Below are 55,376 nucleotides of genomic sequence, written 5' to 3' on the forward strand. Positions count from 1 at the left end.
ATAGTAAATATGCTTAGTGGTTGCCAAAATTTGGCCTCCGTCTAATTCTTCTCTAACTTCTTGGGATACCGATTTTCCAGCCGTATTTCCTACTCTTACTGATACCCCTTTCATAATTCTTAAGCTCATTCCACGGTTTCCCGCTTGATAATGTCTTTCGGTTTTAGTTGTCCAAAGTTCATTAAATTTTGAGCCGTATATAACTGTTTCAGTAGATTGAACTACGAAAGGAGCTTCTTTTAAATACGAATTTCCCCAATTTATTGGCACTGTTTTGGTTCGGCAAAATCCTAAAATCAAAGCTAATCTAAGTTTATTTTTTTGATCTGGAGAAAGTTCTATTTCTTCTTCTTTGGCTTTTTTGAAGAAACTTTCAACTACTGCTACCGGATTATTATCATTTTCTACCACTACTAATAACTGGTTAAATTTATCCTCTGGTAATAAGTTAAGTTTTGCCAGTTCTACTTGCCTAAGCTGTTCTTGTGCTTCTTCGTCTTTCTTACGGGCGTGCCTTGCATACCAATAAAATAAAGGAGGCGCAAAAATATACACAATGAACAATATGGCATTTGTATCCTTATCATTAGGATTTACATACAATGTAAAAATCATTAAAGCAAATGAAATAAGAAACCAAAGAAGCAGTAGTTTTATTAAGTTCCAAATTACTTTAAAAACGGTATTCATAACGCCTCCTATATTGACCCTGAGCGTTCAACCACTTCACCGATTATCTTTACTTGATCTACTTCATCGGGCGGTATTTTTTCATCCGCAAAATTTGGGTTTTCCGAACAAACTAAGATTGATCTGTCGATTTGCGAATAGAGCCTTTTAACTCTTAGCGCATGACCGAAAACAAAAGCATAAACTCTGCCGTCTATAATGAATCTTTCGGCACAATTTACAAGTACCACGTCACCATCCAAAAGTAACGGCTCCATAGAGTCTCCGGCTACTCTGAAACGCTTACAATTATTCGGATTAATTCTTTTATCAATGAACCAAGAACGGCGGTAAACGGCCTTATGGTTTGAGTCAAGTTCTTCTAAGTTTGGCTCTTGGTCGAATCCAGCAGCGAATTTAATTCTGTATTCCGGTATCTCTATCCATTCATCCAAATTTTCAACTTGATCTTCTGCTAGCACTGTTTGAGACTTCATCTCACCTTTTCCGGTGGCCAACCAAACAGAAGAAACATTTAAAAGGTTTGCAACTTTTTCTAAATGAGTCGAACGGATACTTTTAGTTTTGCCTGTAAACCAATCCGAAACCGAGGCAGGGGCTATTTTGCATAGAGAAGCTATTTCAATTTGCTTTACACCGGATTGGGCTAATGCCTCCTTAAGACGTTCTGCAAGTGTACTCATAACTACTCCTTGAAATTAGTTTTTCCTAATTATTTTAGGAAAAAACCAAAAAGGCAACATTTATTTTTAATTAGGATTTCCTTATAATTAAATTCGGAATTGTTTAACAAAACCTAATTTTGATTATGAGAAAACGAACCGATAAAGACACCGCCAAGGCGGTTATCAACGAATTGGGCGGAACTAAAGCTGTCGCCGTAATCGTTGGTGTTAGTCCGGCCAGCGTTTCCGGGTGGCGCATTCACGGCATACCCGAAGGGCGGCTTTTGTATCTCCAAAAAGTATTTTCAAGAAACAAAACAATTAGTAAAGCTCAAGCAAATATTCAAGGTCGCTAGGAGATTAAAAATGGCTGTATACAGAAAAATAGACTGTCGTATTAGTAACGACAAAAAATTCAGGTCATTAAGTCTTGAAGCTAGGTACGCTTGGTTTTACATTCTGACTAAGAAAGAACTCGCACCCATAGGCGCATTTTCTTCTTCTATTGAGGCCTTAGCTTTTGAACAAGGAAGCGTTCAATATTTATCTGAGAAAGAAAGCCTTACCGAAAGCCTTTCGGAAAGTCTTTCCTTAGATATGACTGAAATATTCAAAAAAGCCTTTTTGGAACTCTTAGAAAAGGGCTTAATTCTCTACGATAAAACCGAGCAATTAATCTACATTCCGAACTTCCTTAAATACAATTTGCCGGAAAGTCCGAACGTAATTAAATCGTGGAATAGTGCCATAGATAGCCTTCCAGAATGTAATTTAAGAGATTATATTTTTGCAAGAAGTGCAGAATTTATCATTAATAATCAATCGGATAGTTTCAAAAAAGCCCTTCCGGAAGAGTTCATTAAAGCGTATAACGAAGGTTATGCGGAAGGCTTTGGCAAAGGCTTACCGAAAGCCTTACCGAATACCTTGCCTAATCAAGAACAAGAACAAGAACATAAACAAGAACAAATATTATTAATTAATAAGTCGGATAGTGCAGAAAAGGAAGAAATCGAGGAAAAAATTACTTCTTCCGAAGATTCTCTTTTGATTTTTGACGAACAAGAAGAAACTGAGCAAAAACCGAAGGCAGCAGTAAAAACTAAATCTAAATCTCGGACTCACAAGTTTGACTTAGAAGAGTTGCCGGAAAAATGGCGGAAATATTGCCAAGTTATGAGGCCGGATCTTGATCCTGAGCTAACGTTTTATGACTTTAAGTTTTACTACACACAAAGCGGTGGAGAAGATAAATTCCGAAGCGATAAAGGTTGGAATCAGTGTTGGCAAAACTGGGTAAAAAGGCACGTACAGAGAAAAAATCCATTCCTTGATAATCCGAATCTTGGAAAAGGCACAAACGTACCTTCAAACAACCCTCTTGCCGAAAATTGTCCGCAGGACAAAATCATCGCCTGCTATCACGAAGTCTTGCCGAATAATCCTCCGGTCATCATTTGGAACACAGAAAAGCGAATCAATCAGCTTAAGGATTTTTGGCGGGCACTAGTTCTTGACAATGAAATAACCGAAGAGCAAAAGGGACTTGATTTAGTGAAATGGGTCTTTTCTAAGGTCAAAGTCGCAAATTCGCTCAACGGTCAAGGCAATAACGGCTTTAAAGCCGATCTTGAGTTTATCACCAGTCCAAACAACTTACCTCGAATCATTGAAGGTTTTTATAGCTACAAACCGCAACAACAAAGATAAATACACACTTAGGAGAAATCAAAAATGGCATGGACTAAAGAAAATCAAGACTTATCCGTTAGCGAATCGGTAAAAATAGTTCCGGTTTGCTGCATGGCTCCAGAATGTATTTTTTCGACAACTCGTAACGCCACTGATCCGACTCCGTTTGTTTGCCAATACCACAAAGAAGTAAGTAAGCGGTTTTGGCCGAATGTTTCAAGGAATATCAAAGAATTCATTGGCTATTACAACATGGCTATTGAATACTCGATTAACCGCAAGTTCCAACGGTTCGAATGGAAAGAAATAGAACTTTTAAATGAATGGGCTGTAAACGTCGGTCATCCTGAACTTGCGCCAAAAACAATCACAAAACCGAACGGACAAACGGATTACGAATCTTGTTATTCCTTCGGTACTCGAATCTTAGCCTTTTTTGAAAAACAACTTTCAACCGACTTAATGCGGGAAGAAAAAAAGAACTCAATGGAGCAGGCTATCGAGAAAGAGAAAAACGACAAGATAAATAAAACCTTTGGCCTTATTAAGTCTTTTGACCTAGCTAAAAAGCTCCAGAATCAATTTTCTAATCCTAACCAATACGAATACCCATTTTGAAAACAAAACGCCGTATACGGCTTATATGAGCGTTCAAACACGATTACTAATTTTGAAGATTTTGGGAGGTAAAAAATGAATGATTTAGTTCTTGGCATTTTGCTTAGATTATTCGCTTTATTTGCATTCATTTATCTGCTTGCTAAGTTTGCCGGGTTCTTACTTGATTCCTCTATTGACCAACAGGAGGAATAAAAATGTCCGGTATTTGCTTATTTTGTCAATTCGCTCAATCCAGACCGCAACCAAAGAACCAACTGGCAAACCGCCCAATGAGCGTTATTACAGATTTCCTATTAGGCCAGCCCGGTAATCTTCACCTCAAGATTTTCTGTCATGAAAAGCCAGATAAACACTGGGAAGCGAACGTTATTGATTATCAATGCGATAAGTTCATTAAAGCGGATTATTCACAGATATCTAAGCGCATAGCGTTCTATAAAAAATCCCCCTCTTTCAATCCAACCTTAGAACAAATATCAATCAATTTATAAGCTCACAAGACTATTGCGACTATGTACTCAATGCCAAAAAAGAAAAAGATTTATCTCAATACTTGCGGTCATTGCAAATATTTTGAAAAAACTACCTTGTATATCGCTTTTCCGTCATCCTCTGATAAACATGGCGTTTGTTCACGTTGGTTCTCCGGCAAATACAACGGGATGATTACGCATAAGGATTGCAAGTCTTGCCACCGATTCGAATTAAAGGAGACAACAAAATGAACGGCTTAAGACTTTCCGAAGATGATCCGCTTGTTGTTGCTTACTACAAAAAGAAAAAGGAAGAAGAGGAACGACAAAAACGCTTCCAGCAAGGATTTATTCAAGATTTAATTCAATCGACTCAATCAGACAAAACAAGTCCTAAGAACCCTAAAGGTATGCGCCTCTATCAAGCCAAAGGAAGGCTAAAAGAAGGTCAAATGAATAAGACCGAACGGCGTTATTTCGAGTACTTAAAAGCTGAGGAAGCAGCCGGCCGGATCCAAAAAATTTGGTTCGAATCTATCAAGGTAAAAATTGCAGACGGTGCGTGTTGGTACACGCCGGATTTTTTAGTTCTAAAAGCTGATAGCACTCTTGAATTTCACGAGGTTAAAGCTAATCCAAAAATCTTTTTAGATGACGCAAAAGTAAAAGTTAAATCAACCGCAACTAATTACCCCTTCAAGATGATAGTGGTGTATCCAAAGAAAACTCACGGTTGGGAATTTGTAGAGTACTGACAAACATATGAATGATTTTGAAATAGATACTAATTTCTTAGCTCGTCTTGAAAATTGGAGGCGGGCTTATAGCGATAGATTCGATAGAAGAGTCTCTATCACTTTTGTTTTTTGTCAATACCTCAAGGCAACAACCGAGCGATTACACGAAACCGAAGAGGAGCGCAAAAAACGAGAAGATGACGAGCTAAGGTACAGAGAAGATCCGCCCGAGCCTATCGACTATAAAGACGCTGATTTTCTTAATGACGTATGGCGTTCTATGCCTGATTACTTGCAATACCTACCAGTCAAAAAGTTTATTAAGATTTTCGTTTTCGGTACTTATCGAGAATATGAAAGACTGCGCCAACACGCCCATATATCCAAAGGAGCTAAAGAGATTCACTGGCGTTCAAAAATCTTAAAAATCTTTAAAGAAAGAGTAGAACTTGAAAGTGATATCCGGAAACAACTTACAGGGGAAATTTAAATTATGCGGTTAGACTGGAAACTTATACGCACCATACTTGCTCATGTTGAATCAGAAACTTTAGACAAATTCCTAGCAGATGTGGAATCTTTATCAGAGTGGAAAGAAGGACAGCTATTATCTGAGCGTATAGGAAATAATCAGGATAGTTCTCAACGAGTAGTATTAAAGCATGTCCAACTTCTCGCTAACGGCGGATATTTAGAGGGCGTATCTGTCCGGTGCTCTTTAGACGGTTACTATTCCTATGCTTTATCTTCTAACCCTTCCTTAACTCTTAACGGTTACTCATTACTTGAATCCTTACGAACTGATAACTACATAGAAAAACTAAAGAAATACGCCAAAGAAAAATGTGTACCACTAACCATTGAAAACGTTATCGAATTAGCAAAACTCGCACTTCCTGCATTGCTTCAATAGCTCAAAATTAAACAATTACCCCAAAATAAAATTTTGTTTTATAATTAAATAAAATTTGCTGACCACATAAGTGCGTACCATTTGCCCCTGCTTAGGGGCTTTGGCATGGACGAAAGATAGGAACCTCGCTTAATGCGGGGTTTTTTGTTATGGACGAAAATATATCTAACGATATCAAAACCGCTTCAATTCTTATCGAAACCGCTAAAGGTGAGCTTGATAGAAAAATTAACTCTGAAATACCCGAACAAACTAAACGCCTTGCTTTTTATCAAGGGTTTTGTACCGTGTTTGTTTCTTTACTTTTCTATCTATTTATTAACAAGTATTTTCAAGGTTGGGGACTTTGGTTAGGCATTATTTCTGCTTCTTTATGTTTAGCGGCTTTGTTAATGTCTCTCATTTTCTCAAGCGGTTCTTCTTATCCAGAAGGAATTTGTAAAAGTTATCCTCAATGGCTAGAGACTAAGAATGAAGGTGATATCCCTGTTCTTTCCATGCAGAAAGATTTGTTAAAGCAGTATCAACACTCAATAACTGCATTAAATGCAATTCTTGAAAGAAGAGGAAAAGCATTAAGAGTTATTAACCTACTTTTGATTTTTAGTATCCTCGTTGGTTCTTTGGGACTTTAGCTATTACGGCTTTCTCGTTTGAGCCTGATCAAGCGAGCCAAATAATCATTTTTGCTTGCATTTATAAACTTTTTTGTGTATAATTAATCCATCGATAAATTATGAGTTATTAACATGAAACACAAACAATTTATCGATGAACTGAAATCTTTAGGGGTCGTTTTAAAGGATGGTAAAAATCATTACAAGGCTTATTTAAATGGTAAGCAAACAGTAATAAAAAGACATCCTACGCAAGAGTACTCTAAACAGTACATGAACTTGATAAAACGACAACTAGGAATTAGTTAATCGATAGGCGGGGGATTACCTCCCGCCTGAAGTTAACTTAAGTTACGCACAAGAAAGGAATTTAAAAATGGCAAACTATCAGTATCCAATGACGGTTGAGTCTAATGGAGAAGGTGGATTTATAGCCTGTTTCCGTGACGTTCCAGAGGCTATTACAGAATCTTGGAGCTTGGACGAATTGAAAGAAGATGCGTTGGACGCTCTTATTACGGCTATTGATTTTTATATTGAAGACGGTAGAAAATTTCCTGCGCCTTCTGATTTGCAAACTGGGGATATGGCAGTGGGTTTGCCAGCTTCGGTCATTGCTAAGGTTTTACTTTTGAATACTATGGTCCAAGCTAACATAAGACCAGTAGACTTAGCTCGCAAGATGAAAATTAAGCCCCAAGAAGTTACTCGTATCACGGACATTAAACATTCTACTAAAATAGATACATTACAAAATGCTTTTAAAGCCCTAGGAAAAGAGCTTGTATTAGAGTTAAGATAAAAAACATTAAATAACCTAATTTATCGATATTTGGCCACCTCCTTAGGTGGCTTTTTTTCTTGGTTGATTCTTATCAGCTGAACAAAATTTAAACCCCGTCCAGTTGCGAGCTGTTCGGGGTTTTCCTTTTAGACAATCGCTGGAGGATTGTCCATGTCTGAAATTATACAAGCTATTGGAGAACTTATGACTATTGCGTCTTCCTTGCCTTTAATAGCCGCTATTCCTCTTTATGGAATTGCTTACTGTATCTTTGCTTATTGCCTTTTGGTGGTAATTAAAAAAGCTAAAGATATTTTTAAATAAGTTTCGGGGAGACTGTAACCCGCTTTAACCTAATCCGATTCTTTGAGGGTATATATGGCAACGACTAAACCAAAGAGAGGACGCAAGACCCTCTATAGTAAAAGTCTTGCCGACAAAATTTGTGACTTAATCCGAGAAGGAAAATCAGAGCGTCAGATTTCACGTATGAAAGGAATGCCGTCTTATGTAACTATAGGAAGATGGAAAGATGAACACCCTGATTTTTGTTTACAGTCCGCGCGCGCAAGGGCTGACAGTGCGGATATGTTCAACGAACGCCGGATGAAAAAATCCGAGGAGCTTTATAAGATTGCAAAACTACACCTTAGCCAAATGCTGGATATTCCGAAAGGTGTAGTTGAGGCTATAAAAGTTTCCATTCAAGAAGACGCAAGAGAAGCTGGCCTTCGTGATGATTCAAGATTCGGAGACCGTAAAAAAGTTGTTGTAACCGGCTCAAATGATAAACCCGTAAAAATTGAAGCGGTGCATAAGTACGATTTAGAAAAATTAACCGTTGACGAGCTAAACCAATTAGAGGAGTTGTTAAGTGATAGATCCAAAACGGCTTCCAACTCTGGAGGAGATACGCCTTTGGAAGGCTCGTAAATCTTTAGCCTGCTTTACGCAACATACTAAGCCTGATTACTTAATGGGGTGGGTACACAAAGAAATATGTGATGTATTAGACAAATTTCTAGAAGCGGTGGTTAACAAAAAATCACCTCGTCTAATAATCTGTTGCCCTCCTAGATCTGGTAAGAGTGAACTTGTATCAAGAAGATTTCCCGCTTATTTACTAGGTAGGTATCCAGACTTACAAATAATCGCAACCTCTTATGCTGCGGATATGTCTCAACGTTTTAACCGGGATGTACAAAGGATCATCGATGACGAGACGTACTCTTTGATTTTTCCGAATACTACGTTATCGGGTAAAAGAGTAAAAGTAGACTCCAGAGGTTCATACATAAGAACGTCTGATTTGTTCGAAATAGTTAATCACAGAGGTTCTTATCGATCTTGTGGTGTTGGTGGCGGTATCACTGGAATGGGTGCAGACTGCCTTATTATTGATGACCCGATCAAGGACAGAGCAGAGGCAAATAGTGCAACAGTTCGTCAATCTATTTGGGATTGGTATACGTCTACAGCTTATACACGATTAAGTCCGGGAGGAGGTGTAATTGTAATGGCTACAAGGTGGCACCCAATTAAAGATGATGTTCCCGTACTTACTTCTAAAGGGTGGAAAAAACACGGAGAATTACAAGTTGGAGATGAAATTTTTGGATTACAAGGAAATCTTATAAAGGTTACTCATATAGGCTCAAAAGTATGGTGTGACCATAAAGCCCAAACAAGAACAGAAAGTATTATTTGTGGAGCGAATCATCTTTGGCCAGTAAAAAGTCGCCCTGAACATAATTATGTTTTACGACAATCAAAAGAGTTATTAGGAAAGAAAAGAACCTTTCCTCATATTCAATGTTTAGATTATGGAAAAGATGAAGATTTACCTATTAATCCTTACTGGCTTGGTTTATGGTTAGGAGACGGTTCTAAATCCGGCCCTGATATCCGGTGCGGACATGGATATACCTTTCATTGTGAAAATACTGGTTATCAATTTACTAGAGAAACAGATTCTGAGGGTAATTTTGTTTATCGTTATAGACACCAAGGACTAAGAAAAAAATTAGTTGAGTTGGGTGTTTTGTTCAACAAACATATCCCTCGTAAATATCTACAGGCTTCAAAAAGAGAGCGATTATTGTTATTAGCTGGTTTGATTGATTCAGACGGAGACAGATCAGTAAATCTAAATCGATTCGCTAATACTAACAAGAGACTATTTGAAGAAGTCCAAGAGCTTATTCATTCTTTGGGAATGGTAAGTAACAATCCTGAGGTCGTGAATAAAAAAGGAACGTTAGCGAAAGACGGATACATTCGTAATTTCGATTGTTATCGATTGAGTTTTTCACCTACAGTAGATATTCCTTGTAAGGTTTCTTATAAGCACGTAATACCGAGGAAAGAGAAAGATAGGCAGGTTATTTTTTGTAAAGCCTCGCAAGAAGAATCCGGGTGGGGGCGTTGCATTACTACAACTGCTAAAGACGGCATTTATTTAGTCGGCAAGTCATTAATTCCAACACATAATTGTGATGATCTAATTGGTCGGCTAATAGAAAATATGACTGTCGGCGCAGGTGATACTTTTACAGTAATCAACTATCCTGCTATAGCAGAAAATGACGAACCGCACCGACATAAGGGCGAGGCTTTACACCCTGAGCGTTACGACTTAAACCAATTAGAGAAAATAAAGAAAACAATCGGTTCCAGAGATTGGGTGGCTTTATATCAGCAGCACCCGATCCCGGATGGCGGTTCAATATTTAAAGCGGAATGGATTAAGTACTGGACTGATACAAGCGTTCCGCCTCAATTTGACCAACAACTAATAAGTTGGGATATGACCTTTAAAGACTCTAAAAATTCTGACTATGTAGTAGGTCAGGTTTGGGGCAAAAAAGGAGCGGACTTTTATCTTTTAGATCAAGTGCGTGGACAATGGGACTTCGTTAAAACCCGGGAAATGTTTTTATTACTAGCTAGAAAGTGGCCTCGTGCAACAAGAAAATTAGTAGAAGATAAAGCTAATGGCAGTGCGATTATTTCCGAACTTCAAAAGACCGTAAGCGGGATTATTCCGATTACTCCTAAGGAGTCAAAAGAAGCCCGAGCAAGTGCCATAACGCCTTTTTTTGAAGCTGGTAATGTTTACATACCTGACCCGGACAGAACGCCTTGGGTGAGTGCGTTTGAAGCGGAAATGTTTAATTTTCCTGCGGGTGCTCATGACGACATGATCGACTCGATGAGTCAGGCTCTTAGCTATTACCGCAATAAAGCCGGATTCATGCTTACTCCTGAGCTAATGGAGCAATTGAAGTATCCAGTCCGGTATTAACCGAAAATTCAAACCTAAAAAAATGACCCCGAACAATTGCAGTTGCTCGGGGTTTTCTATTTATCAAACTGAAGAATTAAGTTGATATGAAAATTATACCAAAGAAGGCAATTATGGAATTACTGATAGACGAAAAGGGAAACTTACGCCTTTGGGGTCGTGTTCTTCCTTGGTTCTTAATGGCTTGCGTTGCCGTTGTCACTTTGGCTTATGCCTATAGCTTGATTAAGTAAGAACTTGAATAACGAAACTTTTAAACGAGATTAATAATGTCTATTCGAAAGAAAAATAAATCAGGATCTCAAGATACAGCCGTAAATAAAGATACAACTGTATCAAGTGAACATGAGAAACTGAGTAAACGTTATTCAAAAATTCAAGAAGCGGACTATTTCCCTTATGTCCCGCCTAGTCAAACCGTTACTCAATCAGATTTAGAAAATCTTTTCGCTCCTCCAATTAGCTTAGGCATTCCGAAAGAGGAAAGAAAAACGCCTAGCGAGTTCGCTAGTGATTCCGCTTTTGCTGGCGGTTTTAATGCGTTTTATGAATCGCTTACCGCTCATGCTATCGATTTAGGCCAATACCCTATTACTTCCTTTGTGGGTTACGGCGTATTACAGCAGATAGCACAGAACGGCATGATTAGAACTTGTATCCAGACCGTGGCGGATGATATGTGCCGGGAATGGATACAAGTAACCGGCGGGGATGAAGTCGAACCAGACGTTTTAGTTAAGCTCCAAGACTTCCAAGAATCTAAGTACAAACTTAGAAGTATGTTTAATAAAGCATTAGCTATTGTCGGTTTCATGGGCGGTGCTTTTATCTTCATTGATACCGGAACAGAGGATTTAACTTTACCGTTAAATATTTCCGATAAGTCAGCAGAACTCGAAAAAGGTAAAAATATTAGGTTAGTAGTAGTTGATCCGGTTAATGTTTCCCCCGGGCCGTATAACGCTTCTAATCCGCTCGCTGATGATTATCTTGATCCAAGTTCGTGGTTCGTACTCGGTAAACCTGTACACGCTTCCAGATTAATTAAGCTCGTTGATAACGAACCGCCATTACTTTTAAAACCTGCATATAACTTTTTAGGCATTCCCCAAGCCCAAATTCTTTGGGATTATGTTCTGCACTGGAATAAAGCTAGAGAAACAGGCGTAAGTATTCTGGATAAATTAAATCTAACAGTTTTCAAAACTAACTTTGCGGAAGTAATGGATTTTGGAGGTGTTCAGGCTCTCGATTCAAAAATGAAACTGTTACAGCGTTATAGAAACAATGACGCTATTTTTGCCTGTGATAGTGCGGAATCGGTGGAAAACATTACCCTTACCATTAGTGGCGTTGTTGATATTATCCGACAGGCACTTGAATTTATTGCTGCTATAAACCGAACCCCAGCCGTTAAGTTATTAGGTATCGCTCCGAGCGGTTTTAATGCCACGGGTCAAAGCGATATCAGAAACTACTATGACCACATTAAATCTAAGCAGGAAATCAATAGAGACGCTATACAAACTTTATTAAACGTTATTCAGATTTGCGAGTTCGGACACGTTGACCCTTCTATTTCATTTACGTTTAATGAGTTAGGAGAAGAAGATAGTGCAGCCAAAGCCATGACCGCTAAGACAAAAGTAGATATGGCCTCGGTACTGCAGGATAGGAACGTAATCAGTGCCGAAGAGGTTAGAGAGTACGTAAGACGAGACCAAGATAGCGGGTTAGATTTTCTATCTCCAGAATTGCCGGAAGAAGTCGAGGGCGATCTTATGACCGATGACCCTTCTAGTATGAACGGCGGAATGGAGGATTTTCTTAACCAGCGTAACGCCCCACAGGATTCTAAAGTAGACGTTGAAAACACGGATAAAGCCGGAGATATAAGCTAATGAAAACCGCCCGCACTGTTGAACCAAATAAGGGAGTTCAAGCCAAATTTAAAAAGAAGGTTTTGACTTATCTAAAACAGTTCCGGCAACGTGTTTTAAATGAAGTTCTGCTTTATCTTGATGATGAAGGAGCATTAGCAAGAGACGCTTCACTTACGTTTAGACCAGATGATCCGTACGACCGTGCACGTCTTAGACGTATTAAAGAGAAGATTAACCAGCTTGTATTACGTGACCCCGAACGGTTTAAACGTAACGTTGATGACTTTATCGCTCGAAACATGATGAAGTGGTTGCGGACAGCAGACAAAGAGACTCAACAAATTGCACAATGGTATGTAAAAAACTTGGCTCATGATGTGGGCGTTGCGCAAAGAGCCTCGCTTAAATCCGCTGGTATTCCTCAATCAGTGCTTGACTATGAAATGAGAGATAGCAGAAAGCACTTTTTCATAACGCCAAATTGCATGGAAAAGTTGCCGGACATGGTTAAAGACACTACTAGCCTTATTACCAATATCGCAACTTCTGAGCTATCAAATATCCGCTCGGCGTTTATGGACGCTTACGAAGGTAAAAATACTTACTCAAACATAATCGAGACATTACAAAAGACTCAAGGATTTACGCAGAAAAGAGCTGAAAGAGTTGCGCTGGATCAAACCTTAAAAATTAGCCAACAGATACAGCAAGAAAATTGCAAGTCAGTAGGTATCACTGAGGGCATTTGGATACACGTACCGGGGCGGTATACAAGCCGTAAAAGCCATATGGCTATGAACGGTAAAAGATTCAAATTGTCAGAGGGTTTATATGATTCGGAGGTTGATCAGAAAGTACTTCCCGGTACACTTTTTTACTGTCGGTGCGTGTTTCGCCCCGTAATCCCTGAGTAACCAATAAAAGCAGCAGATAAAGCAAAACCCCAACGAGGTGACGACTCGAAGGGGTTTTTTTAGACCCATTTAAAGGAATGTTCTAAATGTTATGGAAATTATAACAAAGCATGGGAAATTTTTAATTATGTGGTTTTTTAAAACGCCCGATAAGGACTTATCACTTTGGGGGCGGTGCTTCCGTTGGGCATTATTAATTGTTCTTGTCGCCATTGGCCTTAGTTTTGCCTATTCCCTTATCCCATAACCACAAATAATTTAGAGGTAATGAAGTGAAAAACTCTAATAGATCTATTGCGTTCGATTCGGTAAGCGTTCGTTCAATAGATAAAAATGGTTTTCTCCATGTTGCTAAATCACCGCTAACTAAAGTACAGGTTGCGCCTTACTTAGGAAAAGAGATTAGTAACTACGAGGCTTTAAACCTCGAACCGGAAAAAATTTACTACGCTTACCGACCCGCAGACGAACTTAAAAGTCAGGAGACTATTGAAAGCGTAAACGGTATTCCGATTCACTTGCAACACCATGACGATTACGGTGAGCCGGAATCAAAACTAACCCGCATAGGCACTACAGGAACGGACGGAAATTTTGATTATCCGTATCTCTTTAACTCTTTACACATTCACGACAAAGACGCAATTAAACGCATTGAAGATGAATCAATGAAGGAGTTAAGCCTTGCTTATTCCTATGTTGCAGACTTTACGCCGGGCGTCACCGAAGCGGGGGAAAAATACGATTATGTACAGCGTCAAATTCGAGCGAACCATTTGGCGTTAGTTGAAACTGGGCGGGCTGGCCCGGAAGTTAAGGCTCGTGATTCAAAACAGGAACTTTTGAAAATGGACGAAGAAACAAAAAACGATGCCACAGAAAAGGCAGAAGTGACCCTCGCTCAAGCAATTATCGACCTGCACAAGACTACTCCAGACGGAGAAGTTACAGACGTACAGGATGAAGATAAGAACGCAAAGATCGAGAAAATCATTGAGTCTTTAAAGGCTAAAGGCTTAAGCGATGACGAAGCCGAACAACTCAAAACAACTTTAACCGACCTCGCTTATCCGAAAGCAACCGGAGACTCAGACGAGGAAGTTAAAGATGATGAACCCGCTAATGATGAAGAAGAGGAAGTAAATATGGACGAAGAAGTCAAAGACGATGACAAAGAACTTGATGAAAAGATGAAAGACCCGGCATTTAAAGCAGGTTTTGAGGCTGGCACCCGTTACGGTGAAAAAGTCGAAAAACAAGACCCGAAAGGCGTTGACGCAGACCATGAAAGAGAAGGCATGGAAGATAAGCTAATCCAAGACGCATTAAAGGCTTGCGGTTTAGACGAAGCCCCGGAGGAAGTTCAGAACGCATTTAAAGCTGGTTTGAATTACGGTGATAAAGATCAAGCAGAAGATTCCGATGAAGAACTTGAGGCTAAAGACGAAGAGGAAGAGAAAAAAGAAGTTACCGCTTCCGATTCTATGAAAGTTCTCAAGAAAGCAATGTATGCAGAAATGAAAGCTATTGATGACGTTAAACCAGTTCTCGGGAACATTCGCCTTGGTGCTTACGACTCCGCCGGAGCGGTTTACGTTGCCGCCTTGAACAAGTTGGGCGTTAAAGGTGTTTCTGCTCGTGACGCTAGATCCGCTTACTTCGCTTACATGAAGGGTCGTAATGCAGGAAGTTCTAAATCTTCTTTTGCTAAAGATTCCGCCCCGGCTAAACCTTCCGCCTTGGGTTCAATCCTCGACAAAGTACATAGCTAACCAAATATTTTTAATGGAGATTAAACAATGCTTCAAAAGAAAGTAACTTTAAATCCTGCTATTGGTATTTCCGGCCAGCAGGTAATTTTTAATCAGGCGGTCTATACACCTGTTAACTACATTTCAGACGGAACCGTTAAATGCGGTTCTTTTGCTTTTGCTAAAGCCTCAACAAGCACAGGTAATGCGGTTAAGTTTCCGATTGCTTCCGCTAAGGGTTCCGCCGGTGACGTTGTAATCGGTTTTGTTGAAAGAACTTTTACCGGAACCGTTGGCTTAGACGGTGAAGATACCGATGTTTATCAGCAGGGCGCAGAACTGACTATTGCAGAGCGTGGAGATTATTACCTTGAAGCCCCTGCTGTCGCTTCCGTTGGTCAGGCCGTTCTTTGCGCACCAACAACTGGTGCAATTTCCTTTGGCACAGCCGGCGCAACTAACGATACTGGTTGGGTTGTAAAGACCGCAGGAGCTAAGGGAGACACGATCATCATTAGCAACCACGGCTTGGCAATTAAACCCGCCGCTTCCGGTTCTTAATCCAGATACTCAAATTTTTTTGGAGATTAATAAATGAACAATTTTGAAAAAGCAAAGCTAAAAGGCGTTGGAGGCTTGCAAGTAAAAGACTTTATGTCTTATTCCGAAGACAGCGGATCTATTGTTGTTGATTATGAAAAGACCGCTCAAAGATTGGCACGTGACGCCGCATTACAAACACCGGTTAGTGTTGGCGTTCCAGCCGTCTATACTACTTTTATTGACCCGCAAGTAGTAGAGATTCTCTTTGCTGCATTGAATGCTTCTAAGATTATGCCCGAAGCCCGTAAGGGTGATAGAACTGATAAGTTCTATACTTTCCCGGTGGAAGAATACGTTGGTGACGTAACACCTTATTCCGACTTTACAGACAATGTAAGTGCGGATGTTAACGTCGCCTATCCGGTAAGAGAAAACTTCTTATTCTCTACTACTATCAAATATGGCGACTTGGAAACAGACACAGCAGCCAAAGCTAAGTTAAATCTTGTTTCTTCTAAGCAGAAAGCAGCCGCTTTTATTTTGGCAAGAGCACATAATAAATTTGCCCTGTATGGCGTGGACGGTAAGAAAATTTACGGTATGTTAAACGACCCGAACCTTCCTACTTCTATCGCTCCAATTTCCATTAACTCTAAGAGCACTTGGGCAGAAAAGACCGCTGCTAATCCTGAGGCTACAGCTAATATCGTTTATAACGATATTAATAAACTCTGGACACAAATTAGTGCTAATAATGGTGGTTTAGTGGATCAGAACGGAAGAATCATTTTAGCTATTAGCAACGCAATGGCTCCTTACCTTTCTTCTCCGAACTCTTTCGGCCTTACCGCAGTAGATATGCTTAAAAAGAGCTTCCCGGGAATGGAAATTGTCCAGTTGCCGGAACTCTCAACAAGCGCAGGTGAAATGCTTTATATGACAGTACCAACTCTTATGGGTAACGATACAGGCAATTCCTGCTATAGCGAGAAATACTTTGTAGGCCGTACTATTCCAAAACTTTCTTCTTTTGAGCAAAAAGTTATGGGCGGTACTTGGGGAACGGTAATCCGAAGACCTTCACTAGTTGCCACAATGACCGGTATTTAAATACCGGTTTTTTTTGGTCATTTTTTCTCTTAGATTCTCCTCACGTTAGGAAGAGAGGGCGCATAGACGCTAACCCTCTCTTCCTTTTTTTTTAAGTTAAGGATTAAAACAATGGCACGTAAAGCTAATACTGCTACAGCAAAACAAACAGTTCAAACAGCTCAAACAGTTGAAACCCCGCAAGTGGTATCAACTTCCTTTGAAGAAGAAAAGAAAGTTAAGAGTAACGCTAAATCTAGCGATACTGTAATCATCGCTTGCTCCTTACCTCATGGCCTTATGTTTGATGACGTTCCGACAAAGAACGGAGGAACTAAGACCATTGTATTTCCCGGTTTAAACGATCATTTAAAAGGTAAAAAAGAAGGCATTTTGTTAGGCCGTGGCAACAGTGTTGCGGTTAAATTAGACCGTGTTGACTGGGAAAACATTGTAAAAATGCACGGCGGGGAAAGAGCTTTTAAAGGCTACAACGGCGGGTTACCGTGTTTATTAGAGATGAAAACCGAAGACGAATACAACTCTAAACAAGACCACGGGGAATTAGAAGAAATGGACAACGGATTACACCCGATAGTTCCCGAATCTATGAGCGTTAAAGAAGCAAAACAAGAAGAGTAATTAAATCTTACTTTTAATGGTGCACTATGGCAGTAGTAATTTTTGACCCCGACAAATTCAGAGAAATTTACCCGGCCTATTCGGATGAAGTTAAATTTTCGGATGAATACTTGCAGTATTACTTTGATTTGGCCGTAGGGTTTGTAGGCAATACGGACGCTGATAGTTTTGCACCTTATGACCCTGAAAATAAAATCTTTTTGCGTGAACGGCTGCTTTATCTTGCTACTTGCCATTTACTCACATTAGACCAACAGCCGGAAGGCCAACCCGGAAGAATTACTAGTGCTTCTCAAGGTTCAGTAAGTACCTCTTTTGACCTGCTAAAAGCTAATACTTTTGTTGGTGACTGGTGGGCGCAAACAAAATGCGGTGCGATGTATTGGACTATGACCGCTAGATTTAGAGTTGGGGGAAGATTCTACGGTGGGGGTAATTTCCACCCGTGGGGATAACGATTTTTAGATAAAAAAACGCCCGGCCTAAAAAGTACCGAGCGAGATCTAATGAAGTTGTTTGAAAATTAACTAGTTGATTTTAACATGGCTATCCGAGTTCTATCTAATAACCTAACCGGAAAGTTACTAGAAAACATTAAAGCTAATGCGAGTAAAAAGTTACTTGTTGGGGTAATGAATTCCGATACTGCGACTTATGCAATGTATCTAGAGTACGGGTGGGTACAAAGAGTTACTCCTAAGCAGAACGCTTGGTTAAATGCACAATTGGGAACTAACTATAAGTTTTCAACTTTAAGCAATCCGCCCCGGCCCTTTATGCGGGCTACGTTCGCTCAAAAAAATAAGGAATGGGCGGAACTATTTAAAGAACAATTAATAAAAACCCAAGACGTAACCAAGGCATTTACTACGTTAGGAGAGACAGTTAAAGCAGATATTAGGAAAACGATTGATCAAGGTGGTTGCCCGCCCGGTTCTTTTCCTAAGCGTTCACCGCTGACTATGGCAATGTTTGAAGCCCTTGGAGAAAACAAAAAAGTAAGAAAAATACAACGAGGTGAATCATTGCCAAACAACACGACAACAACCCAAGCATTGAGACTAAACGGGAATTTGTTTGCGTCAATAGAAATGAAGGTAATTTAATAATGAGCTTGAATCTACATTCAATCGTGCGTCATGCGATTAACGCTAACTATCAGGATGATTCTTTTACGTACTATCGCTCGCTAGGTCAAGAGAACGTTAACGGCTTGATTAAAGCGTTATATGCACCAGCTGAGACGATTACCGGGAACTTCCAGAGCGAAGGGGATAGTACTCTAGACCATGCAAATTTGGCGGGTCAAAACTCAACAGTCAGAAAGCTATACATTCATGCGTCTAATGACCGTGAATCGAGGCCGTGGAGCTTATATAGACCTCTCGCCCGTTCGGGTGATTACATTGTTGATAAGTTTGGCGGGTATTGGCTTATCACAGCGGTATTAGAGGATTTTTCGGACGCTGGTTGGGTTTGTGTTCGGTGTACTTTTCAAACCGATACGCCACAATTAACGATTAAAGAAAATGACGATGAAGAAAACACTGAAAACGAAAACGGCACAGGAACCGACACAAACAATTAAAGCGGAAAACTTAACCCCTAACATTGTTAAAGTGGTTTATGAGTTCTTATCTGTTTTTGCCGTACCTGAGATTAAGAAAGAAAATATCTTTTACGGTAATCAAAACAATATCGCATTACCTGCTGAAAGTAACGATTACGTTATCTTCTCGTATATATCCAGTGTGCGCCACGGCACAGGATTTGAACAGTATGATGACAAAGGTTTAGATGATGAAATTTATTTATCTAACACTGTAGAGGTTTTAGTGCAGGTTGACTGCTACGCCTCCACGAAAAACGGAGAAGACGGCATTAATGCCATGCTAAGAGCGCAGGCACTTGATACTGTAGCCCGCTCCTCCGTTGGCGTTCAATTCTTTAAAGATAGGGGCTTAAGTCTTCTATACGCAGATGACCCGAAGGATACAACTCTAGTAGGTGATTCTGATTCTTATGTAAAACGTTCAACATTAACGCTTCACTTGAGTATGCAATCAGTTGTTAAAGCAACAATGGGATTCTTTAGTGCTGTGAACGTTGATTTAAAGAATGTTGATGTTAGCTATCCTCCAAAGGACGATTAAAAATGGAAAATGCTAAGGAAATAGGTAGAGCGTTTCGGCTAGGACTTTCTTTTTCTATCGGACAGGCTTTTAAACGAAACAATAGAATTGCTGAGGACGCTTCTAAATGGATTACCGTACACCCGAACGGAAAGGAAGCTAAGGGACGACCTGCATTAATTGATGAAAGCACGGGTAATATTCTCGGTGGTATGGGTGGAAAGTTCACAGGTAAGCATATTTCCAAGGCAAAAAGCGATAAGAAACTAAACGAAGAGCACGAACAAAGAGTAAAAGAACGTCTAGAAAAAAGGAAGAAATTACCTGAAAAACTTGATTTTAAAAATCCAGAGAAAATCTCCTCTGAAAATGTTCTACAAAATAGAGACCGCACTAGCGTGGCTTCACGTACTCAAATGCACGCTATCGCACAAAATCCAGATTACGATAGATTATCTCAATCTAGAGATTTTGGCTCGGGTGCTCCGGTGGTTGCATTCGGTTCTATTCCTGAGAACCAATTAGGTAGAAAAGAATGGGCGACAATGCCAGACGGTACTAAATACGCCGTTCAATATGCAGTAGTTGACGCTAATAAAGTTCTAACTTCTAACGATATTAACGGACAGACAAACAACGATTATTACTCTGATGATCCTTCAAAAATTAGAGCCATTGCAGGTAACGGACGAGTTACCGGATTAACTCAAGCCTACAAACAAGGAACCGCACAAGATTACAGCGATGATTTGTATATGGATAATAACCATGGAGTTGATAAGCGAGTTATTAGCAAAATGGATAATCCGATCTTAGTTCGTGTAATGCAACCTAAAGACGTAACTAAAGATATTGGAGATAAATCTAACGTTGCCGGAAATATCCAAATGACGGCGGTTGAACAAGCGAGGAATGACGCTAACCGAGTTTCTTTTGACCAGATACAAACTTATCAAGACGGTTCGCCTACACAAGAGACATTAGTAGACTTCGTAAAGAATATGCCCGCTAGTGAACAAGGAGGATTAATTGATAAGAGCGGTAAACCTACACGCCAAGCCTTGTACCGATTTAATGCAGCAGTTTTTGAGAAAGCATACGAAAATGAAGGCTTAACAACTATGTATGCGCAAGCCTTGGAGCCTGAGAGCAAAAACATTATTAATGCTTTGGAGGGTGCTTCGGCAAAAATGCAAGCATTGAGAAATGCAGGAAGTGATTACGATATTAGAGATTTGGTTTCCAACGCCGCCATGCGAGCTATTAACGCAAGAAGTAAAGGACAAAATCTAAAAGATGAGGCAACTTCTCAAGATTTGTTTAAGGCAGGTTCGGAAAATACAGCAGAAAACATGATTATTAAGTTATTCGCTGATAATCCTCGTTCGTCTAAAACTATTACCGAAAAACTTAATAGGTTGGCAGATGATTTACTTGCTGAATCTCAAACTGATTCGCTATTCGGTGAGAAGGTGGCTAGAAACGATGTTATTAAACATTCGCTATCTAGAGACTCAATACCTCAAAAACTTAACCAAATAGCACTAGATCATTGGAAACAACAAGGAGGTAAGTACTTATCTCACTTGTTTACCAATCAACCTAAATATAAAAAATTCTTTACTGAATTGAGAAAGAAAAGAGAAACTTCAAAATAATTCTTAACTTCAAACCGCCCTCCTAACCGAGGGCTTTTTTTATGGGATTTAATTATGTCCATTAATGCTAATTACCTAATCCAAATTACCCCTAGAGTTATCGGAGCAGGTTCGGCTGACCTCGAAACAAACGGCCTCTTGCTTACCGATAATGCACTTATTCCAACTTCTAAACCTGCGGTTGAGTTCATTACGGCTCAATCAGTTGCCAATTATTTTGGGGCTGAATCAAAAGAAGCTGATTTTGCGAATCAATACTTTTCAGGCGTAAACAATCAACAGAAATCAGTACAAAGATTATTTATCGCTCGCAGGGTTTCCGCTGATTGTTCCGCTTGGATTCGTTCCGCTCCGGTTAATACTCAATTATCCGAACTGGTTAAGATTGAAGACGGTTCATTAAAAATTACCGTTGGGGCTGAAACTAAGACAGTATCCGATTTAGATTTATCTACTGCTAAGTCATTAAGTGAAGTAGCTTCTTTACTTGCTACTGCTATTACAGGCGTTACAGGCGTTTATAACTCTGACCAAAAAGCCATTATTCTTACAACCTCCGCAACAGGTGACACGGCAACAATCGGATACGCCGAGGCCACAGGTTCCGGCACAGATTTATCCACTTTGTTAGGTTTGAGTGAAGAGACCGGAGCGGTTTTGTCGCAAGGTTCTAAGGCTTTAACTCCGGCTCAAAATATGAACCTTATTACTTCGGTTTCTCGCAATTGGGTAGGCTTTACTACTCTTTACGAGACAGAATTAGATGAAGCCGTGGAATTAGCTAAGTGGGCAGATATCGATGATGATTATGTCTATTTCGATTGGGATAATGACGTAAAGATGACCAATCAAGCGACACAATCTCAAACTAAAGCCTACAAGCTGAAAGAAAATAACTTCAATTGTCTTGTTGAGGTTTACGGCAGTGCGCAGGAAACCGCTACATTTTTGGCCGTGGGTGCCTCCATTGACTGGACGGCAAACCAAGGAATTAAAACATGGTTCGCTAAATCCGCTTCTGGCATTAAAGCAAGCGTTCTAAGCGATGAAGTAGCCGAAGCCTTAGATGATTTGAGAGTGAATTACGTGGGCGCATTTGCAACCCGTAATGCTGAGTTTGACTTTATTAATCGTGGTTGCCTGTTATCCGGTATCTATGAATTCATTGATGTTCTATACGGAATGATTTGGTTTAAAGCTCGTATTCAACGCCAAATTATGGACGGCTTCGCTTCAATCAATAGAGCACCTTATAACGCCTTAGGATTCGCATTTATTGAAGCGTGGTTACTTGACCCTATCAACGAGGCAAAACGCAACGGAGTGATCGATACAGGATTAGAACTATCTAACTCTCAAGTTCAACAGTTACTTACTGAAACCGCTAATACAAACATTAAACAAGATTTGTACTCTAAGGGTTATTGGTACTTGATTGAGTCCCCGTCTGCGAATGTACGTACAGAGAGAGGAACGCCACGTTTAGGCCTATGGTACACGTATGCCGGAAGTATCCAACGTGTAGAAATGCCCTTAACCGCAATTCTTTAATGCTTAGTTTTACTTAGTTTTGGAGCTTAAAAATGGCTTTACCAACACAAAATTTAGATATCACCGCCGCCAATGTTTCGGCGGTTATGACAGTAGAAGATTTATACCCTAACGGTATTCAATTACAAAACTTTTCAACAGACGCAGCAGTAGTTGCCGATTCAATGCAAATTGCCGAAACCCGCATGGGTGTAGACAGTCATATGGCTGCTGGTGTTACCCCCAACATTTACCCGGTAACAATTACGTTAGAAGCTAATTCCCCTACAGCGTTCGCATTTGCGAACATTTACGAAGCAATGAGTTCAAACAAAAAGCCTTACGTTTGTAACTTAACTGTTCGCTTACCTAGTATCGGAAAGTCTTACCAATTTTCTAATGGCGTGCTTCAAACCGCAAACCCGTTGCCAGCGATTAATAAAGTTTTAGCACCGACAACTTGGGTATTCCACTTTGAAAGAATGGAGAAAATTTAATAATGAAAGAATCGAAAATTATTAAGCTGGATGACGGCGGAAATAAGCTCACATTCAAGATTTATCCTTTACCGGCTACAAAGTCAGAAGATTTGATTATCCGTGTAGCAATGTTGGCCGGAAAGAACATGAATTTTGAATCTATTAATTACAATGAAGCGATTAAAGCCGTTTTAAGTTCTCCATATCCGGAAGCTAAAGCAATCCTTGATGAACTGCTTAAATGTGTGTATCGAGTTTGTGACGGTAAGGAAACACAATTTTCTTATGATGACGCAGACGGCTATATTTCCTCACCGCTTACGCTTCTTAGATTAAGAAAAGAATCTATGGAGGCAAATTTCGGTTTTTTTCCCGCTTATCTGAAATTTACCTCCCTCGAAGGGGTGAGTTTCTAGCTGACTGCGCTAAGGTGCGGGGAATTGCAACACCTTCTAATTTTTCCCCGCTTTTTTCTCGCTTAATTGCTAATAACTTAGCGACACTACAAGAACTTCAAACAACTATGACGCTGGAAGAAGCGTATCAGTTGGATGAAGTTCTTTTAGTTGAAAACTACAACAAATGGCTCGCACAAAAGAGCCAAAACTAATTTTTAACTTCTAACTTTTTTGGCTAAAAATCATGGCAACAACAACTGACGAGTTATTAATCGACATTGGCTTAAAAGCAGACGGGATTATTGAGTTCTTTGATTTATTAGCCAAGAAGTTAGATTACCTAATTAAAAAATCTGCTGGTGCGGATGAAGATATCAATCACCTTTTGGGTAATGCGACAGACATTACAGCTCAAAAAGTAAACGAGACCGGAGACGCAATAGTTAAAGTAGGCAAAGGATTAGATCAAGCCTCCGTTAAAGCAGAACAAACCGGAAAAGATTTAGATAAAGCAGGTAAGCAAGGACAAAAAGCATTTGAGCAATTAGACAGTACGGCTAAAAGAGTATTTTCCGCTATCAAGTCTTATGCCGGGCCGTTGGTTGCCATGTTCGGCGCAAAGCTCATGTTTACTAACTTCCTTGACGAAGGAGCTAAGTTAGATGATTTATCTAAGTCCGTTCGGATGAACGTATCAGAAATTGACGCATGGCGTAAAGCTAATGTTGCCGCCGGTGGTAGTGCCGAGGCCTTCACCAACGCCATGAAATCGTTTACACAGCGCACAGGCGCAAGCGGTGAAGTTTTCCTAAGAATGGGAAAACAACTCAATGGCATGAGCGGTGCTCAAGCTGACTATGCCTTGAAATACATGGGTTTGACCCGGGAAAGTGCCGCCGTTTTCTTGCAGAACAATAAGCAAATGAATACGCTTGTTGAAACCTATAGAAAAATGGCATTAACGCCTAAAGACGCAGAAAATGCAAGGCGTTTTAAGATAGCGTGGCAAACTACAGGAATGGCAGTTCAAAACATTGGCAACCAGTTTGCCAAGTTTTTCATTCCATATGTAGAAAAAGCGGTTAAAGCATTTGCAGAATTAGCCAATTTTATTGGAGAACATTCAGAATTTATCAAGGTTGCATTAGGAACAATTACCGTTGCGGCTGCTGCTGCCTTCGGGCCTCGTGCAATCTTAACTAACGCCCCTAAAGTATTAGGAGCACTCTTTAGTCCGCTCGGGGTTGCAATCGGTTTAATCGTTCTATTAGCTGGTGCTATAGATGATTTAATTACTTTTGTTGAGGGCGGGGATAGCGTTTTTGGTGAGTTCCTTGAAACTCTTGGATACTCAAGTGAAGATATTGAAGGCGTAAGACAATCATTTAAAGACGCATGGAAAGCTATTTGCGAACTTGGTGACGCTTTAAAGCCTGTAAAAGACTTGTTTATGGATGTCTTTGGGGCAGTTGTTAAAACAGCAATTACTACGATTGTCGGAAGTATTGGAAGCGTTGCAAAAGGAATTGCGGATTTAATTAATAAACTTCCTGAAATCAAAAAGACGTTCATTGAAACGTGGGAAAGTATTAAAGATAGCGTGGCTTCTATTTTCGATTGGATAACAGAAAAACTTAATTTTTTCTCTGATTGGAAAATGCCGGACGCTTTAACTAACCCTATGGACAGCGTTAAAAACTTCTTGGGTTTTGGTGACGATAAGGAAAAGAAGATAGTACCTCCGGCCGGAAACATTGCAGGTAACGGAGCGTCTTACGCCGGAAAAGCCGTAAAACAAAACACAGTAAACAATCAAGTTAAGACTGATGTAGTTATTAATGTGAACGGTGACGCAGACCCGCAAGCGATTAAACAAGCCACAATGCAGGGCGTATCCGAAGGTTTGAATAAAAACGATCTGTTGGCTAATAGCTCGACAGGTTTAATAGAGAGTTATTAAAAAATGGCTTCAATTAATTCAGTCATGGGGTTAGCGTGGACAGTAGTTAGCGATAACCTCTTACCTTTTGTTCCGTACACGTCAATCGGTTCAATAGACGCAGATAGCAGTTCTAAGATACCAACCGAACCGATAGAAAATGGACAGCTTGCCGCCTATAACATTGTGCGAGAACCCAAAAGGGTTAATGTTGAGTTCTTATTTAATGGTAGTTATCCGGTGCAGGTTTTGGCTTTAGCTATGCTAGATAAGAAAATACAAAGTACGGAAACTTGTACGATTTTTTCTCCGGCTAAGATTTGGCGCAACATGGCACTAGACCATTACGACTTTACGAGAACTCAATCAACTGGAGCTTGTTTCTTATCTGTACATTGTTCTTTTGTAGAAATCATTAGCGTTGATCTAAGCAATCAAAAGACTAAGTACTCGCCTAAGCGTGCAACTTCTGCGAATAAAGTAAATACCGGACAGGCACAAACAAGAACTTCATTCTTTAAGAGTGTTTCTAATAAATTTAAATAAGGGGTAAAACATGATTGAACAGATTGAAACATCCCCTCTTCCATGGCAAGAATTTTCTGTAGTGCTTGATTCTCAAAACTGCGTGATTCAGCTTAGACAGGTTGCCGAATCTCTCTATTGTGATTTGACTTGTAACGAGGTTGAAATATTCAAGGGGCGCAAGGTTTGCGTTGGCACAGATATTAATTGTTACCCATCCCCTAACTTTAATGGCAGATTGTACTTTGTAGACACACTAGGACAGTCTGATCCGCAGTACGAAGAATTAAATTCTAGGTGGTTATTGCTTTACGAGAACGCAGATAGCGAGGCTTCTAATGAACAATAATGAAACTACCTACACTCAAAAAGATATCGCCGTAACGGTTACTTTAGACAGTCAGGAAGCATTAACAATCCGAGACCTAGCGATGAAAGTAAGCATTACTAAGTCAGGATGTCCGGCTTTTCCCAAGGCTACAGTAAGCATAAAAGGATTATCTTTAAACACGATGGAGCGATTAACGCATTTAGGCTTTAAATCGTTTTCATTGAAAAGAAACAAGATAAATATTTCCGCAGGTCAAAAAGGTAAAACTTTATCTGTTGTATTCAAGGGTGAGATTGTTAACGCTTGGGCGGACTTTAACGCTTCGCCTTCACCAGATTTTAAGATTGAAGCTAACTGTGGATTATTCCCGGCATTAATTCCCCAAGCTCCAATATCCGTTAACGGTAATCAAACAGTTGCCGGATTGATTGACCAATTAAGTAAAGAAGTTGGATACGTATTTGAGAATAACGAAGTAACCGCCTCCATTAAAGACTGCATAATTAACGGTGATCCGGTCACGAAAATGCGCCGTATTGCCGAGGCCGTGGGCGCTGATCTGTTGTTTGATGATGAAAAAGTTGTATTAATGCCTAAGAATGCCAGCCGTAAATCTCAAGGCGGTATTCCTTTAATTAATGCACAAAACGGCATGATCGGATATCCGACCTTTTCTAATAATGGCATTAACGTATCTTGTTTTTTCCGACCTGAGCTAAGAATCGGTGCGAACTTCAAACTTGAATCTATCGTACCTCACGCCTCCGGCACTTGGAAAATAGTGGGACTTAATCATCAACTAAGCGCAAATGACCCGGGCGGAAACGCTTGGAAAACACAAATTAATGCGATATTCCCAAGGTGGTAAGCCATGGCAGAAGAAAAAGAACTAAACGCAGGATATAACGATTTTGCAAGTTCAAATGAAACTAACGCCCTTAATTTCTTTGTTTCCTCGCTTATCTCAAAAATAGTAAGCACCTCTTTACCTGTTGTTGTTACAGCAGTAGAGAGAAGCGGAAAAGATAAAGGGGCTGGTTACGTATCAGTAAAACCGCTTTTACAGCCTAGAAATAACAAAGGTCAGGGATTACAAGTTACCAACATTCCTAAGTTGCCATATTTCCGGTTACAGCATGGTAAGGCAGCAGTAATCTGCGATCCGAAAGTCGGAGATATTGGCCTAGCGGTTGTTGCAAAAAATGATATTTCAAATATCAACGGAGACAATACGCCTAAAGTTCCGGCTACTTTTAGACAATTTGACCCGTCTGACTCTTTCTATATTGGCGGTTTTTGGGGAAAAGCCCCCGAAGTATTTATCCATTTAGAAGATGAAGGAACCATTGCTATAGAAGCCCCGCAAGAAGTCACGATTAAGACCAAGAGCGCAAAAGTTGAGGCTCAAACTATGGAAGTAACGGCCTCAAGCTCATTCACTGTTACAGCCCCGCAAATTAACTTGAATGGTGCTATTTCCGGCGGTGGTGCTGGCGGTGAAAATGCAACCTTTAGCGGTGATGTTACAGCTCAAGGAATTAGCCTTACTACTCACACACATACAGGCGTACAGAGCGGTGATTCGAGCACCGGACAGCCGGAATAAAGCAATTAGGATTTTTAGATTATGGCGCACGAAAATAAAACGGCGTTACTTGACCCAAACAGTTGGGATTTACAGCTTACGCCCGAAGGAAATATTTTATTAACTAGCGGTAATCTTGCTATAGCTCAAAACCTTGCTAATGAGATAAGACTATGGACGAATGACGCTTACTTTCAGCAGGAAAACGGTATTAATTGGAAAGAAGCTCAATTAGCTAAGAGCTTAGATACAACCGTGTTATCTCAAGTTATCAGAGAAGCCGGAAACAGAACGCAAGGGGTGCAATCTGTAGACAGCGTAACAGTAACCGAATTTGACGAAGAGAATCGCATACTTCACGGTGAGATAACTATCACTACAGAATTACAAGAAACACTTACCTTTAATTTTTAAATTTTTAAGTTTTTATTTTTATTTCTTTAGGTTTAAACGCAATGGCACAAGTAATTTTTAATCCGCAAACAGGCGTAACTTTGCCTAGCACACAAGACATTAGACAAGACATAGGAGAAAAGATACAGCAAGCATTTCAGACTTCACCAGATGAACCGCTTTTAAATATTGAGCCTTCCTCGCCTATGGGTCAGGTTTTAGATTTAATTGTTTCCGAGATTGAAGCTAAGAATGCAGAAATTATTTTTTTATCAAACATGGTTAATCCTGTAACCGCAACAGGTAAATTCTTAGACGCTTTGGCCTCGCTTTATGGCTTAGATAGAAAGATATCCGAGCCGACAGTAGTTAACTGTAAATTGACCGGATTAAAAGGTACTGTAATTCCGTATGGAGCTATTGCACAGGATTCACAAGGTAATCAGTACAGACACTCTAATGCCTCCGGCGCAAAAATCACAGATAACGGAACAGTACTTACAACGTTTACAGCTATTGAACATGGCCCGTTAGAGGTTGCCAGTGGAGCAGTTAATAAGATAGTCACTACTATCGCCGGGTGGGATTCAATTACAAACCCAACGGCCGGAATTATCGGGCGTGATGAAGAAACCGATTCGGAATTAAGAAACCGCATGGTTGAAAGTTATGCGATTAATGCGACTGGATACGTTGAGGCAATTCAAGCAAACCTTGCTGCCTTAGACGGGGTTTTAGATGTTCGAGTTCTTGAAAATCCGAACAATTCAAGTATTGAAAAATTCGGAGTAACAATTAATCCGCATTCAATTCTTATTTCGATTGTTGGCGGTGAAGATGAAGAAATAGCCAAAACGATTTATCAGCGTAAAGACGCAGGATGTGGGACGACCGGAGACTATCAAGTTAGCTATACAGATGAGAATTTTTATAACGCTACGTACACTTATAACATTGTGCGCCCTGAATCCCAAGCGTTAAAGATTAAAGTAACTTTCTTTGGTTCTTCTATGAACCCAACAGAGAAAAACTTAGTTATTCAATCTTTAATTAATGACGTAACGGGCGGGGGTGCTAATGATAGAGTTTCGCTAGCGTCAACGGTTTACGCTTCTCGTTTTTACTCTGTAATTCAAGCTTCAACAACCGCCCCTATTGCTTCAATTGAGGTTGCGTTAGGCACCGGAACACTTGCTAGTAGCGTCCAGATACCCGCAGATATTGAACCGACAATTAGTGAATCAGATATCACTATTGCATTTACTTCTTAGTTTTTTGGAGGTGCTAAAAAATGTCTGATTCGACAACATGGCGCAATATCCTAAGCGTTACCGATTTTCGGAAACTATCTAACGTTCGATGTCTAATATCTATCGCCCTTCAATCTCAATATTCGCATTCGCAAAAGTATCAGCAATTAGCGATGTTATTTAATGAAGAATTAGACGCAAGCCCCCAACTAGATTACTTCTTTCAAAAAATCCTAAACCCTGCCACTGCGCAGGGTGTTTTTTTAGATTGGTGGGGACGGCGTGTAGGCGTAAATCGAAACTTAGTTATAGATAACGTGGACACTCGCTTAGATGATGAACTTTTTAGATTCTTAATCTTTTATCGAGCGGTTGTAAATGTTTCTAATTCAACTAGCGCAACGATTAACAAACTACTTACTAAGTTAATCGGTTTGCCTGCATTCGTTAACGATTATCAAGATATGAGTATCAATATCCGCATTGTTGGGGAACCTACGAGCGTACAGATAGCGATTCTTAAAAATTACGGATTACTAAATAGACCAGCTGGCGTTTTAGCAAATGTCGAAACCGTTACGCCTTCTAACCTTGTTTTTGGCTTCTTTGGTCAAAAACTTTTGCCATTTAATCAGGGCGTATTTAACCCCTCGAAAACAATTGAGATATAACAATCATGAGCAATTATCCAAAGTTTCAAATTCAGTCTACTATTGCCAAAGACGGGGATTACACAATTCCGCCCCTAACCCCGACCGAGGCCGGAACTGGTAGGCTTTCGCAACAAAACGGTTGGGGTCATGAGAATGCTATTCCGATAGAACAAGGCGGAATCCCACCGCATAAAAACGACTTTAACGGGATTTTACTTTTACTTTCTCAATTCACTGTTTGGTACCAACAGGGCGGGATTATGAATTATTCCGCAGTGCTTAATTATGAAGTTGGGAATGAAGTTCTACAGAATGGAACTAAATACAGGTGCGTTACAGCTAATGGCCCGGCTTCTACTGTTGTTGCGCCCGGTTCTAATCGTACTTACTGGAAAAATATAGATGTAACCGTTCCAGCCGGAGCGATTATGCCCTTCCATAATGTGCAAATGGGCGGAACTGACAACAGAAATCCGATTTTCTGGGGCACTACTCAACCGGATACAGGCTGGGTTATTTGTGACGGCGGTTCGGACGGAAGAAATGGGGTAACACCTAACCTTATTGATAAATTTGTTAAGGGTTCTACTGCTCAAAATGCAGGAAAAACAGGCGGATCGGCAACATTAGATATTCCTAATATTGCAGTTAGTGGAGTTATCGGGGGAACGGCTTTAACCGTTGAACAATTGCCAGCTCATACTCATTCAGGCAGTACCAGTACAACAGGTGCTCATACCCATACTAAAGGGAGCATGAATATTACCGGAAAAGCAGGATGTGATGACAAGGCCGGAGCGTTAGCGGAAGGTTGTTTTAGTCGACAAACACAAGGACAAATTGATACTTCTTCTAGCGGGAAAGACGGTGGCCCTTGGTCATATTTTCAATTCAACGCCAATAGTTCTTGGACAGGCGAAACCTCTTCCAACGGTAGTCACTCACACACATTTACGCTTAATTCCGTGGGCGGTGGACAAACACATACACATACATTAACCGCAAATTCCAGTATTTCCGATATTGATAACGAGCCTCCTTTTTATACCGAGGCTTATTTTATGAAACTTCCTGAATAAGTTACGGGCATGAATGAAAAACAAAAAATAAATTTTAAAGAGGTAATTCAAAATGGCTCTAAAGAAATTTGAATTTCATTACACGCCCACGGGGACGGGCGTAATTAGCGGGCCGGAAGTGTTACAACAAACCGAAGACGCTATTAATGAAATTGGAGAATATGCAGATAATGCCTCGGATAACTCCGAAGAGGCGTTAAATATCGCTAAGGAAGCTAGGACAACGGCTCAAACCGCAAATTCGACAAGTTCTAATGCTTTGGCCGTTGCAAATAGTGCTAATGAGAAGGTTGAAACTTTAAAGCAAGTAGTTGACGATTGGGATGCAGATATACAGTTGTCTATTTCTAACTCAACTTCTGCACTCACGGCCTCAAGCCAAGCGATTCAAACGGCTAATACTGCTGTAACGTCATCTAATGAAGCTAAGACTAGCGCACTAACCAGCGCACAAACCGCACAATCAGCGTTAAATAGTGCATTACAAGCTAAAAATTCCGCAGAAAATGCGCAAAATTCAGCAGAAAGTGCACAAAATTCAGCTGAAACGGCTCAAACTTTAGCAGAAACTGCGCAACAACAGGCCGAAAGTGCACAAGAAGCAGCAGAAACCGCTCAAGCCAGCGCATACGCCGTACGAACTATTGATAGTAGTTTGAGTATTTCTCAAACAATCGATATAGCGGATTTAAAACCGCAAGGGAATATTAAAGTCGGTGATACTGTTGTTGGTACTGACGGACGAATGTTTACTTTAGTATCAATTGATACGGCAGCAGGAACGGCCGTTACGTCATCCACGTGGGTAGATTTAACGCCTAACGTTTCTTATTCGTCTACTCAATCCTTAACCGAAACCGAACAAACAACCGCTAGAAACAATATTGGATTTAACACTGGCGTGGACGCATACCTTGTGCCGATTCTTGAGGAACTAATACTTGAAAACGGCGGGACTCAAGAAGAAATCGACAACATAATCAACGGAACAGATACCGAAACAGAGACCGGAACCTAAAAGTAAGACCAAAACCTAAACGGAGTAATTATTAAAAATGAATACAAGTGAAATTAAAGAAGAAGCAAGAAAATCTTGCAAGTTTCCTTATATCAATAATGAAACAGTAGACGCATTGATAGAACGGGTAGATTATCACCATGTAGAAGGTACCGGCACAATGGTATGCACTTTAGTATTGAAGAATCGTTTTACTGTTACTGAGATAGCCTCGTGCGTTGATATCCGCAATTTTTCAGAGGAAACCGCTAAGAAAATCTCATATTCGAAAGCAAGAGATAAAGTTTTCCAATTTGTCGCTTTTGGTTTTTGTTCGGAACATTACGGAGATAACTAATGAAAACACTTGATGAAGTTAAACAAGAGTACTTACAAGAGGCCAAAAAACGGCCTCTTTCTCGTTATAGCCTGAAAAATGCAAACGGCAAGATTGTTGTTGAGTCAAACAGTCAAGGCCAGCACGCATTTATAGATGAAGCCGATCTAGCCTATGCCCAAGAGCACTACACGTTGTCGGAAAACTTTAAAACGCCAGACGGCAAAATTATTAAATTCTGGAAAATGGAGCTTTCCCCGACAGGATTATTCCGAAGTGCGGACGGTAATTATTACCCGGAAGATGAATTACCAGAAAACGATGATGATTTTGTTATTGGCAAGTATTCCGATGTAGTTAAAGTTGAACGTAACGCCCGTATTTCCGATACGGATGATTACGTCAAGTTACCTGATATCACAGTTCAAAAAATGGCTAAAGTTAAGCGAACAGCTTTAACAGATGAAGACAGAGCTTACTTAGAAGCCTATCGACAATCATTAAGAAATATGCCGGAAACAACGGGTTTTCCATTCGTGGAATTCCCTGCATTCCCAACCGCACTGGCATACGAGTTGGGTCAGAAAGTAGAAGCCCGTGAACACATGAAAGGAGGATTTAATGCTTAAAGATTTTATTCAGTGGTTGTTAAATACCCGAACCACCCCGGCGGAGGCGGCGCACGTATCAAGAAGTACGTTCTCTTCTCCAACGACTTTTTCAGGAACTAACTCTGTAGGAGACTCTTGGACAAATAATTTAGTCACAGGAACGGCCTATAGTGACGGGTATTTAAACATTTCTGCTAGCACAGTAGAAAGTGAGACCTCAACAGGAACTATGCTTCAAGTTACGACAAACAATTTTCAAGTTTCACAAGTTGCCTCCGTAAGTAACCAAGGCCTTAACTTCTTTTTGCCTATCGCTAAGGGATGTAGTTTTGCTGTAAATGGAATCAGAGCCACCAGCATAACAGTAAGATTCTTTGAGGCTATCGGGAGGGGGTAAGAGTATTATTTGGAGGGCTGTACTATGCTTAAACAGTTACTCCAACTTTTACTTGAAACATTCCTTAGAAATAAAAAATCGTGGATTCAGGCAATTAATACGCCGCATTGGTATGAGGATGTCAAGATTGACGTTCAATCATTACCGGATTACGAACCTAACAATTATTTCAAAAGGTATGTACCGCCTGCTAATGGCTTTGTTGTCTATGCAAGTACCGGAGAATCCGAGCGGTTTTGTTTACAAACACAAGGATTTTTCTCTATGTATGTTAGCGGATACAACTCTTTGGTTATTCGAGTTTACAAAGGAGAAACGGTATTTTTACAAGCGAAAGATACTAAAGAACTTTGTAGGTTCGTACCGCTTAGAGAATCCGAATAACTTGAGATTTGGAGGTGCGTTATGAGTTTAAAAGCGTACCTTCAAGCCTTGCTTAATCTTTTTATTAAGAAGTCGGAGACTGAATTTATTGGTGCTCAAGCATTGCCGGGAAGTAAGTCAGGAATCATCACCTACTATTATCAATATAAAGGCGATATGATTGTTACTGAAGTAGCTCCTGCAAACGGCTGGTTGAATATCATATGCGGTAATTTAATTAAATACGTTTATTTAGAAAACTCAAACTCGTATTTGACAACCAGACTCGAAAACCTCTCAGATCCTCTGCAATGGCCTCAGTTATTTGTGCCACTGAAAAAAGGAGATTCTTGGCGTATCGAACTTGGTGTAAGAGAAGGTCAAACAGAAGGGACAACGATAAAGTTCATCCCTTCAAATGGCGGATAACTTTCAACCATTGCGCCCCCAACTCGGGGGCTTTTTTATCCACCCAAACTATCCGCCCTTTCAAACCTATTTTATTTCAACAACTTAGCTTAAGTTTTTGGATATTTTAGGTTTAAAGGGCGGATGTTTTTACGCCCTTTAAAAGGAGGTAAGTAGAAAAGAAATTATTTAAAAACTAATCAAAACCAACAAACCTCAATCACCAATTTTTTAGAAATTAGAGGGAGATTATGCCAACAAAAAACCCGGCGGTATGGTCTGATTTTCTTACAGCTATAGGCCAAATTACTGCTATTTTAATTCTTGTATGTGCTCTGGCTGGCCCGGCACAACAGTATTCGAAAGGTGAAAAAATGTTCAATTTATTTCACTATCTTGCTGAGGTCGTTACCTCGATGGTTGCCGGCTTTATCGTGTATCTACTCCTAAGAGTAACTGAAATACATGAAGAATGGATTGCTGCTTTCTCCGGCTTAGGTGCATATTTTGGAAACAGAATTATGAACCTCCTATACCGCTTTATGGTCGGTAAGTTAAAAATCGCTTTTTATGAAAATACAGATAAAAAGCTCGAATCTTTAGAAGTGGGAGGGAAAGATGATAGAAAGAATTAACCTAAGGCAATGTTTCAATGGTGTTCTAAAAGCCTTGTTATTCGTGGCGTTTTATGTTGCGGGCGTGATGACAAACTCGCAACTATCAGAGTACACAATCGTGACGCAAAAAGAACGAATTGAATATCTTGAAAATGAAACGGCTATCCAGCGATTACAGATTAATGAGCTGAATAAAAAAGCAGCAGAAAACAGTGAAAATCTAAAGAAACTAGAGAATATTCAATCCGTCATCGAAACAATCAAGAAAGATATCTCATTCTTAAAGGGACAACATAATGAATCATTCAACAAGTAACCAAAAAGAAAAATTACCTTTTTCGCAATGGAACCCGTTAGTTGCGGAAAATTTTGTTAAAGAGTGGGAAGGATTAAGGCTTAAGGCTTATAAATGCTCTGCTAATACTTTAACCATTGGTTATGGACATACAAAGAACGTAAAACCGGGTCAAACAGTCACAAAACAACAAGCCGACAAATATTTAAAAGATGATTTGATTGAGCACGCCGAGGCGTTAAGTAAATACGTTACTTGCAAGTTAACGGAGGGTCAGTACATAGCTTTACTTGATTTGGCTTTCAATGTCGGTGTTGGTGCCGTTGCGAAATCGAAAACCTTAGAACTGCTTAATGCCGGAAAGATTGAAGAAGCAAAAAAAGGATTTTTATCTTTCGCAAAACAAAAAATGAAAGATAAGAATGGAAATATTCTGAGAGACGAGCACGGGCGCATTATGTATGAAGTTATCAACGGCTTAATGAATAGACGTAAAGCGGAGGTTGCCTTAATGTGAATATCGTATCTTTAGTTAAAGCAAGCGCAGGAATTTTATTAGTTCTCTGCGCTTATTTTTTTGGTTTGAATCAAGGTAAAAATTCGGAAGAGTTAAAAAATGCTCGCTCGCAAGTATCGCAACTTACGCAAACAATACAAGAGTATGAAACAAGGCAAAAAGACTGGAATATTGCCATGGCTGATCTTCGTAAGTCTGAGTCTTTGGCTCGTTCTGATTCTGAGCGGTTGCGCCAGCGAGTCAATAGTCTTGAAAAACGAGCCAAAACCTCCGAATCTCGAATCGCAATTCAATGTTTACGATTGGAACCAGAGAGTAGAAAACTTCTTCAAGAAGCAAGAGGAATTATTGAGTATTGCCGAAAAGCACTTCAATGAGAATTTCCAAGGAGATAAATAAAATGGATAAAGACTTACAAACTTACGGTATTAAAAATTCAGAAAGAACTAAATGCGAGGTTTGGACTCGAGTAATGGGGTATCACCGTCCTATTGATTCATTCAATATCGGAAAAAAGGGAGAATTCGCAGATCGGAAATACTTTAAAGAGAGTAAATGCCCACGTTGTTAAAAAAATATTCAATCAGTAAATAAAAAGTTAAAGGCTTAGGAATCGTCAACTTCCTAAGCCTTATAACCGTTCGATAAGGCAACAGCCAAATCAAATCACTCATATTGAACTTATATTTTACTGCAAAAACACCCCGAAAGATATCGGGGGTTAAATTATTTTTCCTTGGCTAACTCCTCTTGGATTTTCTTAGTTATCCATTTTGCACCGCCTAACTCTTTTAACTTTTCTGCTATTTTCAAGTTTAGATAAAGCGTCATATTTCTTCCGCCTTCCTTTGTTTTCTTTGGCCTACCTGCCGGGCGTTTTGTCTTTTCTTCCATAGCTCAATCATCAAAAAGAAAACCGGGCCTTGTTTGAAACCCGATTTTTTTTATTTTTAGTTCTTTCTTGCTGCTTTAATATCTTCAATAAGATTTATCTTTTGTTCTACTTCTTCTTCATTATTCATATTGAAGTAGTCATTAGCCCAAGCCAAAGCGTCTTTTTTAGAAGTAAAACGATATCTATCTGCAAACTCTTCGTTGTATAAATAATTCAGTTTTTCTCTTGCCGAAATAGGGTCTAAATCCTCTCCGTCAAAAATAATTTTTCCATATCCGGCATATTCAACGGTTACTTCACAAAGTTCGGCTAAGCTCATGTAAACCGCTTTATAACCGAAATATGTAAGTTCTTTTACACAGATTGTTTTTTTGTTTACTTCTTTAACCCAAGATCTAACTGCTTTAGTGGTAGGAAACTTTGACATTTTGGACTCCTTTTAAGTTCCTGTTTAATTCATGTAAGTAATTATACATTTAGAAAATGGAAAATACAAGTGTTTTATTAGGATTGACCAAAAGATTAGTTAACTGGTAAGATTCGTTTTGCTGTCACTGAGTACGGCCTTAAAAAGTATTAAGTTACTTGCCGGACTTCTTAAAGTTGGATTTCTGCTTAAGCATTCCACTTGTTTAATTCATAAAGGCAGCAGGGGGAAGAGATTCCCCCTTTTTCGTTTAAGCATAAAAACAACACTAAAAAAAGCGGTTTTTTTGAGTAAAAGCAGTAGAAAAGCAGTACTTCTAACACTAACCTATTGTTTAATTTATAAAATGATATGCCAACACCGCGCACCAAACTTCCTCCCGTATCTTCTGCATTCTTTCCAAAAGTTAATATTGGATCTCGGACCGTACTTTCTGCAAAATTGTTGTTGATTATCAGGGAAATACGCAATAAATATTTAGTTAGACGGCAAAATGACGCAAGAAGAAAACCAAAAAAGAGAGGAACGCCTCAAGACTCGAAAAAGACTTCCTGAGAAGTTGGATTTCGAAAATCCTCTCAAACTTTCTCCCGAGATGCTTCCTCCTAAAAGAACTCGTGGAAGCGTTGCGTCACGCCTGCAGATGCTTAGCATTGCTGCCGATCCGGATTATCTTCGACTAAGCGGTGAGAGGAGTTTTGAAGCGGGAGCTCCGGTCGTAGCCTTCGGAGAAATCGAGCCAAGTCAGCTAGGAAAGATCGATTGGGTAATTTTTCCGGACGGAACCAAGTCAGCAGCTCAATATGCAGTTGTGGAGACGGATAAAGTGTTAACGGCCTATGATCTGGATGGAAAGCCGGATGAGGACTATTTTTCCGAAGATGTCTCAAAGTTTCGTGTCTTAGCCGGTCATGCCAGAGTCAACGCAGTGAAGCTGGCTTATCTAGAAGGTACTTCTTCCAATTATCTGGAGGACTTGTATAGCGATGAGGTCCACGGAATCAATAGAGGCTCGATTTCCAAAATTACAGCACCTATTCTTGTTCGAATCTTGCCGCCAAAGGAGGTAACAGCCGAACTTTGGAACCAAAAAATGGTTCCTGAGGCGGAACAAGGCTCTGCAGCTGAACAGGCGGAATGCGATGCGCGGTTAATCGCATTTGAATCTATAGAGACTTATTCGGACGGTTCTCCGACGCAGGAAACTCTGATGGAATTCATCCGGAAACTTCCGGTTCATGAGCGCTCCGGTTTGGTTGATGAAAGCGGCAGTCCCACTTGGCTGGCGCTCAATAGGTTCAAGTCTGCAGTTTTTGCGAAAACGTATGAGCATAAAAAATTGACGGAGCTTTACTGTCAGGCTTTGGATCCTGAAAGCCGAGTAATCATCGATGCTCTCGAGGTGACAGCCTTTAAATTGCAGAAGCTTCACTTTCTAAATAATAGAAACTGTCCTATAAATTTAATTGCAGAGGCAGGTGTGAAAGCCATTAGCACTCTTACATGCAGGCAAGATTTGTCCACTTCCTTTAACTCCGAAGATTTGTTTGTTTCGCCCGACAGAGATGAGAGAGAAACCGCAATTATGAAGATTTTCGCGGACCATATTGATAATCCTCAGGCTATTGCGGAACAGTTGAAACGGTTTCTCGAAAGTTCTTAAAAAGTCTTTGGAGGAGTCTGCAGCGCAGCGTTTGTCTTCATTCTTTTCTTGGTCGAATGCTTTCTCTTCTCGTCTTTTTGGACGCAGGATTCTTGGCGAAAGAGCTAAGATTTTGAGTATCGTCAAGACGGAATGCGCTCTTTGTACAAAGCTCCGACTTTGGGCAGATCATTCCAGCAGGTCGTATAGGCAGGACTCAGCCGTTCTCTATTCATGCACCAAATTTTTTCTCCCAAACGAGAAGAGGCAAAGTGCACTGTATTTTTCCCATAGCGAGTGTTAAGCGTATCTATTATTCTGCAAATTTCTTCGCGGGGAGCCGTCTCCTGATACTCGAAAAGATCTTGGACCTGGCCTTTGCGGGAGACAACTTCGCCGACGTAAACACCTGCTCTCTTATAGAGACAGCCTTTGCGGAATGTTCGTCTCAACAATGCAGCGGCATAGTGAATAATCGTTTGGGTATCGGCAACTCCGTAGGGTAGGCCCAAAGACGGAAAAGCATGGTGCTGTACATCTTGAGTTCGGAACGGATTGGTTTGCAGAACAATGCCAACCGTGTGAGCACAGGTTCCTTCTTTACGCAACGTCCGTCCGCATTCTTGTGCGTGAAACGTAATGGCACCGAGAAGATCATTTTCATCGGAAACCAGCTCGCTGAAACTGCGGCTGCGCATAATCTGCTGACGTTTCGGCTTAATGAGTTCTAAAGGAATGCATGAACTTCCTTGAAGTTCTTTAACCGTCATCGCCAACGGCAGTCCGAATTCTTTGCGGATTTGATCCGGATTGGTGTTCGCCAGATCAAGAGCCGTGTGGACTCCGAGCATTTTCAGCCGGGCGGCATATCTTCTTCCTACTCCCCATACTTCAGATGCCGGTTCACAACCAAGCGCACGCCGTCGTCTTTCTTCTGAAAGGTCCAGCCAGCTGCAGACACCTTTGAGTCCGGCGTAGTGTTTCGCAAGATGGTTGCAGTACTTGGCCAAGGTCTTAGTGGGAGCAATCCCAACACACGTTGGAATTCCTACGTCCTGAAGAACTTTGTCTTTTATTTTCCGGCCGAGGGCGGTCAGATTCGTTCCCAGCTGTTCGTGTCCGCTCATGTTAGCAAAGCATTCGTCAATGCTGTAAGGATCGATGCAGTCGACCATAGAGGCAATGGTCGACATCATGCGTCCCGACAAATCGGCATACAGCTCGTAATTGCTCGAAAAAACTTCTACCCCTTCGTACAAGCAGAATTGCGCAATCTGAAAGAAGGGCTCCCCCATCTTGATTCCGAGTTTTTTAGCTTCTTTGGAGCGAGCGACAACACAGCCATCGTTATTGCTGAGAACAATAACGGGACGATGGGTTAAGTCGGGCCTAAAAACTTTTTCACACGACGCAAAGAAAGAGTTCCCGTCTACGAGCGCAAATACCGAAGACATAGCTAATTGCTTTTAATCGTGAACTTGACTACTCCGATAAACCGCCATTCTTCAAATTCTTTAGGTCGGATTGCTTTATAAATCGGATTTGAGCTCTCGGGCAGCAGGCGCAATCCTTTTTCGTCGTTCATATAACGTTTTACCGTGAATTCATTATCGATGCTGACGATGACAATGTCGCCGTTTTTAGGTTCAAGCGAACGATCCACGACCAGCAGATCTCCGTCTTCCATGCCTGCTCGGTCCATGGAGTCGCCTACTACGTGCACAAAGAATGTAGCGGCCGGATTGGCCACTAAATACTCGTTCAGATCAAGAGATTTATCCACATAACTTTCTGCCGGAGAAGGGAAACCTGCTTGTACGCCTGATTGATAAAGCGGCAGTCGCATAGAAACCGGATCGGCAACAGGAAGAAAGAAGGATTCAAACTGTGCTGGTTCGGATTTTTTCTCCGTTCGGGAAAGTTCACTGCGCAGCCACTTAGCACCGCCTCTTTCTTTAAATATAGGCAAGAGTTCTTCGGTAAGACATACTGTGACGCGTCTCGTGTTACCAATACTCTTGCGTCCGGCGCCTTTTCTTGCTCCTCCCCGGGAGCCGGATGGTGTTGTAGTCATAATAGTTCTCTTCGATGAAGGTTGAAGTGGATTTATTGAAATAATAATACTTTTTCAAAATCAATAAACGAAGAGAGTCTTCAATTTGCTGTCGGTGTTCTTTACAGCTTCCGACAGAGGACGCCTCCAACCAAAGCCCAAAGACTTTTTTTACAATTCCAGCCGAAAAAAAATGCCCCGCATTCCGCGAGGCATTTTGCAGAGTTTTAATACTGTTGCTAGACGATGGTCAGCGCTAAAACAATGACGCCGATAATCAATGGAATGCAGGTACGTTTTACTAACTGCATTGGAGGAACCATTGCCAAGCCGGACAGCACAATTACAACGCCTGCAATCGGAGACATGGTACGGCCCATTTGACCGGAGATTAAAGCCATGGCACCGAGGTTAGGAATCGGCATGCCGAAGGATGCGGCGTGCGGTGTAACGGCTTCATTAAAGGCAAAAGTAGCAGCATCGCCGGAACCTGTAATTGCAGCCATGAGGAAGGGGCCGAAAGAGCCGCCCCAGCGAGCGATTTCGTTTGAGCTCTTCAATACTTCGACGAAAGCATCAATCAAGCCCGTGGCTTTAAGACCGGCAGCGAAGACTCCGGCGGTAATGATGATGCCCATGACGGAACCGTAGCCTTCACCCATTCCTTTGAAGAAGTCTTTGGTGAACTGCTGCGGGTTGACCCAGGAGACAATCAAGGCAAAGATTGCGCCGATAACCATGGCTTGTGCTACGCCCATTTTGATGAACGGAACATAGGAGTTGCCGAGAAGAAGAATAACTAACGGAACCAGCGGAGCAATCGCTTTAAGAGGATTGATATGCTGAAGTTCCTGAGACTGATCGGCAGTAGTGTAGTAGTCGTCCAATTCTTTTTGAGTGGGCTTATTGTCGCGGAGAATCAAGCAAACAATGGTCAACCCAACTGCACCGATAAGTACCATGCCGATAGAGTAAGGAGTGTGAAGGCTGATGAGGTCCATCATGTCCATATTGGCAATTTTGGCAACAACACTGTTATGGCTGGTTCCCGGGGAAATGTTGGAACCGAAAGTGCCCATAAGGACGGCGGCGCCGGCAGCGGCCGGACGAATGCCTGCACGAATCATGACAGGAATGAAAGTTGCACCTACAGCGGCAGCACATCCGGAAGCGGAAGGAATGGCCACATTAATGAAGGCGGTGATGATGGTAGTTGTCGGAATAAGGAGAATGCCGAGTTTGTGAAGAGGAGCGGCGAGGAACTTAACGAGGTTCTTGTCGCATCCGGTAGTCGTCACAACATAAGCAAAACCCATAGACGAACAAATAGCCATAATTAAGGATGCGTTGGCCATGCTCTTAGCAAACTGGTCAAGTGCAGCCATTGGACTCATGGCGATACAGCAGAGGAAGAGGCCGGCGGTGAAAAGCACTAAGCGGGTTTCATAACGCTTAATTAAGCAATAAACCGTGACCACGATTACAGCAATGGCAATCCATGCGGTTGGTGTCATACATATACCTTTTTGAAACAAAAAAAGAAGGCCTAAGCCAACTGGAGTACCTATTATAAGTATTACTGCTTAATCGTTGTCACTTATGTTTCATGGATGATACGTTTCTCAAGAATTGCAATAACTTGTAACCTCTGGTTACACCAAGGTAAGTAGTTGCTCACAATGCAGCTCTTGAAACGGTGAATTTGACTCTTAACCTCTTTTTTGCCGTTGTAAACTTTGCGTATGCAAAAAACAGGCCTATCCAATAGGAAAAAAGATGAAACTAGCAGAAGCATTGATAGAAAGAAAAGAATTACAAAGTCGGCTGAGCAGACTCAATCAGCGTTTGCAGGCCAATGCTCTAGTGCAGGAAGGAGATGTCCCTTCGGAGGATCCAAAGGTGTTGATCAATGATGTCGAGACCACAATCGATGAGCTGACAACTTTGGTTGACCGCATCAACAAAACCAACGGAGCGGTTATTGTTGACGGAAAAACTTTGTCCGAAATGATCACGAAACGTGATTACATGGTTAAGAGAATTTCAATCATGCGTGAGTTTCTGCAAAAAGCTTCCAACAAGGTTGAGCGATATTCTCGTAATGAGATCATGATAACCGCTGCGGTTGACGTGAAACCTTATCAAAAGCTTGTAGATAAGCTTTCTTATGAAGCGCGCATGTTAGATGCAAAAATTCAATACACCAATTGGAATACAGATCTAATTTAGTGTTGGTTTTGTGTGTAGCGCAAAGGTCAATTGGGCGAAAACAAATGTCAATTACCTTCGAGTCCAAACGGCTCGAGGGACCTCAGAGGAAGGAAACCAATTTTTTACAGCTCTTCTCTCTGTACGGGGGTTAATTTATAAATCACCGCTTATACATTACTACCATGTTTTGACAATGACCTTTGTGCGAGGGTGGGTCGCGGGCAACCAAAACATCCTGACAAGCAATTTTCTGTAATGCTTGTCAGGTTAATTACTATCGATACTTTCACTTAATATTTCTTCTTTTAGAATTCTATTTCTTCAAATAAACCAAATAGTTATATTGGTTTTAACCACTTCCTGCGAGTCCTTGAGTTCTTTCTTTTCATGGAAGTTCGGTTCACAATGTGGAATTAACTGTTAGAAAATGTTCCATACCTCAAATCTTTAAACTTTATTAAAACAATGGACTGGCTCGTCAATCTTTGGACTGACACCAACTCAATTGCTCATATCCTCATGGTGTATGCCTTGGTGATCAGCGTTGGGATGTTGTTAGGACAAATTAAAATTTTCGGTATCTCGCTGGGCGTGACTTTTATCCTCTTCGTAGGACTGGCTTGCGGATATGTAGGCTTTACTGTCAATCCGACGGTATTGTCATTCGTCCGAGATTTCGGACTTATCTTGTTTGTATTTTTTATTGGGCTTCAGGTCGGACCGTCCTTCTTCTCATCGTTTAAAAGCGGAGGACTTCAATTAAATTTACTGACTTTGCTTACGGTTGTCCTTAGCCTGGTTGTCACCATCATCCTTTTCTTTATGTTCAAAGCAAAGGTCTCGTTGGCGACAATGCTCGGCGTCTATTTCGGAGCTGTAACAAATACTCCGGGTCTCGGTGCTACTCAAGAGGCACTAAAGATGATGGAATACACCGGAGAAGATATTGCAGTTGCGTATGCCTGTGCGTACCCCCTTGCTGTTGTGGCCATCATTGCCACAGCTATCGTGTTAAGAATTGTATTTAGGATCGATCTGAAGGAAGAAGACAGACAATGGGAAGAAGCCCAAAAGGCTAACAACGAAGCACCTATCTTCTTCCATGCCAGGATTACCAATCCAGCCTTAGAGGGACGTACGATTCATCAAGTTAGAGACTTCGTGGGCCGACCATTTATCTGTTCCCGTGTCCTTCATAACGGTGTTATTACCTCTCCTTCAGCCGAGACCGTACTCCACACGGGAGACGTCTTAAGAATTGTCAGTGCGGAAGAAAATAAAGAGCCGGTAGTAGCTTTTTGCGGTAAGGAAGATAAGGAAATCGATTTGGTATTGGAATCTTCTCCGATTACTTCGAGAACCATCCGCATCACAAAACCGAAAGTAAACGGTTTAACCGTTCACGATTTGCATTTGAGCAAGTATGACGGCGTCAATATCACAAGAATTTTCCGTGCCGGTTTAACTCTTTTCCCTTACAACAATTTGCATCTGCAGCTTGGAGACCGCGTTTACTGCGTCGGTCCGGAAAGGGCAGTAGCACGTTTGGCCGAAACTTTGGGCAACCAAGAAAAGAAACTTTATCACCCGAATCTTGTGTCCATTTTCTTAGGCATCGTTGTCGGGATCATTTTCGGAAGTCTTCCTATCGCTATTCCCGGTTTGCCTGTTCCATTAAAGCTTGGTTTGGCAGGAGGTCCTCTTATTATTGCTATTTTGCTGGCTTATTATGGACCGAACCTGCGTCTGATTACATACACGACAGAGTCTGCAAATCTTATGCTTAGAGAGCTGGGTATTGCATTATTCCTTGCCAGTGTCGGACTAAATGCCGGCAAGCCCTTCGTCGAAGCGTTGGGCAACGGGGAAGGTGTCTTATATGCATTCTTAGGCTTGTTTATTACGATTATTCCTTTGCTGATCGTTGGTACCATTGCTCGTAAGAAATATAAGATGAACTACCACGCCATGATCGGTATGATAGCCGGTGCTACAACTGATCCTCCCACTCTGGCCTATGCAGGAACTTTGTCTGAGAAAAACAGTTCCGTTATCGCGTATTCCACTGTCTATCCTCTGGCGATGTTCCTCAGAATTTTGTCAGGCCAGTTCGTTCTACTAATCCTCTGGCAGTATGTCTGACAATCAAAGATTTAGGATCTAAAATAATAGGCTTGACCGAAAGGCTAAGCCCTTTCTTTTACATAAAAATAACTTAGGAAAATTATGTTTAAAAAAGTTCGTACAAGAATTGCACCGAGCCCTACCGGGATGATGCACTTGGGTACAGCACGTACAGCCATTTATTGTTGGGCCGTTGCCCGCCATTTCGGCGGTGAATTCCTTTTAAGAATCGAGGATACTGACCAAGAGCGTTCCACTCCGGAGGCTACACAGGTCATTCTTGATGCGATGAAATGGCTCAATCTGGATTATGACAACGCCGGTCATGTGACTTATCAGATGAACCGTCTTGGCCGTTATAAAGAAGTTGTCGATCAGCTCATGGAAAAAGGTTTGGCATACAAATGCTATGCCACAAAAGAAGAGCTGGAACAGATGAGAGAAGACCAAAAAGCCAGAGGTGAAAAGCCTCGCTACGACGGCCGCTGGCGTCCTGAAAACTGCGCTGGTAAACCAATTCCTGAAGGAGTTACTCCGGTTATCCGCTTCAGAAATCCGGATGAAGGAACCGTTACTTGGAATGACGGCGTTTACGGTCCAATCGCCATCAACAACTCCGAGTTGGACGACCTCGTTATTATGCGCGGCGACGGTATCCCAACCTACAACTTTGCAGTAGTAGTTGACGATATGGACATGGAAATCAGTCATGTCATCCGTGGTGCTGACCATATTAACAACACTCCTCGTCAGATTAACCTTTACAAGGCTATCGGCGGAGAGATTCCGACATTTGCACACTTGCCTTTAATTCACGGCGAAGACGGCCAGAAGCTTTCTAAGCGTCACGGCACTGTCAGCGTTTTGGCTTATGAAGAATTGGGCTTCTTACCGGAAGCTATTTTCAACTACTTGGCACGTTTGGGCTGGGCTCACGGCGATGCTGAAAAATTCAGCCGTGAACAGCTTGCCGAATGGTTCAAGCTGGAAGACTGCAGCCGTTCCGCCGCTCAGTTCAACATGGATAAGCTGCGCTGGCTCAACCATGAATACATCAAAGAAGCGGATGACGAACGTTTAGCAAAGCTTATCGAACCGCGTTTGAAAGATAAGGGTGCTGATTTAAGCAGAAACCTGGATTTAGTCGGCATTGTTGCATTGCTCAAAGAACGTGAAGCCACTTTAGCCGAACTGGCTGAGGGCGCCATGCTCTTCTATCGCGATAATCCAATTGACTTAGCTGTTCTTGACGAATGCATCAAAGATGCAGCTACCAGCCAGGAAGCTTGCCGCTTGTTCTTAGAACGCAGCAAAGACATGGAATGGAAGAGAGAAGACATCAATACTTTAATTCGTTCAATAATGAAAGAATTAAAAATTAAGATGCCTCACATCGCAATTCCTCTGAGAGTTTTAGTCACCGGGGAAAAACATACTCCATCTATTGATGCGACCTTGGAACTCTTTGGAAAAGAAAGAGTTAGAGGTAAATTAGAAGAAGGTTTGACCAACTGGATCAACCACACAAAATAATTTTGTTACATTTTAATTGCTGATTTTTTAGCAATTGCCTTGACGAGGAGAAAAATTTCCCATAAAATTCGCTCCTCGTTGTTTGGGGGTATAGCTCAGCTGGGAGAGCGCTTGCATGGCATGCAAGAGGTCAGCGGTTCGATCCCGCTTACCTCCACCAACAGAAAAGTCCTTGACGCTATCGTCTAGAGGCCTAGGACACGACCCTTTCACGGTCGGTACCGGGGTTCGAATCCCCGTAGCGTCGCCAAAATTTGTTATGATAGAGATTCTTCGGAATAGCTGTCGATTGGGGGTATAGCTCAGCTGGGAGAGCGCTTGCATGGCATGCAAGAGGTCAGCGGTTCGATCCCGCTTACCTCCACCAATAAAAGTCCTTGACGCTATCGTCTAGAGGCCTAGGACACGACCCTTTCACGGTCGGTACCGGGGTTCGAATCCCCGTAGCGTCGCCAAATTACTCAAGGTACTTCAAATTTGATGTTCCTGACGGACTGAAGAAGTTTCGTCGAAACCCGTCCTTGACGCTATCGTCTAGAGGCCTAGGACACGACCCTTTCACGGTCGGTACCGGGGTTCGAATCCCCGTAGCGTCGCCACTTCTCTTAAATAATCATTCTTCTTTGTATCGGATTCGGTCTACAATCCTCTTGTAATTTTATTCCCGAGGCTTGTTATGACTATTGAATATACCGGTTCTATCAAAGGCTCCGTCCGTAAGCACACTGACGACTCTCTCAAAGCTACTTTCGATCATGCTTACTGTGTTATTCCTAATCCGGGCGGTGCACCGATTGTCAGCGAATTATCTGCACTTCCTCCTATCGAAGGCCTGTATCCTGTCGTTCTCTTCATGCACGGCAGCTCCGGCGTAAATGAACAAACAAGACTCTTAGGTAACTGGCTTGCCGACTCTCTAGGCGTTGCAATGGTCGTACCTGACTCCATGCAGCTCGCAGACCGCATTACTTATTCATCTCCGATTCCTCCGGAAGACTATGAAGATATTCATGCCATGAGACTCCAAGAACTTGAATACGCTATGGCTCATATTTTTGATCTGCCGTTTAACGACGGACGCGTATTTATTGCCGGTACAAGCGAAGGCGGCGTCTGCGTTGCCCGTTATGAAACACGCGAAGAATATCCTGAAGACGCCAGAATGATTTTCTCTTGGTCATGTGAAGATAATTATCACGTAAAAGCACACGGTACAAATATTCCTGACTACATGCCGGTGTTGAACATTATGAGTGCGGCAGATAAGTTCTTTAGTCAAAAGAACTCTTATTTGAACAATCCTAACGCTCAAGGACACGCAGGAAAAGCTTTAGAGAACAATCCTAATGCAAGAATACTTTTGTTGCCGACTGCGCCGCATACACTCTTTAATTTGCCTGTTGCACGCACTGCAATCAAGAGTTTTATTGATGAAGTATTGAAGTATTAATTTCGATTTGAACTGCATAACAGAAGATTAATCGGTTTAATTGTAAGCCTCCTTGATGAAGGATCGAGGAGGTTAGTTTTTACTTGGATATTTTTCAAAACGGAGGCAGCCAGGGCTTCTTGCCCTCCCAGAATCAAATTGAAAACAAATTGGTTTCAGACCACCGAATAGAAACAGCCGCTGAACTCTTCGAAAGAATTCAGCGGCTGCCGCTTATAGGAAAGCTAGATTAACCGAACAGCAAGCTGACGACAATCAACATAGTGATATAACCGACTACGCAAGGAATCCAAGTACGTCTTACAACTTGGAGCGGATTTACTTGTGCGAAGCCTGCCACGATAATGATGACGCCGGCAACCGGAGAAATAGCGCGGAGCATTTCGGAAGCAGTGTGCATCATGAGCATGATGGCGATACCGTCGGAGTTAAGGTGTTCTGCAACGCTCGGAATAACGTGTGCCAAGCTTGTGAAAGCGGCAACGCCGGAACCTGTCAATACAGTAACCAAACCGATGATGGCAGAAAGTACAACACCTGTACCTGTGACGCCCAAACCGCAGTTCTTAGCAACGTCGATGAGGTATGTAATCAAACCGACGTTCTGTAAGCCCTTAGCGAAGAAGGCTGCAACGAAGATAAGGCCGACAGTACTTGTCAGGATGGAGCCCATGCCTTTGAACATTGCAAAGGAGAGGTCGAAAGACTTCTTAGCGTCTCTTCTGTAAACGAGGTCAATCAAGAAGCAGACGAACCAAGACAGGAACATGGCAGTGGCAACGTTCATGGTAATTGTCTTGTAGACCATCTTGTTGAAGATCAACAGAAGAACAAGCGGGAGAATCGGCATGAAAGCGTAAATAAGAGGAGTCTTTTCGATTTCTTTTCTCTTGGCTTCCAATTCAGCAAGATCTGCTACAACGCCTTTATCACCGTCTTTCTTATCGTAGTAACGCTGAACGATAACATGAGTGAGAGCCATTACGAGGACGACAGGAGCAGCCATCGTGAGCTGATAGGAAACTAAGTAATGAACCGGGTCAAGGTGGACCAATTCAGCAGCCATCACGGCAACACCGGAAGCCGGAGCATAGCCCACGCACAGTACGCTGGCAACGACAGCGGCGGCAGCCAGCGGAGAGCATCCAACACTGATAATCAGCGGATAGACAGTGACGATTAACAGCATTGCCAAGCCGGCGGCAGAGGTGATTACCAAACCTAAGCAGTGACCGAGAATAAAGACGAATGCCAAAATCAAGTACGGATTCTTAAGCAAGGAAATCGGTTTTGCGCAAACCGTTACGAAACGGTCGGAAGCGCCGGTAACCTGCATGTAAGAAGCGAAACCGCCGGAAACCAAGATGATGAAGCCGACACCGGCGATTTGTGTACGGCTAATGGCACGGAACAGTTCAAATAAATCAAAACCTAAGAGGCCGGTAGGTGTGGCGTTCTTAGGAAGGAAATCTGAAGTGCCGTTGAAGAGAGCCAAAACATTCAAAAGGAAACCGGCCAAAAACAAGACCATGTTTACCTGATATTTTTTGATGATGGCCCATCCGGTAAGAAATACGATGGCTACAGCTAGCCAAAGAGAAATAGTCTGCATAGAATCTCCCGTAGGACGTGTAATAATTTGTAATACATTTTAGAACTTATCACACAAAAAACCTTAAATTGGCGAGTCTCTAAAGTTTTTCTCGGGTTATTCCTTAAGGGCTACTTAAATTTTTGTTCTTGTCGTTTAGTGACAATAGTTGCTGCAAGGCCTGCTATAAGAATCAATACCATTCCTACAATGGTGTATAGGCCCGGGATATTGTTGAACACAACAATGCTGATGAGTTCTGAGAACGGAATAGCAGAAAAGCCTAGGCAGGAGACTAAAAGCATATTGCCGCCAACCCAAGCCCGGGTTGCAGAAATGAGTCCTAGCGTGGCAAATCCTCCCATCGCCATCAGACATAAGAAGGACTGAGTATCGGGAATATGGAAGCCGTCTTCGAAGATGAATACGCCGAAAAACGTTGCCAAGGTGCAGAACAACGCAAAGTAGAAAACAATACGCCAGGAGGGTTCTCCTTCTCTGCCGAGTTTTCTTACTTGCCAATAAATAGCCAAATCAAGACAGGCTACGCATAAGCAGAGGAGGGCAGGGATTAGATCACCGTCGCGGAAAGACGGCTGCAGAATTGTTACGACTCCCGTAAAGCCTAAAACTATGGACCAAATGGCACCCCAAGGAATCGGCAGCTTACGGATAAGAGAGAGGATGATGAAGTTGGCTGACAGAAATAAAGAAGTTGTATATGTCAGCGTAATGTTGGTTCCGAGAGGAAGTTTTCCTAGGGTAAAGAACCAAATGGCAACTGAAGCAAAGCCAAGAGAGTCTCGAATAAGATGCCCTTTAACCTTAGTAGTTTTGAGTGAATAGCCGTTCCAGAGGACAACTGCATAAATGGAGACAAGGGTGAATAAAGAGCGGTAAAAAACCAACTCCAACGGCCCGAAGGTTGCATTGCAGAATTTAACGAAAGCCGCCATAGTCGAGAATGACGCGGCGGCTGCTAAGGCCCAGAACGACTGAATCAGCATAAGAGGCTTTTCTCAGTATTTGGAAAATGCTTTCTGATTAGGATTTAGTCTTAGACAATACCTGATCAATGGCAGAAATGACTTCATTGACTTCCGGCCACTGGCCTTTTTTGCCTACAATCATATTCAAATCGCTCCACGGACTTGTTCTGTCAGTATCAGTTACGCCGACAATGGTAATTTGCGGCGCATGAACGGCAGAAGCAATGTGACTAACGCCTGAGTCGTTAGCAATGACGATAGACGCGCGGGAGCATAAAGCTGCAAAATTGCCCAAAGATGTTGGTTCATAAATTATTGCATCCGGAGCGGCGAGCTTAACGGCATCAATTTCGTCCTTTGCCGGGAAAACGACCGGAGTCAATCCTCTTTCTTTTAAGGGAGCGACCAATTTGTTGAAGTGCTTCCAGTATTTTTCTTTACCTTCATGCCGGCCCTTTGCGATAGGAGCCAAAATGGCAAATTTTTCAGGCAAGTTGATTTTAGAGATTAGGTTTCTGGCGCCGGCCTCATTTCTCTGGGCCAGTTTCATATTTAATCTCTTCGGCAGTTTGTCGTAGGCCGGTTTTACACCCCAAGCTTCTAATGCTTTATAGGCTACATTCCAAAATCTTTCTACTTCGTGCATTCTCGGTGGTTTTGGAATGGCATGTTCAAGAAGAATCGAACGTCCGTCGGTGCCGTAGCCCGTGCATTTAATGCCTGCCGCCGTAAAGAGGAGAGCGGAGCCTAGAGAGTTAGGAAGAAGGAGTCCTTTCGGGTTTTTAACGGAAGCTGCCAGTTCTTTAATACGGCGGATATCTTCAAGAAGGTTGCCTTCAATCGGATCAAAACGGCGTAACGTTCCTTCGAATAATTCTCCTACGAAGGGCTTGCCAACGAGACAGAGATCGAAACCGGAGGCTTCCAGAAGGTCCAAAGCGGGCATAGACATACAGGCATCGCCAATATGATTGGGAAGGCGAACGAATAATTTGGACATACTTTTGTTTCTATAGCTGTGTAATTTGCTTAGTGTAATCAATTTAGAATAATACTTTTAATTTGTCTTTCAGAGGAAGCCTTGGACACGACAAAATTCCAGAAAGAGCCTTTACGGCGACTGTTTTCCTATCTGCCTCCATATAAGTGGCTTATTGGAGCGGCATTGATTTCCATGATTTTATCGGCTTCGACCTCTCCTTTGATGGCGATGCTTTTAGGAAAACTGACAGACTTAGGCTTCTACGAAAAGAACGGTTTGGTAGCCATTTGGGCTCCTCTGGCTCTCATCGGTATTTCTATTCTTCACGGTGCAGGTCAATTCGGCAGCAATTATCTTCTGCAAAAAGTTTCCCAGTCTGTCCTTCTGCAAGTCCGCACAGAGATGTTTGAGAAAATGATTCATTGGCCGGATGAGACCGTTCAGAAAGAATCTTCAGGCCGAGTCATCTCAAGATACGTTAATGAAGCAAGCCAAGCCCTGAGCAGCGCTTCTGAAGTTCTGACGGTAATGATCCGCGACTCTCTGCAGGTTATCGGTTTGCTGTTCCTGCTTCTTTGGCACAATTGGCAGTTAACGGCTGTGACTTTGGTGGTCGGCCCTTTTCTTATTCTTATTCTTAAAGCCGTCAGCACAAGAATGAAGAAACTCCAGACGACAAACCAGCAGACTTTCGGCGTTATGATTTCTCTTTTGACGGAAATTTATCAGGCCGAGAGACTGGTTAAGATTTACAACGCCTATAAGTTCGAAGAAGAAAGATTTTCTCACGTCAACCGAATGCTTAAGGGTTTAGCCATTAAGAGCAAGGTTGTTCAAAGTCTTGGTACACCGCTGACGCAGATTGTAAGCATGATTGGTGTTGCCGTGGTGGTATTTGTCGCTCTTATCCAGGCTCAGCAGAACATGCTCAGCTTCTCCGAGTTCGTTACTTATATTTCTGCCATGCTCTTAATGCTTCCTGCTATTAAGAAGCTTGCCAACTTGAACGGCAATATCGCCAGAATGTCCGCAGCGGCTGCCAGCTTGTATGAAATGATGGATATTCCGACTGAAAAGGATCCCGGAGACAGAGAAATCGGCAGAATTAAGGGCGATGTCGAGTTTAAGAACATTTCTTATAAGTATCCGAGCGCTGAACAGCCGTCTTTGACTAACTTCAATCTCAAAGTTAAAGCAGGCCAGATGGTTGCCCTAGTAGGAGCTTCGGGGGCCGGTAAGACAACGGTGATTAACCTTATTCCACGCTTTTTGGTCCCGAACAGCGGAGAAATTCTTTTTGACGGCATATCCCAAAATCAGCTGACGTTAAAGAGCATCCGAGACCAGATTGCTTTGGTAACTCAAGATGTCGTTTTATTTGACGACACGATTGCTGCAAACATTGCTTACGGAGCAGGAGAAAACGCAACCGAGGAGCAAATTATTCAGGCTGCGAAAGCTGCTTATCTGATGCCTTTGATTGAAAGTCTTCCCGAGGGTCTTAACACGGTTATCGGTGAAAGAGGTTCTAAACTGTCCGGCGGACAAAAACAAAGAGTCTCTATTGCAAGAGCCTTATTGAAGAACGCTCCTATTCTTTTGCTAGACGAAGCTACCAGTGCGCTTGATACGGAAAGCGAAAAATATATCCAGGCATCTCTGGAAGAGCTCCAGCACGGCCGAACAAGCTTTGTCGTGGCTCACCGCCTTTCCACAATTGTTAACGCAGATATGATTGTGGTTTTAGACAACGGTGCGATTGTCGAATGCGGTACGCATTTCGAACTTTTAGAGAAGGGCGGACATTATGCTCATCTCTATAACATTCAGTTCAATGATAAATCAGCTCATGAGACTAAGGAAGCCAGCCCTCATGACGCTTCAACAAAGTCCAACGCTTAATTTTCGTACTTTGTTTTAATGGACGAAAGCTGCTTCGGCGGCTTTCGTCATTTCCCCAGACGGACAATACTGTTCATGTAACGGAATGAAAATTCCGTAATGTGGAATTGCAGGTACGTAAATTGAAAATTTTTTCTTCTAAAATTCAAGAATTCTTGTTTTTTTGTGTATAAATACTGAAGTTGGTTTCATTAAGTTTCGTGTTGTTCAGAAACTTAACTGAATTTCTTGCCTCATTTTAAATCAGGAGCTCCTATGGAGAATACGACACAAATGGGAACCTTTTCGAGAAATTCGAAAAGATTCGCCCTTATATTTGCGCCGCTTCTTGCCCTGTTGTTGTACTTCGTGTTGCCTGACTCCTACGTTGACGGAGCAGGTAAGGTAGTCACAATTACCCATTCAGCAAAAGCATGTTTAGCCATTCTCTTGTGGATGGCTCTTTGGTGGTTTACCGAAACAGTTCCTATTGCTGTAACGGCTCTTCTGCCAATCATTCTTTATCCTTTGTGCGACGTTACCACACTTGCTAAAACCTTAATTCCCTATGCTTCCGACACTATCTACCTCTTCTTAGGCGGCTTCCTTTTGGCTGCCGGTATTCAGCGTTGGGGTCTGGATAAGCGTATTGCGCTTAACACCATGCGTATTGTCGGTACCTCTCCGGGTGCCATCGTCGCCGGTGTTATGCTCTCCACCGCCTTTATTTCCATGTGGGTTTCCAACACGGCAACTGCTGCGATGATGGTTCCTATCGCCATGGCCGTCATGAGCGTAATTCGTCAAGCTTCTGATTCTCCTACCATTACTAAAGACGAAAAGAACTTCGGTATTTGTATCCTCTTAGCCGTTGCATATGGAGCTTCCATCGGCGGTATGGGTACTATCATCGGTTCTCCTCCGAACGGTATCTTTGTTCGCTTCGTCACACAGACATACGGCATGGAAGTGACCATTGTCGAGTGGATGAAAGTCGGTATGCCAATCGTGCTTATCCTCTTGCCCTTAGCCTGGCTTCTCCTGACAAAGGTTTTGTTCAAAACCCAAATCCAAGAAATTGCCGGTGGTAAGAAGTGGATTGCTCATGAGCTCGAAAGGCTCGGCAAGCTTTCCGCGGGGGAAAAGGCTGTATTGGTTGTGTTTGTAATCACCGTTATTTTGTGGTGCTTCGGTTCTCCTATCCGCTCCTTTACTCTTGAAGACGGCACTCGTCCGTTCAAACAGGTCAGCGATGCCGTTATTGCGATGGCTGCAGGCGTATCTCTCTTCTGTATTCCGACGAACTTCAAGCGTGGCGAAAGAGTTTTGGACTGGGAACACTGCGAAAATATTCCTTGGGACGTGCTGATTCTCTTCGGCGGCGGTTTGTCCATGGCAGCAGCTATTCAGTCTACGGGCGCAGCTTCTCTTATCGCTGCTCAAGCAACTGCTTTCGTCGGATTGCCGGTATGGCTCGTTCTCTTCGGTGTCTGTACTCTGGTTGTGTTCGCTACGGAATTTACCAGCAATACCGCATTGGCTGCGACTATGCTTCCGCTTTTGGCTGCAGCAGCTCCTGTTCTCGGTGTACCGGTTGAACAAGTTCTTCTCGTTACCACCATTGGTGCTTCCGCTGCATTCATGATGCCGGTTGCCACTCCGCCGAATGCCATTATTTTCGGTACCGGCCGTATCCAGATTGGTGAAATGATTAGAGCAGGTTTCTGGCTGAACGTTATCTCTATTATTGTGATCAGTTTGGTCTGTATTGTCCTCGGCGACGTTT

The 55,376-nt window shown here is 41.8% G+C and carries 64 protein-coding genes and 5 tRNA genes (1 of these 69 running past the window's edge); 59 read left to right on the forward strand and 10 right to left on the reverse strand.

The window, feature by feature from the left end; translation table 11 throughout:
* Both ACYQ4O_RS00005 and ACYQ4O_RS00010 read right to left on the reverse strand, forming a co-directional pair.
* On the reverse strand, nt 1-690 hold a 690-nt coding region (locus ACYQ4O_RS00005), incomplete at its 3' end, for a hypothetical protein (protein WP_460174357.1).
* An 8-nt stretch (nt 691-698) separates the two neighbouring features.
* Entirely contained in the window at nt 699-1,373 is a 675-nt protein-coding gene (locus tag ACYQ4O_RS00010) for a LexA family transcriptional regulator (RefSeq protein WP_460174358.1), read from the reverse strand.
* A gap of 125 nt (nt 1,374-1,498) precedes the next feature.
* Here ACYQ4O_RS00010 and ACYQ4O_RS00015 point away from each other — a divergent pair, with 125 nt between their 5' ends.
* From ACYQ4O_RS00015 to nrdD, 47 genes are all read left to right on the forward strand, one after another.
* Nucleotides 1,499-1,711 (forward strand): helix-turn-helix domain-containing protein, encoded by a 213-nt coding sequence (locus tag ACYQ4O_RS00015; protein WP_460174359.1) that lies wholly within the window; start codon nt 1,499-1,501, stop codon nt 1,709-1,711.
* A gap of 349 nt (nt 1,712-2,060) precedes the next feature.
* A complete protein-coding gene (locus ACYQ4O_RS00020; protein ID WP_460174360.1) occupies nt 2,061-3,065 on the forward strand; it encodes a hypothetical protein in 1,005 nt (334 codons plus the stop codon).
* A gap of 24 nt (nt 3,066-3,089) precedes the next feature.
* Nucleotides 3,090-3,665: a hypothetical protein gene (locus ACYQ4O_RS00025; RefSeq protein WP_460174361.1), complete on the forward strand. Its 576-nt coding sequence runs from the start codon at nt 3,090-3,092 to the stop codon at nt 3,663-3,665.
* Nucleotides 3,666-3,862: 197 nt separating this feature from the next.
* Complete coding sequence (locus ACYQ4O_RS00030; RefSeq protein WP_460174362.1) at nt 3,863-4,159, forward strand: hypothetical protein; 297 nt, start codon at nt 3,863-3,865, stop codon at nt 4,157-4,159.
* Between the two features lie 230 nt (nt 4,160-4,389).
* On the forward strand, nt 4,390-4,896 hold the full coding sequence (locus ACYQ4O_RS00035) for a hypothetical protein (protein WP_460174363.1): 507 nt from the start codon (nt 4,390-4,392) through the stop codon (nt 4,894-4,896).
* A 7-nt stretch (nt 4,897-4,903) separates the two neighbouring features.
* Complete coding sequence (locus ACYQ4O_RS00040) at nt 4,904-5,368, forward strand: hypothetical protein (protein WP_460174364.1); 465 nt, start codon at nt 4,904-4,906, stop codon at nt 5,366-5,368.
* A gap of 3 nt (nt 5,369-5,371) precedes the next feature.
* Nucleotides 5,372-5,791 carry a DUF2513 domain-containing protein gene (locus ACYQ4O_RS00045; protein ID WP_460174365.1) on the forward strand — a complete coding sequence of 140 codons (420 nt, stop codon included), beginning with the start codon at nt 5,372-5,374 and terminating at the stop codon, nt 5,789-5,791.
* A gap of 149 nt (nt 5,792-5,940) precedes the next feature.
* Complete coding sequence (locus tag ACYQ4O_RS00050; protein ID WP_460174366.1) at nt 5,941-6,426, forward strand: hypothetical protein; 486 nt, start codon at nt 5,941-5,943, stop codon at nt 6,424-6,426.
* Nucleotides 6,427-6,784: 358 nt separating this feature from the next.
* Nucleotides 6,785-7,210 carry a type II toxin-antitoxin system HicB family antitoxin gene (locus ACYQ4O_RS00055; protein ID WP_460174367.1) on the forward strand — a complete coding sequence of 142 codons (426 nt, stop codon included), beginning with the start codon at nt 6,785-6,787 and terminating at the stop codon, nt 7,208-7,210.
* Nucleotides 7,211-7,363: 153 nt separating this feature from the next.
* On the forward strand, nt 7,364-7,516 hold the full coding sequence (locus ACYQ4O_RS00060; protein WP_281523940.1) for a hypothetical protein: 153 nt from the start codon (nt 7,364-7,366) through the stop codon (nt 7,514-7,516).
* Nucleotides 7,517-7,570: 54 nt separating this feature from the next.
* Nucleotides 7,571-8,125: a terminase small subunit-like protein gene (locus ACYQ4O_RS00065; protein ID WP_460174368.1), complete on the forward strand. Its 555-nt coding sequence runs from the start codon at nt 7,571-7,573 to the stop codon at nt 8,123-8,125.
* Nucleotides 8,067-10,496 carry a phage terminase large subunit gene (gene terL, locus ACYQ4O_RS00070; RefSeq protein ID WP_460174369.1) on the forward strand — a complete coding sequence of 810 codons (2,430 nt, stop codon included), beginning with the start codon at nt 8,067-8,069 and terminating at the stop codon, nt 10,494-10,496. Before ACYQ4O_RS00065 ends, terL begins: the two co-directional genes overlap by 59 nt.
* Nucleotides 10,497-10,765: 269 nt before the next feature.
* Nucleotides 10,766-12,397, forward strand: a complete 1,632-nt coding sequence (locus tag ACYQ4O_RS00075) for an anti-CBASS protein Acb1 family protein (RefSeq protein ID WP_460174370.1) — start codon at nt 10,766-10,768, stop codon at nt 12,395-12,397.
* Nucleotides 12,397-13,293, forward strand: coding sequence for a minor capsid protein (locus ACYQ4O_RS00080; RefSeq protein ID WP_460174371.1), 897 nt, complete (start codon nt 12,397-12,399; stop codon nt 13,291-13,293). Before ACYQ4O_RS00075 ends, ACYQ4O_RS00080 begins: the two co-directional genes overlap by 1 nt.
* A 272-nt stretch (nt 13,294-13,565) precedes the next feature.
* A complete protein-coding gene (locus ACYQ4O_RS00085; RefSeq protein WP_460174372.1) occupies nt 13,566-15,065 on the forward strand; it encodes a DUF2213 domain-containing protein in 1,500 nt (499 codons plus the stop codon).
* A gap of 27 nt (nt 15,066-15,092) precedes the next feature.
* Entirely contained in the window at nt 15,093-15,605 is a 513-nt protein-coding gene (locus ACYQ4O_RS00090; RefSeq protein ID WP_460174373.1) for a structural cement protein Gp24, read from the forward strand.
* A gap of 33 nt (nt 15,606-15,638) precedes the next feature.
* Nucleotides 15,639-16,697: a major capsid family protein gene (locus ACYQ4O_RS00095; RefSeq protein ID WP_460174374.1), complete on the forward strand. Its 1,059-nt coding sequence runs from the start codon at nt 15,639-15,641 to the stop codon at nt 16,695-16,697.
* Nucleotides 16,698-16,808: 111 nt separating this feature from the next.
* Nucleotides 16,809-17,318 carry a hypothetical protein gene (locus ACYQ4O_RS00100; protein ID WP_460174375.1) on the forward strand — a complete coding sequence of 170 codons (510 nt, stop codon included), beginning with the start codon at nt 16,809-16,811 and terminating at the stop codon, nt 17,316-17,318.
* A 26-nt stretch (nt 17,319-17,344) separates the two neighbouring features.
* A complete protein-coding gene (locus tag ACYQ4O_RS00105) occupies nt 17,345-17,773 on the forward strand; it encodes a DUF4054 domain-containing protein (protein WP_460174376.1) in 429 nt (142 codons plus the stop codon).
* 87 nt (nt 17,774-17,860) lie between these two features.
* A complete protein-coding gene (locus ACYQ4O_RS00110) occupies nt 17,861-18,424 on the forward strand; it encodes a hypothetical protein (RefSeq protein WP_460174377.1) in 564 nt (187 codons plus the stop codon).
* A 2-nt stretch (nt 18,425-18,426) separates the two neighbouring features.
* On the forward strand, nt 18,427-18,906 hold the full coding sequence (locus tag ACYQ4O_RS00115; RefSeq protein ID WP_066590737.1) for a hypothetical protein: 480 nt from the start codon (nt 18,427-18,429) through the stop codon (nt 18,904-18,906).
* A complete protein-coding gene (locus ACYQ4O_RS00120; RefSeq protein WP_460174378.1) occupies nt 18,854-19,471 on the forward strand; it encodes a phage neck terminator protein in 618 nt (205 codons plus the stop codon). The genes ACYQ4O_RS00115 and ACYQ4O_RS00120 overlap by 53 nt, the downstream gene beginning before the upstream one ends.
* A gap of 2 nt (nt 19,472-19,473) precedes the next feature.
* Nucleotides 19,474-21,108, forward strand: a complete 1,635-nt coding sequence (locus tag ACYQ4O_RS00125) for a hypothetical protein (protein WP_460174379.1) — start codon at nt 19,474-19,476, stop codon at nt 21,106-21,108.
* Nucleotides 21,109-21,162: 54 nt separating this feature from the next.
* Nucleotides 21,163-22,659 carry a DUF3383 domain-containing protein gene (locus ACYQ4O_RS00130; RefSeq protein ID WP_460174380.1) on the forward strand — a complete coding sequence of 499 codons (1,497 nt, stop codon included), beginning with the start codon at nt 21,163-21,165 and terminating at the stop codon, nt 22,657-22,659.
* Nucleotides 22,660-22,691: 32 nt separating this feature from the next.
* The gene (locus tag ACYQ4O_RS00135; RefSeq protein ID WP_460174381.1) at nt 22,692-23,135 is read left to right on the forward strand and encodes a phage tail fiber protein; all 444 of its coding nucleotides are present in this window, start codon (nt 22,692-22,694) and stop codon (nt 23,133-23,135) included.
* A gap of 2 nt (nt 23,136-23,137) precedes the next feature.
* A complete protein-coding gene (locus ACYQ4O_RS00140; RefSeq protein ID WP_460174382.1) occupies nt 23,138-23,533 on the forward strand; it encodes a phage tail assembly chaperone in 396 nt (131 codons plus the stop codon).
* A gap of 14 nt (nt 23,534-23,547) precedes the next feature.
* Entirely contained in the window at nt 23,548-23,727 is a 180-nt protein-coding gene (locus ACYQ4O_RS00145) for a hypothetical protein (RefSeq protein ID WP_089275687.1), read from the forward strand.
* A gap of 32 nt (nt 23,728-23,759) precedes the next feature.
* Entirely contained in the window at nt 23,760-25,475 is a 1,716-nt protein-coding gene (locus ACYQ4O_RS00150) for a phage tail family protein (RefSeq protein ID WP_460174383.1), read from the forward strand.
* 3 nt (nt 25,476-25,478) lie between these two features.
* Nucleotides 25,479-26,000 (forward strand): phage baseplate protein, encoded by a 522-nt coding sequence (locus ACYQ4O_RS00155; protein ID WP_460174384.1) that lies wholly within the window; start codon nt 25,479-25,481, stop codon nt 25,998-26,000.
* A gap of 10 nt (nt 26,001-26,010) precedes the next feature.
* Nucleotides 26,011-26,328, forward strand: a complete 318-nt coding sequence (locus tag ACYQ4O_RS00160) for a phage baseplate plug family protein (RefSeq protein ID WP_460174385.1) — start codon at nt 26,011-26,013, stop codon at nt 26,326-26,328.
* Nucleotides 26,318-27,178, forward strand: a complete 861-nt coding sequence (locus tag ACYQ4O_RS00165) for a baseplate hub protein (protein ID WP_460174386.1) — start codon at nt 26,318-26,320, stop codon at nt 27,176-27,178. Before ACYQ4O_RS00160 ends, ACYQ4O_RS00165 begins: the two co-directional genes overlap by 11 nt.
* A gap of 3 nt (nt 27,179-27,181) precedes the next feature.
* Nucleotides 27,182-27,916, forward strand: coding sequence for a phage baseplate assembly protein (locus ACYQ4O_RS00170; protein WP_460174387.1), 735 nt, complete (start codon nt 27,182-27,184; stop codon nt 27,914-27,916).
* 21 nt (nt 27,917-27,937) lie between these two features.
* Nucleotides 27,938-28,309, forward strand: a complete 372-nt coding sequence (locus tag ACYQ4O_RS00175) for a hypothetical protein (RefSeq protein ID WP_066590716.1) — start codon at nt 27,938-27,940, stop codon at nt 28,307-28,309.
* Nucleotides 28,310-28,350: 41 nt separating this feature from the next.
* Nucleotides 28,351-29,559 carry a baseplate J/gp47 family protein gene (locus ACYQ4O_RS00180; protein ID WP_460174388.1) on the forward strand — a complete coding sequence of 403 codons (1,209 nt, stop codon included), beginning with the start codon at nt 28,351-28,353 and terminating at the stop codon, nt 29,557-29,559.
* Between the two features lie 20 nt (nt 29,560-29,579).
* Entirely contained in the window at nt 29,580-30,209 is a 630-nt protein-coding gene (locus ACYQ4O_RS00185; protein ID WP_460174389.1) for a DUF2612 domain-containing protein, read from the forward strand.
* A gap of 5 nt (nt 30,210-30,214) precedes the next feature.
* Nucleotides 30,215-31,270, forward strand: a complete 1,056-nt coding sequence (locus tag ACYQ4O_RS00190; RefSeq protein ID WP_460174390.1) for a short-chain fatty acid transporter — start codon at nt 30,215-30,217, stop codon at nt 31,268-31,270.
* Nucleotides 31,271-31,322: 52 nt separating this feature from the next.
* Nucleotides 31,323-32,288, forward strand: a complete 966-nt coding sequence (locus ACYQ4O_RS00195) for an alanine-zipper protein (protein WP_460174391.1) — start codon at nt 31,323-31,325, stop codon at nt 32,286-32,288.
* Between the two features lie 37 nt (nt 32,289-32,325).
* Nucleotides 32,326-32,625: a Gp49 family protein gene (locus ACYQ4O_RS00200; RefSeq protein WP_460174392.1), complete on the forward strand. Its 300-nt coding sequence runs from the start codon at nt 32,326-32,328 to the stop codon at nt 32,623-32,625.
* Complete coding sequence (locus tag ACYQ4O_RS00205) at nt 32,625-33,233, forward strand: phage tail assembly chaperone (protein WP_460174393.1); 609 nt, start codon at nt 32,625-32,627, stop codon at nt 33,231-33,233. The genes ACYQ4O_RS00200 and ACYQ4O_RS00205 overlap by 1 nt, the downstream gene beginning before the upstream one ends.
* The gene (locus tag ACYQ4O_RS00210) at nt 33,226-33,612 is read left to right on the forward strand and encodes a hypothetical protein (RefSeq protein WP_460174394.1); all 387 of its coding nucleotides are present in this window, start codon (nt 33,226-33,228) and stop codon (nt 33,610-33,612) included. Before ACYQ4O_RS00205 ends, ACYQ4O_RS00210 begins: the two co-directional genes overlap by 8 nt.
* A gap of 24 nt (nt 33,613-33,636) precedes the next feature.
* Nucleotides 33,637-33,996, forward strand: coding sequence for a hypothetical protein (locus ACYQ4O_RS00215; RefSeq protein ID WP_460174395.1), 360 nt, complete (start codon nt 33,637-33,639; stop codon nt 33,994-33,996).
* 21 nt (nt 33,997-34,017) lie between these two features.
* The gene (locus tag ACYQ4O_RS00220; RefSeq protein WP_460174396.1) at nt 34,018-34,404 is read left to right on the forward strand and encodes a hypothetical protein; all 387 of its coding nucleotides are present in this window, start codon (nt 34,018-34,020) and stop codon (nt 34,402-34,404) included.
* Between the two features lie 230 nt (nt 34,405-34,634).
* Nucleotides 34,635-35,018 carry a phage holin family protein gene (locus tag ACYQ4O_RS00225; protein ID WP_066590702.1) on the forward strand — a complete coding sequence of 128 codons (384 nt, stop codon included), beginning with the start codon at nt 34,635-34,637 and terminating at the stop codon, nt 35,016-35,018.
* Complete coding sequence (locus tag ACYQ4O_RS00230) at nt 35,002-35,316, forward strand: hypothetical protein (protein ID WP_460174397.1); 315 nt, start codon at nt 35,002-35,004, stop codon at nt 35,314-35,316. The genes ACYQ4O_RS00225 and ACYQ4O_RS00230 overlap by 17 nt, the downstream gene beginning before the upstream one ends.
* Complete coding sequence (locus ACYQ4O_RS00235) at nt 35,297-35,812, forward strand: lysozyme (protein ID WP_460174398.1); 516 nt, start codon at nt 35,297-35,299, stop codon at nt 35,810-35,812. The genes ACYQ4O_RS00230 and ACYQ4O_RS00235 overlap by 20 nt, the downstream gene beginning before the upstream one ends.
* Entirely contained in the window at nt 35,809-36,189 is a 381-nt protein-coding gene (locus tag ACYQ4O_RS00240; RefSeq protein ID WP_460174399.1) for an MbeD/MobD family mobilization/exclusion protein, read from the forward strand. Before ACYQ4O_RS00235 ends, ACYQ4O_RS00240 begins: the two co-directional genes overlap by 4 nt.
* 23 nt (nt 36,190-36,212) lie before the next feature.
* Nucleotides 36,213-36,383: an anaerobic ribonucleoside-triphosphate reductase gene (gene nrdD, locus ACYQ4O_RS00245; protein ID WP_460174400.1), complete on the forward strand. Its 171-nt coding sequence runs from the start codon at nt 36,213-36,215 to the stop codon at nt 36,381-36,383.
* Nucleotides 36,384-36,538: 155 nt separating this feature from the next.
* On the opposite strand, the gene ACYQ4O_RS00250 is transcribed toward nrdD, so the two are convergent.
* Together ACYQ4O_RS00250 and ACYQ4O_RS00255 are read right to left on the reverse strand one after the other, a co-directional pair.
* Nucleotides 36,539-36,706, reverse strand: a complete 168-nt coding sequence (locus ACYQ4O_RS00250; protein WP_460174401.1) for a hypothetical protein — start codon at nt 36,704-36,706, stop codon at nt 36,539-36,541.
* Nucleotides 36,707-36,762: 56 nt separating this feature from the next.
* Nucleotides 36,763-37,134, reverse strand: a complete 372-nt coding sequence (locus ACYQ4O_RS00255; RefSeq protein WP_460174402.1) for a hypothetical protein — start codon at nt 37,132-37,134, stop codon at nt 36,763-36,765.
* Between the two features lie 493 nt (nt 37,135-37,627).
* Here ACYQ4O_RS00255 and ACYQ4O_RS00260 point away from each other — a divergent pair, with 493 nt between their 5' ends.
* On the forward strand, nt 37,628-38,797 hold the full coding sequence (locus tag ACYQ4O_RS00260) for a hypothetical protein (RefSeq protein WP_460174403.1): 1,170 nt from the start codon (nt 37,628-37,630) through the stop codon (nt 38,795-38,797).
* Nucleotides 38,798-38,919: 122 nt separating this feature from the next.
* Here the strand turns inward: ACYQ4O_RS00260 and ACYQ4O_RS00265 are convergent, their stop codons facing one another.
* From ACYQ4O_RS00265 to dcuC (ACYQ4O_RS00275), 3 genes are all read right to left on the reverse strand, one after another.
* Entirely contained in the window at nt 38,920-40,230 is a 1,311-nt protein-coding gene (locus tag ACYQ4O_RS00265; protein ID WP_460174404.1) for a Y-family DNA polymerase, read from the reverse strand.
* Nucleotides 40,231-40,232: 2 nt separating this feature from the next.
* Complete coding sequence (locus ACYQ4O_RS00270; RefSeq protein WP_460174405.1) at nt 40,233-40,850, reverse strand: LexA family protein; 618 nt, start codon at nt 40,848-40,850, stop codon at nt 40,233-40,235.
* 218 nt (nt 40,851-41,068) lie between these two features.
* Nucleotides 41,069-42,343 carry a C4-dicarboxylate transporter DcuC gene (dcuC, locus tag ACYQ4O_RS00275; protein WP_308512843.1) on the reverse strand — a complete coding sequence of 425 codons (1,275 nt, stop codon included), beginning with the start codon at nt 42,341-42,343 and terminating at the stop codon, nt 41,069-41,071.
* 262 nt (nt 42,344-42,605) lie between these two features.
* Between dcuC (ACYQ4O_RS00275) and ACYQ4O_RS00280 the strand changes: the two genes are divergently transcribed.
* From ACYQ4O_RS00280 to ACYQ4O_RS00320, 9 genes are all read left to right on the forward strand, one after another.
* On the forward strand, nt 42,606-43,058 hold the full coding sequence (locus ACYQ4O_RS00280) for a DIP1984 family protein (RefSeq protein ID WP_308512844.1): 453 nt from the start codon (nt 42,606-42,608) through the stop codon (nt 43,056-43,058).
* 447 nt (nt 43,059-43,505) lie between these two features.
* A complete protein-coding gene (locus ACYQ4O_RS00285; RefSeq protein WP_460174406.1) occupies nt 43,506-45,182 on the forward strand; it encodes a putative transporter in 1,677 nt (558 codons plus the stop codon).
* Nucleotides 45,183-45,266: 84 nt separating this feature from the next.
* The gene (gene gltX / locus ACYQ4O_RS00290) at nt 45,267-46,697 is read left to right on the forward strand and encodes a glutamate--tRNA ligase (protein WP_460174407.1); all 1,431 of its coding nucleotides are present in this window, start codon (nt 45,267-45,269) and stop codon (nt 46,695-46,697) included.
* 84 nt (nt 46,698-46,781) lie between these two features.
* Nucleotides 46,782-46,857, forward strand: a tRNA-Ala gene (locus ACYQ4O_RS00295).
* Nucleotides 46,858-46,871: 14 nt separating this feature from the next.
* Nucleotides 46,872-46,947 (forward strand) — tRNA-Glu (locus tag ACYQ4O_RS00300).
* A gap of 41 nt (nt 46,948-46,988) precedes the next feature.
* Nucleotides 46,989-47,064: transfer RNA gene (locus tag ACYQ4O_RS00305), tRNA-Ala, on the forward strand.
* Nucleotides 47,065-47,076: 12 nt separating this feature from the next.
* A tRNA-Glu gene (locus tag ACYQ4O_RS00310) sits at nt 47,077-47,152 on the forward strand.
* Nucleotides 47,153-47,220: 68 nt separating this feature from the next.
* Nucleotides 47,221-47,296 (forward strand) — tRNA-Glu (locus ACYQ4O_RS00315).
* A 77-nt stretch (nt 47,297-47,373) separates the two neighbouring features.
* Nucleotides 47,374-48,147 carry a dienelactone hydrolase family protein gene (locus ACYQ4O_RS00320; protein WP_308513502.1) on the forward strand — a complete coding sequence of 258 codons (774 nt, stop codon included), beginning with the start codon at nt 47,374-47,376 and terminating at the stop codon, nt 48,145-48,147.
* 229 nt (nt 48,148-48,376) lie between these two features.
* Here the strand turns inward: ACYQ4O_RS00320 and dcuC (ACYQ4O_RS00325) are convergent, their stop codons facing one another.
* The 3 genes from dcuC (ACYQ4O_RS00325) to ACYQ4O_RS00335 all read right to left on the reverse strand — a co-directional run bounded on the left by dcuC (ACYQ4O_RS00325) (nt 48,377) and on the right by ACYQ4O_RS00335 (nt 51,727).
* Nucleotides 48,377-49,759, reverse strand: a complete 1,383-nt coding sequence (gene dcuC / locus ACYQ4O_RS00325; RefSeq protein ID WP_308513500.1) for a C4-dicarboxylate transporter DcuC — start codon at nt 49,757-49,759, stop codon at nt 48,377-48,379.
* A 110-nt stretch (nt 49,760-49,869) separates the two neighbouring features.
* A complete protein-coding gene (locus tag ACYQ4O_RS00330) occupies nt 49,870-50,745 on the reverse strand; it encodes a DMT family transporter (RefSeq protein ID WP_460174408.1) in 876 nt (291 codons plus the stop codon).
* 37 nt (nt 50,746-50,782) lie between these two features.
* A complete protein-coding gene (locus ACYQ4O_RS00335) occupies nt 50,783-51,727 on the reverse strand; it encodes a glycosyltransferase family 9 protein (RefSeq protein WP_460174409.1) in 945 nt (314 codons plus the stop codon).
* 81 nt (nt 51,728-51,808) lie between these two features.
* Between ACYQ4O_RS00335 and msbA the strand changes: the two genes are divergently transcribed.
* Entirely contained in the window at nt 51,809-53,611 is a 1,803-nt protein-coding gene (gene msbA, locus ACYQ4O_RS00340; RefSeq protein WP_308513497.1) for a lipid A export permease/ATP-binding protein MsbA, read from the forward strand.
* Nucleotides 53,612-53,866: 255 nt separating this feature from the next.
* Nucleotides 53,867-55,376 carry the 5' portion of an SLC13 family permease gene (locus ACYQ4O_RS00345; RefSeq protein ID WP_308513496.1) on the forward strand. It continues 17 nt past the right edge of the window, so only the first 1,510 of its 1,527 coding nucleotides appear in the window; the start codon lies at nt 53,867-53,869; its stop codon lies off the right edge, out of view.

The organism is Turicimonas sp. TL08, from assembly GCF_054660695.1.

Excerpts from the sequence above, each read along its gene's own strand:
- ACYQ4O_RS00095 (WP_460174374.1), top strand. The coding sequence starts at position 15,639 with ATGAACAATTTTGAAAAAGCAAAGCTAAAAGGCGTTGGAGGCTTGCAA.
- ACYQ4O_RS00060 (WP_281523940.1), top strand. The coding sequence starts at position 7,364 with ATGTCTGAAATTATACAAGCTATTGGAGAACTTATGACTATTGCGTCT.
- nrdD (WP_460174400.1), top strand. The coding sequence starts at position 36,213 with ATGGATAAAGACTTACAAACTTACGGTATTAAAAATTCAGAAAGAACT.
- ACYQ4O_RS00035 (WP_460174363.1), top strand. The coding sequence starts at position 4,390 with ATGAACGGCTTAAGACTTTCCGAAGATGATCCGCTTGTTGTTGCTTAC.
- ACYQ4O_RS00100 (WP_460174375.1), top strand. The coding sequence starts at position 16,809 with ATGGCACGTAAAGCTAATACTGCTACAGCAAAACAAACAGTTCAAACA.
- ACYQ4O_RS00135 (WP_460174381.1), top strand. The coding sequence starts at position 22,692 with ATGGCTTTACCAACACAAAATTTAGATATCACCGCCGCCAATGTTTCG.
- ACYQ4O_RS00150 (WP_460174383.1), top strand. The coding sequence starts at position 23,760 with ATGGCAACAACAACTGACGAGTTATTAATCGACATTGGCTTAAAAGCA.
- ACYQ4O_RS00040 (WP_460174364.1), top strand. The coding sequence starts at position 4,904 with ATGAATGATTTTGAAATAGATACTAATTTCTTAGCTCGTCTTGAAAAT.
- ACYQ4O_RS00050 (WP_460174366.1), top strand. The coding sequence starts at position 5,941 with ATGGACGAAAATATATCTAACGATATCAAAACCGCTTCAATTCTTATC.
- ACYQ4O_RS00120 (WP_460174378.1), top strand. The coding sequence starts at position 18,854 with ATGAAGAAAACACTGAAAACGAAAACGGCACAGGAACCGACACAAACA.
- ACYQ4O_RS00250 (WP_460174401.1), bottom strand. The coding sequence starts at position 36,706 with ATGGAAGAAAAGACAAAACGCCCGGCAGGTAGGCCAAAGAAAACAAAG.
- gltX (WP_460174407.1), top strand. The coding sequence starts at position 45,267 with ATGTTTAAAAAAGTTCGTACAAGAATTGCACCGAGCCCTACCGGGATG.
- ACYQ4O_RS00320 (WP_308513502.1), top strand. The coding sequence starts at position 47,374 with ATGACTATTGAATATACCGGTTCTATCAAAGGCTCCGTCCGTAAGCAC.
- ACYQ4O_RS00165 (WP_460174386.1), top strand. The coding sequence starts at position 26,318 with ATGAACAATAATGAAACTACCTACACTCAAAAAGATATCGCCGTAACG.
- ACYQ4O_RS00170 (WP_460174387.1), top strand. The coding sequence starts at position 27,182 with ATGGCAGAAGAAAAAGAACTAAACGCAGGATATAACGATTTTGCAAGT.
- ACYQ4O_RS00045 (WP_460174365.1), top strand. The coding sequence starts at position 5,372 with ATGCGGTTAGACTGGAAACTTATACGCACCATACTTGCTCATGTTGAA.
- ACYQ4O_RS00090 (WP_460174373.1), top strand. The coding sequence starts at position 15,093 with ATGCTTCAAAAGAAAGTAACTTTAAATCCTGCTATTGGTATTTCCGGC.
- ACYQ4O_RS00175 (WP_066590716.1), top strand. The coding sequence starts at position 27,938 with ATGGCGCACGAAAATAAAACGGCGTTACTTGACCCAAACAGTTGGGAT.
- ACYQ4O_RS00155 (WP_460174384.1), top strand. The coding sequence starts at position 25,479 with ATGGCTTCAATTAATTCAGTCATGGGGTTAGCGTGGACAGTAGTTAGC.
- ACYQ4O_RS00235 (WP_460174398.1), top strand. The coding sequence starts at position 35,297 with ATGAATCATTCAACAAGTAACCAAAAAGAAAAATTACCTTTTTCGCAA.
- ACYQ4O_RS00130 (WP_460174380.1), top strand. The coding sequence starts at position 21,163 with ATGTCCATTAATGCTAATTACCTAATCCAAATTACCCCTAGAGTTATC.
- ACYQ4O_RS00110 (WP_460174377.1), top strand. The coding sequence starts at position 17,861 with ATGGCTATCCGAGTTCTATCTAATAACCTAACCGGAAAGTTACTAGAA.
- ACYQ4O_RS00270 (WP_460174405.1), bottom strand. The coding sequence starts at position 40,850 with ATGACTACAACACCATCCGGCTCCCGGGGAGGAGCAAGAAAAGGCGCC.
- ACYQ4O_RS00065 (WP_460174368.1), top strand. The coding sequence starts at position 7,571 with ATGGCAACGACTAAACCAAAGAGAGGACGCAAGACCCTCTATAGTAAA.
- ACYQ4O_RS00265 (WP_460174404.1), bottom strand. The coding sequence starts at position 40,230 with ATGTCTTCGGTATTTGCGCTCGTAGACGGGAACTCTTTCTTTGCGTCG.
- ACYQ4O_RS00260 (WP_460174403.1), top strand. The coding sequence starts at position 37,628 with ATGACGCAAGAAGAAAACCAAAAAAGAGAGGAACGCCTCAAGACTCGA.
- ACYQ4O_RS00015 (WP_460174359.1), top strand. The coding sequence starts at position 1,499 with ATGAGAAAACGAACCGATAAAGACACCGCCAAGGCGGTTATCAACGAA.
- ACYQ4O_RS00200 (WP_460174392.1), top strand. The coding sequence starts at position 32,326 with ATGAATACAAGTGAAATTAAAGAAGAAGCAAGAAAATCTTGCAAGTTT.
- ACYQ4O_RS00075 (WP_460174370.1), top strand. The coding sequence starts at position 10,766 with ATGTCTATTCGAAAGAAAAATAAATCAGGATCTCAAGATACAGCCGTA.
- ACYQ4O_RS00285 (WP_460174406.1), top strand. The coding sequence starts at position 43,506 with ATGGACTGGCTCGTCAATCTTTGGACTGACACCAACTCAATTGCTCAT.
- ACYQ4O_RS00220 (WP_460174396.1), top strand. The coding sequence starts at position 34,018 with ATGAGTTTAAAAGCGTACCTTCAAGCCTTGCTTAATCTTTTTATTAAG.
- ACYQ4O_RS00030 (WP_460174362.1), top strand. The coding sequence starts at position 3,863 with ATGTCCGGTATTTGCTTATTTTGTCAATTCGCTCAATCCAGACCGCAA.
- ACYQ4O_RS00160 (WP_460174385.1), top strand. The coding sequence starts at position 26,011 with ATGATTGAACAGATTGAAACATCCCCTCTTCCATGGCAAGAATTTTCT.
- ACYQ4O_RS00205 (WP_460174393.1), top strand. The coding sequence starts at position 32,625 with ATGAAAACACTTGATGAAGTTAAACAAGAGTACTTACAAGAGGCCAAA.
- ACYQ4O_RS00105 (WP_460174376.1), top strand. The coding sequence starts at position 17,345 with ATGGCAGTAGTAATTTTTGACCCCGACAAATTCAGAGAAATTTACCCG.
- ACYQ4O_RS00125 (WP_460174379.1), top strand. The coding sequence starts at position 19,474 with ATGGAAAATGCTAAGGAAATAGGTAGAGCGTTTCGGCTAGGACTTTCT.
- ACYQ4O_RS00335 (WP_460174409.1), bottom strand. The coding sequence starts at position 51,727 with ATGTCCAAATTATTCGTTCGCCTTCCCAATCATATTGGCGATGCCTGT.
- ACYQ4O_RS00195 (WP_460174391.1), top strand. The coding sequence starts at position 31,323 with ATGGCTCTAAAGAAATTTGAATTTCATTACACGCCCACGGGGACGGGC.
- ACYQ4O_RS00115 (WP_066590737.1), top strand. The coding sequence starts at position 18,427 with ATGAGCTTGAATCTACATTCAATCGTGCGTCATGCGATTAACGCTAAC.
- ACYQ4O_RS00225 (WP_066590702.1), top strand. The coding sequence starts at position 34,635 with ATGCCAACAAAAAACCCGGCGGTATGGTCTGATTTTCTTACAGCTATA.
- ACYQ4O_RS00025 (WP_460174361.1), top strand. The coding sequence starts at position 3,090 with ATGGCATGGACTAAAGAAAATCAAGACTTATCCGTTAGCGAATCGGTA.
- ACYQ4O_RS00330 (WP_460174408.1), bottom strand. The coding sequence starts at position 50,745 with ATGCTGATTCAGTCGTTCTGGGCCTTAGCAGCCGCCGCGTCATTCTCG.
- ACYQ4O_RS00010 (WP_460174358.1), bottom strand. The coding sequence starts at position 1,373 with ATGAGTACACTTGCAGAACGTCTTAAGGAGGCATTAGCCCAATCCGGT.
- ACYQ4O_RS00280 (WP_308512844.1), top strand. The coding sequence starts at position 42,606 with ATGAAACTAGCAGAAGCATTGATAGAAAGAAAAGAATTACAAAGTCGG.
- ACYQ4O_RS00185 (WP_460174389.1), top strand. The coding sequence starts at position 29,580 with ATGTCTGATTCGACAACATGGCGCAATATCCTAAGCGTTACCGATTTT.
- ACYQ4O_RS00255 (WP_460174402.1), bottom strand. The coding sequence starts at position 37,134 with ATGTCAAAGTTTCCTACCACTAAAGCAGTTAGATCTTGGGTTAAAGAA.
- ACYQ4O_RS00210 (WP_460174394.1), top strand. The coding sequence starts at position 33,226 with ATGCTTAAAGATTTTATTCAGTGGTTGTTAAATACCCGAACCACCCCG.
- ACYQ4O_RS00080 (WP_460174371.1), top strand. The coding sequence starts at position 12,397 with ATGAAAACCGCCCGCACTGTTGAACCAAATAAGGGAGTTCAAGCCAAA.
- ACYQ4O_RS00140 (WP_460174382.1), top strand. The coding sequence starts at position 23,138 with ATGAAAGAATCGAAAATTATTAAGCTGGATGACGGCGGAAATAAGCTC.
- ACYQ4O_RS00190 (WP_460174390.1), top strand. The coding sequence starts at position 30,215 with ATGAGCAATTATCCAAAGTTTCAAATTCAGTCTACTATTGCCAAAGAC.
- ACYQ4O_RS00180 (WP_460174388.1), top strand. The coding sequence starts at position 28,351 with ATGGCACAAGTAATTTTTAATCCGCAAACAGGCGTAACTTTGCCTAGC.
- dcuC (WP_308512843.1), bottom strand. The coding sequence starts at position 42,343 with ATGACACCAACCGCATGGATTGCCATTGCTGTAATCGTGGTCACGGTT.
- ACYQ4O_RS00055 (WP_460174367.1), top strand. The coding sequence starts at position 6,785 with ATGGCAAACTATCAGTATCCAATGACGGTTGAGTCTAATGGAGAAGGT.
- dcuC (WP_308513500.1), bottom strand. The coding sequence starts at position 49,759 with ATGCAGACTATTTCTCTTTGGCTAGCTGTAGCCATCGTATTTCTTACC.
- ACYQ4O_RS00215 (WP_460174395.1), top strand. The coding sequence starts at position 33,637 with ATGCTTAAACAGTTACTCCAACTTTTACTTGAAACATTCCTTAGAAAT.
- ACYQ4O_RS00230 (WP_460174397.1), top strand. The coding sequence starts at position 35,002 with ATGATAGAAAGAATTAACCTAAGGCAATGTTTCAATGGTGTTCTAAAA.